The 57,530-nt window shown below is 70.3% G+C and carries 45 protein-coding genes and 2 pseudogenes; 30 read left to right on the top strand and 17 right to left on the bottom strand.

Annotation, left to right across the window (positions count from 1 at the left end):
- Positions 1–17: 17 nt before the first annotated feature.
- A complete protein-coding gene (locus AC16DP_RS02755) occupies positions 18–779 on the bottom strand; it encodes an SDR family NAD(P)-dependent oxidoreductase (protein WP_329731712.1) in 762 nt (253 codons plus the stop codon).
- Between the two features lie 88 nt (positions 780–867).
- Between AC16DP_RS02755 and AC16DP_RS02750 the strand changes: the two genes are divergently transcribed.
- The 10 genes and pseudogenes from AC16DP_RS02750 (at position 868) to AC16DP_RS02705 (ending at position 11,562) form a co-directional block, all read left to right on the top strand.
- Positions 868–2,046, top strand: a complete 1,179-nt coding sequence (locus AC16DP_RS02750) for an acyl-CoA dehydrogenase family protein (protein WP_329731711.1) — start codon at positions 868–870, stop codon at positions 2,044–2,046.
- A gap of 163 nt (positions 2,047–2,209) precedes the next feature.
- Positions 2,210–4,069 carry an ATP-binding protein gene (locus AC16DP_RS02745; protein ID WP_329731710.1) on the top strand — a complete coding sequence of 620 codons (1,860 nt, stop codon included), beginning with the start codon at positions 2,210–2,212 and terminating at the stop codon, positions 4,067–4,069.
- Positions 4,070–4,229: 160 nt separating this feature from the next.
- Positions 4,230–5,675 carry a M20 family metallopeptidase gene (locus AC16DP_RS02740; protein WP_329731709.1) on the top strand — a complete coding sequence of 482 codons (1,446 nt, stop codon included), beginning with the start codon at positions 4,230–4,232 and terminating at the stop codon, positions 5,673–5,675.
- Between the two features lie 401 nt (positions 5,676–6,076).
- Positions 6,077–6,775 carry a protein kinase domain-containing protein gene (locus AC16DP_RS02735; RefSeq protein WP_329731708.1) on the top strand — a complete coding sequence of 233 codons (699 nt, stop codon included), beginning with the start codon at positions 6,077–6,079 and terminating at the stop codon, positions 6,773–6,775.
- A complete protein-coding gene (locus tag AC16DP_RS02730; protein ID WP_329731707.1) occupies positions 6,706–7,395 on the top strand; it encodes a serine/threonine-protein kinase in 690 nt (229 codons plus the stop codon). Before AC16DP_RS02735 ends, AC16DP_RS02730 begins: the two co-directional genes overlap by 70 nt.
- Positions 7,396–7,554: 159 nt before the next feature.
- Positions 7,555–7,929 carry a hypothetical protein gene (locus AC16DP_RS02725; protein ID WP_329731706.1) on the top strand — a complete coding sequence of 125 codons (375 nt, stop codon included), beginning with the start codon at positions 7,555–7,557 and terminating at the stop codon, positions 7,927–7,929.
- Positions 7,930–8,047: 118 nt separating this feature from the next.
- Complete coding sequence (locus tag AC16DP_RS02720) at positions 8,048–9,004, top strand: DUF2381 family protein (RefSeq protein ID WP_329731705.1); 957 nt, start codon at positions 8,048–8,050, stop codon at positions 9,002–9,004.
- Positions 9,005–9,085: 81 nt separating this feature from the next.
- Positions 9,086–10,504, top strand: a pseudogene (sitA5, locus tag AC16DP_RS02715) (SitA5 family polymorphic toxin); the annotation flags it as partial.
- 45 nt (positions 10,505–10,549) lie between these two features.
- Positions 10,550–11,005 (top strand): SitI3 family protein, encoded by a 456-nt coding sequence (locus tag AC16DP_RS02710; RefSeq protein ID WP_483956609.1) that lies wholly within the window; start codon positions 10,550–10,552, stop codon positions 11,003–11,005.
- 329 nt (positions 11,006–11,334) lie between these two features.
- Entirely contained in the window at positions 11,335–11,562 is a 228-nt protein-coding gene (locus AC16DP_RS02705) for a hypothetical protein (protein ID WP_329731703.1), read from the top strand.
- A 238-nt stretch (positions 11,563–11,800) separates the two neighbouring features.
- On the opposite strand, the gene AC16DP_RS02700 is transcribed toward AC16DP_RS02705, so the two are convergent.
- Both AC16DP_RS02700 and AC16DP_RS02695 read right to left on the bottom strand, forming a co-directional pair.
- Positions 11,801–12,403, bottom strand: a complete 603-nt coding sequence (locus AC16DP_RS02700; protein ID WP_329731702.1) for a hypothetical protein — start codon at positions 12,401–12,403, stop codon at positions 11,801–11,803.
- A 246-nt stretch (positions 12,404–12,649) separates the two neighbouring features.
- Positions 12,650–13,528, bottom strand: coding sequence for a DUF2058 family protein (locus AC16DP_RS02695; protein WP_329731701.1), 879 nt, complete (start codon positions 13,526–13,528; stop codon positions 12,650–12,652).
- A gap of 101 nt (positions 13,529–13,629) precedes the next feature.
- Between AC16DP_RS02695 and AC16DP_RS02690 the strand changes: the two genes are divergently transcribed.
- Together AC16DP_RS02690 and AC16DP_RS02685 are read left to right on the top strand one after the other, a co-directional pair.
- Positions 13,630–14,670 carry a hypothetical protein gene (locus tag AC16DP_RS02690; RefSeq protein WP_329731700.1) on the top strand — a complete coding sequence of 347 codons (1,041 nt, stop codon included), beginning with the start codon at positions 13,630–13,632 and terminating at the stop codon, positions 14,668–14,670.
- Positions 14,671–14,832: 162 nt separating this feature from the next.
- The gene (locus tag AC16DP_RS02685; RefSeq protein WP_329731699.1) at positions 14,833–15,162 is read left to right on the top strand and encodes a hypothetical protein; all 330 of its coding nucleotides are present in this window, start codon (positions 14,833–14,835) and stop codon (positions 15,160–15,162) included.
- A 28-nt stretch (positions 15,163–15,190) separates the two neighbouring features.
- Here the strand turns inward: AC16DP_RS02685 and AC16DP_RS02680 are convergent, their stop codons facing one another.
- The 6 genes from AC16DP_RS02680 to AC16DP_RS02655 all read right to left on the bottom strand — a co-directional run bounded on the left by AC16DP_RS02680 (position 15,191) and on the right by AC16DP_RS02655 (position 21,956).
- Positions 15,191–16,711 (bottom strand): peptidase M3, encoded by a 1,521-nt coding sequence (locus AC16DP_RS02680; protein WP_329731715.1) that lies wholly within the window; start codon positions 16,709–16,711, stop codon positions 15,191–15,193.
- Between the two features lie 107 nt (positions 16,712–16,818).
- The gene (locus AC16DP_RS02675; protein ID WP_329731698.1) at positions 16,819–17,343 is read right to left on the bottom strand and encodes a GNAT family N-acetyltransferase; all 525 of its coding nucleotides are present in this window, start codon (positions 17,341–17,343) and stop codon (positions 16,819–16,821) included.
- A 6-nt stretch (positions 17,344–17,349) separates the two neighbouring features.
- Complete coding sequence (locus AC16DP_RS02670) at positions 17,350–17,625, bottom strand: hypothetical protein (protein ID WP_043414148.1); 276 nt, start codon at positions 17,623–17,625, stop codon at positions 17,350–17,352.
- Positions 17,626–17,831: 206 nt separating this feature from the next.
- Positions 17,832–19,754: an ATP-binding protein gene (locus AC16DP_RS02665; RefSeq protein WP_329731697.1), complete on the bottom strand. Its 1,923-nt coding sequence runs from the start codon at positions 19,752–19,754 to the stop codon at positions 17,832–17,834.
- 15 nt (positions 19,755–19,769) lie between these two features.
- Positions 19,770–21,356, bottom strand: coding sequence for a DEAD/DEAH box helicase (locus tag AC16DP_RS02660; protein ID WP_329731696.1), 1,587 nt, complete (start codon positions 21,354–21,356; stop codon positions 19,770–19,772).
- 33 nt (positions 21,357–21,389) lie between these two features.
- A complete protein-coding gene (locus AC16DP_RS02655) occupies positions 21,390–21,956 on the bottom strand; it encodes a DUF2378 family protein (protein ID WP_329731695.1) in 567 nt (188 codons plus the stop codon).
- Positions 21,957–22,107: 151 nt separating this feature from the next.
- Between AC16DP_RS02655 and AC16DP_RS02650 the strand changes: the two genes are divergently transcribed.
- Positions 22,108–24,573: a beta-glucosidase H gene (locus AC16DP_RS02650; protein ID WP_329731694.1), complete on the top strand. Its 2,466-nt coding sequence runs from the start codon at positions 22,108–22,110 to the stop codon at positions 24,571–24,573.
- Here the strand turns inward: AC16DP_RS02650 and AC16DP_RS02645 are convergent.
- The gene (locus AC16DP_RS02645; protein ID WP_329731693.1) at positions 24,558–25,817 is read right to left on the bottom strand and encodes a macrolide family glycosyltransferase; all 1,260 of its coding nucleotides are present in this window, start codon (positions 25,815–25,817) and stop codon (positions 24,558–24,560) included. The genes AC16DP_RS02650 and AC16DP_RS02645 overlap by 16 nt on opposite strands.
- A gap of 227 nt (positions 25,818–26,044) precedes the next feature.
- Here AC16DP_RS02645 and AC16DP_RS02640 point away from each other — a divergent pair, with 227 nt between their 5' ends.
- Positions 26,045–26,827 carry a phosphate ABC transporter substrate-binding protein gene (locus AC16DP_RS02640; RefSeq protein ID WP_329731692.1) on the top strand — a complete coding sequence of 261 codons (783 nt, stop codon included), beginning with the start codon at positions 26,045–26,047 and terminating at the stop codon, positions 26,825–26,827.
- Positions 26,828–26,832: 5 nt separating this feature from the next.
- Positions 26,833–28,470 (top strand): methyl-accepting chemotaxis protein, encoded by a 1,638-nt coding sequence (locus AC16DP_RS02635; protein ID WP_329731691.1) that lies wholly within the window; start codon positions 26,833–26,835, stop codon positions 28,468–28,470.
- Positions 28,471–28,479: 9 nt separating this feature from the next.
- Here the strand turns inward: AC16DP_RS02635 and AC16DP_RS02630 are convergent, their stop codons facing one another.
- From AC16DP_RS02630 to AC16DP_RS02620, 3 genes are all read right to left on the bottom strand, one after another.
- Positions 28,480–30,294 (bottom strand): M4 family metallopeptidase, encoded by a 1,815-nt coding sequence (locus tag AC16DP_RS02630; RefSeq protein WP_329731690.1) that lies wholly within the window; start codon positions 30,292–30,294, stop codon positions 28,480–28,482.
- A gap of 215 nt (positions 30,295–30,509) precedes the next feature.
- The gene (locus tag AC16DP_RS02625) at positions 30,510–31,835 is read right to left on the bottom strand and encodes a sigma 54-interacting transcriptional regulator (protein ID WP_414640771.1); all 1,326 of its coding nucleotides are present in this window, start codon (positions 31,833–31,835) and stop codon (positions 30,510–30,512) included.
- Between the two features lie 69 nt (positions 31,836–31,904).
- Complete coding sequence (locus tag AC16DP_RS02620) at positions 31,905–34,661, bottom strand: serine/threonine-protein kinase (protein ID WP_329731689.1); 2,757 nt, start codon at positions 34,659–34,661, stop codon at positions 31,905–31,907.
- 133 nt (positions 34,662–34,794) lie between these two features.
- On the opposite strand from AC16DP_RS02620, the gene AC16DP_RS02615 reads away from it, so the two are divergent.
- From AC16DP_RS02615 to AC16DP_RS02590, 6 genes are all read left to right on the top strand, one after another.
- Entirely contained in the window at positions 34,795–35,742 is a 948-nt protein-coding gene (locus AC16DP_RS02615) for a C39 family peptidase (RefSeq protein ID WP_329731688.1), read from the top strand.
- Positions 35,743–35,844: 102 nt separating this feature from the next.
- Positions 35,845–36,603, top strand: coding sequence for a TadE/TadG family type IV pilus assembly protein (locus tag AC16DP_RS02610; protein WP_329731687.1), 759 nt, complete (start codon positions 35,845–35,847; stop codon positions 36,601–36,603).
- On the top strand, positions 36,600–38,087 hold the full coding sequence (locus AC16DP_RS02605; RefSeq protein ID WP_329731686.1) for a pilus assembly protein TadG-related protein: 1,488 nt from the start codon (positions 36,600–36,602) through the stop codon (positions 38,085–38,087). Before AC16DP_RS02610 ends, AC16DP_RS02605 begins: the two co-directional genes overlap by 4 nt.
- Positions 38,087–39,148: a TadE/TadG family type IV pilus assembly protein gene (locus AC16DP_RS02600; RefSeq protein WP_329731685.1), complete on the top strand. Its 1,062-nt coding sequence runs from the start codon at positions 38,087–38,089 to the stop codon at positions 39,146–39,148. The genes AC16DP_RS02605 and AC16DP_RS02600 overlap by 1 nt, the downstream gene beginning before the upstream one ends.
- Positions 39,142–39,822: a hypothetical protein gene (locus AC16DP_RS02595; protein ID WP_329731684.1), complete on the top strand. Its 681-nt coding sequence runs from the start codon at positions 39,142–39,144 to the stop codon at positions 39,820–39,822. The genes AC16DP_RS02600 and AC16DP_RS02595 overlap by 7 nt, the downstream gene beginning before the upstream one ends.
- A 12-nt stretch (positions 39,823–39,834) precedes the next feature.
- Positions 39,835–40,749 (top strand): RluA family pseudouridine synthase, encoded by a 915-nt coding sequence (locus AC16DP_RS02590; protein ID WP_329731683.1) that lies wholly within the window; start codon positions 39,835–39,837, stop codon positions 40,747–40,749.
- A 52-nt stretch (positions 40,750–40,801) separates the two neighbouring features.
- On the opposite strand, the gene AC16DP_RS02585 is transcribed toward AC16DP_RS02590, so the two are convergent.
- A complete protein-coding gene (locus tag AC16DP_RS02585) occupies positions 40,802–42,406 on the bottom strand; it encodes a S28 family serine protease (RefSeq protein ID WP_329731682.1) in 1,605 nt (534 codons plus the stop codon).
- A 107-nt stretch (positions 42,407–42,513) separates the two neighbouring features.
- On the opposite strand from AC16DP_RS02585, the gene AC16DP_RS02580 reads away from it, so the two are divergent.
- Positions 42,514–43,227, top strand: a complete 714-nt coding sequence (locus AC16DP_RS02580; RefSeq protein WP_329731681.1) for a hypothetical protein — start codon at positions 42,514–42,516, stop codon at positions 43,225–43,227.
- Between the two features lie 6 nt (positions 43,228–43,233).
- Here the strand turns inward: AC16DP_RS02580 and AC16DP_RS02575 are convergent, their stop codons facing one another.
- The gene (locus AC16DP_RS02575; RefSeq protein WP_329731680.1) at positions 43,234–44,250 is read right to left on the bottom strand and encodes a glycosyltransferase; all 1,017 of its coding nucleotides are present in this window, start codon (positions 44,248–44,250) and stop codon (positions 43,234–43,236) included.
- A 21-nt stretch (positions 44,251–44,271) separates the two neighbouring features.
- Here AC16DP_RS02575 and AC16DP_RS02570 point away from each other — a divergent pair, with 21 nt between their 5' ends.
- On the top strand, positions 44,272–47,745 hold the full coding sequence (locus AC16DP_RS02570) for a hypothetical protein (protein WP_329731679.1): 3,474 nt from the start codon (positions 44,272–44,274) through the stop codon (positions 47,743–47,745).
- A gap of 4 nt (positions 47,746–47,749) precedes the next feature.
- Here the strand turns inward: AC16DP_RS02570 and AC16DP_RS02565 are convergent, their stop codons facing one another.
- The gene (locus tag AC16DP_RS02565) at positions 47,750–48,631 is read right to left on the bottom strand and encodes a PorV/PorQ family protein (protein ID WP_329731678.1); all 882 of its coding nucleotides are present in this window, start codon (positions 48,629–48,631) and stop codon (positions 47,750–47,752) included.
- A 58-nt stretch (positions 48,632–48,689) separates the two neighbouring features.
- On the opposite strand from AC16DP_RS02565, the gene AC16DP_RS02560 reads away from it, so the two are divergent.
- Positions 48,690–49,463, top strand: a complete 774-nt coding sequence (locus AC16DP_RS02560) for a hypothetical protein (protein ID WP_329731677.1) — start codon at positions 48,690–48,692, stop codon at positions 49,461–49,463.
- Between the two features lie 158 nt (positions 49,464–49,621).
- Here AC16DP_RS02560 and leuS read toward each other — a convergent pair whose 3' ends face one another.
- Complete coding sequence (leuS, locus tag AC16DP_RS02555) at positions 49,622–52,108, bottom strand: leucine--tRNA ligase (protein WP_329731676.1); 2,487 nt, start codon at positions 52,106–52,108, stop codon at positions 49,622–49,624.
- Between the two features lie 81 nt (positions 52,109–52,189).
- Here leuS and AC16DP_RS02550 point away from each other — a divergent pair, with 81 nt between their 5' ends.
- The 6 genes and pseudogenes from AC16DP_RS02550 to AC16DP_RS02525 form a co-directional block, all read left to right on the top strand.
- Positions 52,190–52,756 (top strand): class I SAM-dependent methyltransferase, encoded by a 567-nt coding sequence (locus AC16DP_RS02550; protein ID WP_329731675.1) that lies wholly within the window; start codon positions 52,190–52,192, stop codon positions 52,754–52,756.
- A gap of 45 nt (positions 52,757–52,801) precedes the next feature.
- Positions 52,802–53,428, top strand: coding sequence for a hypothetical protein (locus AC16DP_RS02545; protein WP_329731674.1), 627 nt, complete (start codon positions 52,802–52,804; stop codon positions 53,426–53,428).
- 53 nt (positions 53,429–53,481) lie between these two features.
- Positions 53,482–55,524 (top strand): hypothetical protein, encoded by a 2,043-nt coding sequence (locus AC16DP_RS02540; protein ID WP_329731673.1) that lies wholly within the window; start codon positions 53,482–53,484, stop codon positions 55,522–55,524.
- On the top strand, positions 55,521–56,861 hold the full coding sequence (locus AC16DP_RS02535) for a hypothetical protein (protein WP_483956608.1): 1,341 nt from the start codon (positions 55,521–55,523) through the stop codon (positions 56,859–56,861). Before AC16DP_RS02540 ends, AC16DP_RS02535 begins: the two co-directional genes overlap by 4 nt.
- 93 nt (positions 56,862–56,954) lie before the next feature.
- Entirely contained in the window at positions 56,955–57,086 is a 132-nt protein-coding gene (locus tag AC16DP_RS02530; protein WP_483956610.1) for a hypothetical protein, read from the top strand.
- A pseudogene (locus tag AC16DP_RS02525) lies at positions 57,076–57,530 on the top strand (hypothetical protein); the annotation flags it as partial. The gene AC16DP_RS02530 and the pseudogene AC16DP_RS02525, both read left to right, overlap by 11 nt.

The raw sequence follows: 57,530 nt of genomic DNA, 5'->3' as shown, positions 1-57,530 counted from the left end.
TATTGGGGACTACGGGCTCACCCCGCCTCGCCACCGTCGATGTTGTAGGCCGCTCCCGTGATCGTCGCCGCCGCGTCCGAGCTGAGGAACAGGCACAGCGCCGCTACCTCCTCCGGTTGGATCACCCGCCCCATCGCGTTCATGTTCGCCAACGCCGCGTGCGCCTCCTGCTCGGAGCGGCCCGTGCTCTTCGAGATCGCCGCCTTCGCGTTCGTCAGCATGTCCGTCTCCACCCAGCCCGGATTCACGATGTTCACCGTCACGTTCTTACGCGCCCACTCCACCGCCAGCGACTTCGTCAGCCCCAGCAGCGCGTGCTTCGACGCACAGTACGCCGACGTGTATTTCACCCCCCTCGTCGCCGCCATGCTCCCGATGTTGATCACCCGGCCCCCTCCCGCCGCCGCCATCGCCGGAATCAACTCCCGGCAGAACAGGAACGGCGCCTCCACGTTCACCGTCATCACCCGCCGGTAATCCTGCGTCGTCGTCTTGTGCAGCGGCGCCGATACCGAAATCCCCGCGTTGTTCACCAACACCCGCGGCGTTCCCGCCTCCAGGATCTTCTTGCTCGCCGCCAGCACCGCTCCCTCGTCCGCCACGTCCACCGCCAGCGGCTTCACCGCCCCTCCCGACTCGCGCGCCAGCTCCTCCAACGCCTCCGCCGCTCGCGCCAGCGCCCACACCTGGTAGCCCTCCTTCACGTACGCCTGCACCAGCGCCTTGCCGATTCCCCGGCTCGCGCCCGTCACCACTGCCGTCTTCTGGGTCGTCGTCATGGTCCCCCACCTTACCCGGACCTCGTTCCCCGGGTCCCCTCGGTGATACAAGCCCCCAGCCCCCGCCCACTCCTGGAGGACACTCCCCATGCCTCGCGCGGACATCACCGACCTCTTCCGCATCGATGACCTCCTCTCCCCCGACGAGAAGGCCGCCCGCGACACCGTCGCCCGCTTCGTCGACTCCGAGGTCCTCCCCATCATCGGCAAGCACTTCCGCGAGGGCTCCTTCCCCTCCCACCTCGTGCCCCGCCTCGGCGAGATGGGCGTGTTCGGCGCCAACCTCCAGGGCTACGGCTGCGCCGGCCTCAACACCGTCAGCTACGGCCTCATCCTCCAGGAGCTCGAGCGCGGGGACTCGGGGCTGCGCTCCTTCGCCTCCGTGCAGGGCTCGCTCTGCATGTTCCCCATCCACTCCTATGGCAGTGAGGCGCAGAAGCAGCGCTTCCTCCCCGCCATGGCCCGCGGCGAGCTCATCGGCTGCTTCGGGCTCACCGAGGCAGACTTCGGCTCCAACCCCGGTGGCATGCGCACCCGCGCCCGCCGCGATGGCGACTCCTGGATCCTCAACGGCTCCAAGACGTGGATTACGAATGGCTCCATCGCCGACGTCGCCGTCGTCTGGGCCAAGACGGACGAGGGCGGCCCCGAGTCCATCCGCGGCTTCCTCGTCGAGAAGGGCATGCCCGGCTTCTCCGCCCGCGAGATTCCCGGCAAGTTCTCCATGCGCGCCTCCACCACCAGTGAGCTGTCCTTCCAGGACGTGCGTGTGCCCGACGCCAACGTGCTCCCCGGTGTCACCGGCCTGCGCGGTCCCCTGTCCTGTCTCAACTCCGCGCGGATGACCATCGCCTTCGCCGTCACCGGCGCCGCCATCGCCTGCTTCGAGGGTGCTCGCGAGTACTCCCTCACCCGCGGCCAGTTCGACAAGCCCATCGCCGCCTACCAGCTCACCCAGGAGAAGCTGGCGGACATGCTGCAAGAGATCGTGAAGGCGCAGCTCCTCTCCCTCCGGCTGGCGCGTCTCAAGGACGAGGGCAAGGCCACCCCCGCCATGGTGAGCCTCGCCAAGCGCAACAACGTGAAGGCCGCGTTGGAGATCGCCCGCGTGGCCCGGAGCATCTACGGCGCCAATGGCGTCACCGATTCCTACCCGCCCATCCGCCACATGCTCAACCTGGAGAGCGTCTTCACCTACGAGGGCACCCACGAGGTGCACACGCTCGTGCTCGGCAAGGCCATCACCGGCTACGACGCCTTCAGTTGAGCTTCTTCCGCGGCAGCGTTCACGATCGGACGAGCCATCGCATCCGGATCGGTGAGGGAGGCATGCGGCTGGGTGGCATGTCCGAGATCGCGCCCCCACCTTGTCCCAGCAGCCCCAAGAAGGGGCCGGGTCCCAAACGTGGACACCGTCAGGAGGTCGTGCCGTGGAGGAAGGCAGCCCAAGGAATGCCGGGCCGGGTCCGTCCCAGCTCTTCCGTGAACGCGAGCATGCCTGGCGTCACCTCGACTACCTGTATGAGATCAGCAAGCGGCTCGCGGCCTTCGAGGGGGAGGAGCGCACCTTCCCGGAGGTGATGGCGCTCGCCTCCCAGGCGCACCGGTTGTGCACGGCGCTGCTGTGGGTGGGGTTGGATGCGGGGGGCGAGGCCGTGCCGGAGCGTCCGGTGCTGAGGGTCTGGCGCGCGGAGGAGGTGCCGGCCGCGCGGCTCACCGAGGCCGTCGAGCAGGCCGCTTCCACGTATGCCTGGCGGGTGGGCGCGACGGGGGTGGAGCCCCAGCACGAGCTGGGGGAGGCGCTGGAGGGCGTGGGCTCCTGGGCCGTCCCGGCGCCTCCCGGGCGGGCCGAGCCGGCGTTCATCACCCTGCCACTCGTGGCCAAGGGACACACCTTCGGCATGCTCCAGGTGGAGCCGTCCGGGGTGCTCGCCGAGGAGGGGCTCGCCTTCCTCGACGCGGTGGCCAACCAGCTCGCGCTGGCCCTGGACCGGCACTACGCCCTGCGGCGCGAGGTGCGCCTGCGCGAGCGCGCGGAGTTGTTCGAGCGCGTCCAACGCGACCTGTTGCAGCGCGAGCGCCTGGCGCATCAGGCGGCGGAGGAGGCCCACCGGCGCCAGGCCTTCATGGCCGAGGCGAGCGCCCTGCTGGCCGGCTCCCTGGATTACCGCATCTCGCTTCCCCAGCTCGCGCGCCTGCTGGTCCCCACGTGGGCCGACTGCTGCGCCATGGATCTGCTGGGTCCCAGTGGCGCCGAGCGCATCGCGATGATGGCCGTGGAGCCCGCGGGCCACCCGCTCGGCAGTGCGTCCTTCGTGGGCCAGGTGCTCGCTTCTCATCCCTGGGTGGCGATGCCGGCCAGCCCCGAGCACCTGCCGGAGGGGCTGGCGCCGGTGGAGCGGGCGGAGTGGACCGGTTTTCCCTCCAACCTCCGTCTGCTCATCCGGGTGCGGGGCCGTACGCTCGGGGTGCTGAGCCTCATCTCCGCGCGGCCGGAGCGCTATGGCCCCGCGGACGTCACCCTCTTCGAGTCGCTGGCCCAGCGCATCGCGGCGGCGGTGGACGCCGCACTGCTCTTCCAGCAGGCGCAGGAGGCGGTGCGCTGGCGCGAGGAGCTGCTCGCCGTCGTTTCCCACGACATCAAGACGCCCCTGCTCGTGGTGCGCATGAACGCGGAGATGCTGCTGAATGCCGCGCGTCCGCCGGGGGACGAGCGCCGGCGTCAGGGCCGCCGCCATCTGGAGAACATCCTGCTGGCGGCGGGGCAGATGAGGGAGCTCATCGGCGGCATCCTCGACCGGGCGCGCATGCAGGGCATGCCCATGCCGCTGGCGCTCCAGCCCTGGCCGGTGGACGAGCTCTTCCGGCAGGCGGCGCAGGTGCTCCGGCCGCTCGCCCTGGAGAAGTCCCAGGACCTGGTGATGGAGGTGAGCCCGGGGCTGCCCTCCGTGCGCGCGGACCGGGAGCGCGTGCTGCAGGTGCTCGGCAACCTGGTGGGCAACGCCATCAAGTTCACCCCTTCGGGTGGCACCGTCTCCCTGCGGGCCCGGAAGATCGATGGGATGGTGCGCCTCTCGGTGAAGGACAACGGGCCGGGCATCGCGCCCGAGGACGTGCCGCACCTCTTCGAGCGCTTCTGGCGGGCCTCCGGCGTGAGCGAGCGGGGAACGGGGCTCGGGTTGAGCATCGTGAAGAGCATCGTGGAGGCGCACGGGGGCAGCCTCTGGGTGGAGACCCAGGTGGGGGCGGGCAGCACCTTCTTCTTCACCCTGCCGGCCGCCGCGCCGTGAGCTCCAGACGGGCCCGTCCCGGGGTGGGAACAGGATTTCCAGGGTTGGGAAGTGAGCGACCTACCCAGCGTGCCGCCTTGCGTCATGGACAGGCCCGCCCATTGCGGCGCCGGGTGGTGTACATGGAGGAGCCTTCCGTCTGAACCCGGAGCCATTTCCCATGAGCACCAGCCCCCGGCTGAACACCGCGACCGCCGCCCACTCGTCCGAGCGCATCTGGGAGGAGGAGATCCTCCCGAAGCTGCACGACTACATCCGCATCCCCAACAAGTCCCCGGCCTTCGAGCCGGACTGGGCGAAGAAGGGGCACATGGACAAGGCGGTGAAGCTCATCGCCGGCTGGTGCGAGTCCCAGGCGAAGCACATCCCCGGGCTGAAGGTGGAGGTGGTGACGCTCAAGAACGAGAAGGGCGAGGAGCGCACCCCCGTCATCTACATGGACATCCCCGGCTCCGGGGAGGACACCGTGGTGCTCTACGGCCACCTGGACAAGCAGCCGGAGATGACCGGCTGGCGCGCGGGCCTCTCCCCCTGGGAGCCGGTGCGCGAGGGCGACAAGCTCTTCGGCCGCGGTGGCGCGGATGATGGCTACTCGGCGTTCGGCTCGCTCGCCGCCATCCGCCTGCTCAAGGAGCAGGGGATTGCGCACGCGCGCTGCGTGGTGATCATCGAGGCCTGCGAGGAGAGCGGCAGCTATGACCTGCCCGCGTACATCGAGCACCTGGCGCCGCGCATCGGCAAGGCGTCGCTCGTGGTGTGCCTGGACTCCGGCTGCGCCAACTACGAGCAGCTGTGGATGACCACCTCGCTGCGCGGGCTGCTCGCCGGCAACCTGCGCGTGGACATCCTCGAGGAGGGCGTGCACTCGGGCGACGCGAGCGGCATCGTCCCCTCGTCGTTCCGGATTCTGCGCCAGGTGCTTTCGCGCGTGGAGGACGAGCAGACGGGTCGCATCCGCGTGGACGCCCTCCAGGTCCACATCCCCCAGGCGCGCCGCGAGCAGGCCGCCGCCGTGGCCGAGGTGCTGGGCGAGGAGGTGTACTCGAAGTTCCCCTGGGTGCCCGGCTCCCGGCCGATGACGGTGGACCGCGCCGAGCAGATCCTCAACCGCACGTGGCGCCCGGCGCTCTCCGTCACGGGCGTGGACGGCATGCCGGCCCTGGGCAGCGCGGGCAACGTGCTGCGCCCCTACACCGCGGTGAAGCTGTCCGTGCGCATCCCTCCGCGGGTGGACCCGAAGGTGGCCATCCAGGCCCTCAAGCAGACGCTGGAGGCGGATCCGCCCTACGGCGCGAAGGTGACGTTCGAGGGTGAGAAGACCAGCGCCGGCTGGGACGCGCCGCCGCTCGAGAAGTGGCTGGAGCAGGCCACGCACGAGGCCTCGCGCGCCTTCTTCGGCAAGCCCTTCATGGCCATGGGCGAGGGCGGCACCATCCCGTTCATGGAGATGCTCGGCAAGCGCTTCCCCGAGGCCCAGTTCCTCATCACCGGCGTGCTCGGTCCCAACAGCAACGCCCACGGGCCCAACGAGTACCTGCACATCCCCACCGGCAAGAAGCTCACCTGCTGCGTGGCGAGCGTCATCGCCTCGCACTTCAACCGGTAGCAGGCTGTAGGGCGGGGGAGCGGCCTCGATTCGCGAGCGGGTGGCGGAGTCTTCTCCGCGCCCATGCTCCTCCGCTCCACCGTCCTCCTGCTCGTCGTCCTTGTCTCCGCGTGTACCGGGCCCGCTGGGACCGCAAGGCCAGCCCGGTGAGCCGGGTCCCCAGGGCCCCGTGGCCACGCACTGCCTCCGAAGTCGCCGGGGACTCAGCCGGACTGACAGCGTGGTTCACGTGGATTGAGCCACCCAGGACGCATGGGCGTGCGGCACGTTCAGTGCCATGAACTGCGCCGAGCCCCTGGCCGAGTGCCCAGCGCGAGCCCAATGGCGACACGCGCACCGAGGTCATCCGGGGCGCTCGTAGATCGACGCCAGCAACGGAGACCGAAGAACACAGGGACCCATTGACCGCCTTCTTCGCGCGGGGCTACGGGTGCCAGGAACGCATCCACCCGGGAACCATCATCGCCCAGGGCTACGGCACCGTGTACCGGGCACGGGACAAGCTGAGTGGCACCCTGTTGGCCCTCAAGTTCGTCCCGCTCCACCGGGCCAGGCAGTGGGCCGAGCGCGAGGGCACCCTCGCCATGTACTTCCAGCACAAGAACCTCGTGCGGCAGGTGGGCTTCAGCTACTGGCCGCCCGTGCTGCCCGAGTTCTTCTGCTTGAAGATGCTGTACGTCGAGGGCCGCCCGCTCGATGTGTGGGCCTGGGAAGAGAACCCCGACACGCTGGCCGTGATGGGCAAGAGGGTGGGTGTGGCGCGGGGGCTGGCCGTGGTGCATGACGAGAACGTCGTCCACCGGGACGTGAAGGAGGCCAACATCATCGTGCGCGACAGCGACGGGGAGCCGGTGCTGTTGGACTTCGGGGCCGCCAAGCGTGAGGGGCAGACCACCATCACCGAGGGTATGTTCCCCCGGGGACGCCCCACTACCGCAGCCCGGAGGCGTGGCGCTTCGGCCTGGAGCACTGGAACGAGCGGAAAGTCACCTACCGGCCCGGGAAGGCGGACGACCAATACGCGCTGGGCGTGGTGCTCTACCGGCTGCTCACCCGTCGTTTCCCCTTCGAGGTGGCGTGGGATGACGCGGCCTCGGTGAATGCCGTCATCAACAAGGAGCCGCTGCCGCCGCACATCGTCAACCCCAACGTGCCGCAGGTGGTGAGTGACCTGTGCATGAAGCTGTTGGAGAAGAGGCCGGAGAAGCGTTACCCGAGCGTCCTGGAGCTGGGGAAGGAGCTGATGCACCTGCTGGCTCGTGCGGATGCTTCCTGGCGGGTGCCCCTGCATGACGGTCCCCGTCTACCGAGGAGAGGCCGGCGGGGGGCCGCAGCACGGAAGGAGAAGCCCGAGGCTGCCGCGCCACCCGTGGAGCCCATCCCGGCGACACCGACTCCGGCCACGGTGGCGGACGTGCCCGTGCAGGCCATGGCGCTCCAGGCGCTTCGGCGCGCGGTGGTGTGGATGGCCGTGCTGGTGAGCGTGGCCCTGGTGGGGTGGTGGCTCTCGGAGCGGAGGAAGCCAGAGCCCCAGCCCACACCCGTGGCGTCGTCCTCGCCTTCCCCGACGTTGAGGTCGCTTCTCGGTCAGGAAGTGGCGCCCTCGTGGCCGCCGCCGGAAATTGAGCAGGCCGCAGCTCCGCTCCCGGTGGAGAAAACCCCTGCGGTCGTCGCCTCGCTGGTGACGCGCTCCAAGGACGACGCCTTGAAGAAGCCGTAGGCCCCCAGCCCCCAGGGGGACAAGACGCAGAAGGGGATCCTCTCACCCGTGGCGAAGTGGTGTGTCGGCGCCGCCGCTGCCGCCAACATGGCCTGTCCCGGTGCCCAGGTGCGTCCCGCCCCCGAAGCCGAGCCGTGCCCGGCCGGTGCCGTCGAGACCATGACCGAAACTCTCGGCATCGGCATCGGGAGCACGGGCCTCGTCTCCTTCACCCGCGAAGACCCCAAATTCATCACCGTGCGCGAGGGCGTCACGTCCGCGAGGTTGGTTTATGGGGGCGTCCCCGGTGGAGTGCCGGGCGATCGGTGGAAGCTGCCAACGGGGACCATCCTCTCCGGCCGGCTCCTTTTCGGAGACGGTCGCGTCTATGCCCGTTTCACCGAGGCCCGAACCCCCACGGGGGACACGTTCAAGGTCTGCCTGGAGGCAGGGGACGAGGGTAAACGGGGCGTCCCAGCGGAGCCCGATGGAGGGCCGGAAACCGCCAAGGTCTTCGCCTCCATGGCCGTGCAGGCGGTGCGCCGGTTCGAGTAGAGCTGTCCGAGCGGTTCGCGAGCAGGGGCTTGGCATCCCTCGTGCCCTACCGGGAGGGAAGGTGTGGTAGAGGCCCACTTCTCCGGTCTCTACCCCATCTGTTGGATGTCCCCGCTCCGTGCTCACCTCGTCCCCCGCCGTGCTCTTGCTCCTGGCGCTCCTCGCGGATGCCAGCGCCACCGCGCAGCCATCTCTTCCGAGCTGTGAGGCGTCGCCACACCGGATCGAGCTGTTGGCGGCTCCCACCGACAAGGCGCCAGAGGTGTGCATCAGCCCCGACCTTCCCACCACCTTCCGGTTCGACTCGCCGTTGCCTCCGGGTGCGGTGGAGTTGCAGGAGCGCGAGCGTTTCGAGGACGTGTCCACGGGGACGCGCAGCATCACCGTCATCCCCCCGAAAGACCTCCGGCCCGGGGAACGGCTCGAGCTGGTGGTGCGCTTCACGGATGGTGCCGCCCCAACGAGCGCCACCTTCGAGCTGGTGGGCCACCCGGCACGGGCCGCGCGGCAGGTGGAGGTCTTCCGCAACCGGCGCACCGTTGAGGACTACCAGCAAGAGGTCAAGGAGAAGGAGGCCCGAATCCGGCAGCTCCAATCGGAGTTGGTACGGACGCAGGCGGAAGGAAGCGGGCTGGGCATCACGGGGCTGATCGCCAGCGGGCTGTTGAACGTGTACGCGTTGAACGTGCAAGGCGTCCTGGCCAAGAACCTCACGAGCACCATCACCAAACCCTCGGCCAACGCGCTCCTCACGCCAACCGTCATCAGCTACCGCTCCACCACCACGCGCCGGGAAAAAGGCGAAGACGTGATGCGGGTGGCCGTGGCGATGGTCATGGACAACCCCGGCACGGCCCCCTGGACGGCCAGGGATGCGGCACTGCTGGTGGGAAAGGGCCAGGACGTGAAGGAAGCGAAGGCGTGGCAGCTCGCGCCCATTCCGCCGGGAGGGTCGGGCCTCGTGATGGTGGAGACGGAGTTGCTGGCTCACGAGGCGCGGGGCACCTTCACCCTCAAGTTGTGGGACGAGAACGGAGGTCGGCTTGTCACCCTCGGCGGAGTGACCTTCCCGTGACCCCCGCTCCAGGGGTTGCCGTACCCATTGGGTATTCTTCCAGACTGGCTACCCATAGAGGGGTGGCCAGGAGGAATCCCCATGAAGCTGTGCTGCACGGTTGTGATGCTGGCTCTCCTCGTCGGGTGTGGCACGGCGTCCCGGGTCGTGCGCCTGGACACAGGCCAGACCGACACCCTCGTCTTCACACCTCGTTCCGGCGCCAGGCCGGTGGCGCTGGGCAGCGGCGAGTTCGAGGAGGCCGTGTCGGAACTGGCTCGGGATGTTCGGCCCTCCACTCGGCCCCAGGAAGCCGCCCGGCGGCTGTTCGAGGTGGAGGCGCGGAGCGGTTCGTACACGTACGAGCCCCCCAGCCGCCGCCTTACTCCGCTCAAGCCGGGCGAGCACCTGGAGGGGCAGTCCACAACACCGGAGGCGGAGTTGACGCGCGACTACCTACGCTGGTGCGAGCGCACCGGCAGGCCCGGGGACTGTCTGCGCCTGCTGACGGAAAGCCCCACCGTCAACGGGGATGGCCGTTTCGCCTTGGCCCTGGCTCTGGCCAAGGGCGCCGTCCTGGACGAGATGCTGGAGGCGTTCAAGGACATGGCCGACCCCCACGCCATGGTGGCGGCGGTCCTCTGGACCTGGACTACGTACATGATTCTCGTTTCCATTCCCGATGTGACGATCTCGAAGGGCCTCGCGGCGGTGATGACCGCAACACTCATCTCCTACGTGGGCGTCGATACCTTCTGGGGCCTCGTCGTGGGCTTCAAGCGGCTGATGGGCGAGGCGGACCGGGCCACCACGTTCAACGAGCTGCGCGCAGCAGGCGAGCGGTACGGCAAGCTCATGGGCCGGAACGCGGCACGAGCATTCGCCATGCTGGCCATGGCGGCCATTGGCAACACGGCGCCAGGGCTGGCCGCGAAGGTGCCGAAGCTGCCCGGCTCGATGCAGGCGGCCGTACAAGCGGAGACGCAGGTGGGTATCCGTCTCGCGGCGGTGGGGGAGGTGACGACGGTCGCCGTGAGTGCCGAGACCGTCACCATCGCCCTGGCGCCGGGCGCGGTGGCGATGACGGCTCGGGGCAGCATTGGCGGCAGTTCGCGGGCCAAAGGGAGCTTGACAGGACACCCAACCCGTCCTGGAGCCAACGACAAGAGGCCAGAAAACATCAAAGCGATCGAGCGGGAGAACGAGTCGGCGCAAACTCTCGCAGACAACGGCTACCATGTGGAGCAGAATCCTCCGCCCAAGTCCAACGGCACGAAGCCCGACTACAGAATAAACGGAGAGTATTACGACTGCTATGCCCCCAACAGTCCAAGCGCACGCAATATCGCGACCAACCTCAAGAACCAGAAGGTGAACAGAGATCAGGCAGATAGAATCATCCTGAACCTCGACGACACGAGCGTCACGATCGAAGTCATGAAGAAGCAACTCTCGGATTGGCCGATTCCTGGACTCAAGCAAGTCATTGCCATCAAGAGTGGCAATATTTCTATCCTTTTCCATAGTCAGAATGCCACGAACCCGGTCTACCAAAGCGGGGAGCACATGGGATTGGACAACAGTCTTGAGCTATCAACTGACTTGAAACCTGCGCAGGTATTGCGACTCATGGCAGAGAGATTCGGGCTTGAGTGGGGCGATGATGCCCATCTACTCGGGCCGGCAGTATGGGTCAGCGCGATTGAACCAGATCAAGATTTCAAGCTCATGATTGAGGAGGCATTTCATTTCAGGCCAGACCTGTCCGTGGGATTTCGACTCAATCCCAATAGCGGCGAATACGAGGAGGGAAATCGCATCATGCTGCGCGCGACGATGTTCCTGCTGGAGCATGGACGAGATGGGGTCCTGCTCTTCAACGGGGAGCACATCGTTTTGCAGAGACTCAGCGGGCACCTGGTGCTCAACGAAGACTCCAAGAACTGGACGGACGGGCTCCGGCTGGAAAACGAGATTCGCCTGCCCCACGAAAAGCGGCCCTTGCCATCGCCCCTATTGTAGCGGACCAGAAGGGAGAAATCAGATGGATTGGAGGGCAACCAATCTGCATGGTGCCGCGAGCATTTCGCGGGTAGTCAACGTCTTCGAGATTCGCGACATGCGCGGCATTTGTGAGTGTAAAAAATGCCAATGGCATCCCCGATGGGGAGGCAGGACTCGGACGGACAGAAATAGAGGCTCTCCAGGATCTCATCACGAGACTGGGTGAAAGATTGAACTCTCGCAAGGACTGGCGAGATGAAGACTTTGAATGGACCGACCCACAGGACTTCTGAAGAAGCAATCGCCGCATTCGATGCCGAGTTCGGAAACTGATGTCGAGGCATCGCATGGATGACAAGATCACGATCAAGGAAGCATACACGGCGATGTACGCCTACCTTGAAAGGCTCTATGAACTGACAGGCTCGGACGACCTGGGCGGTTTTTTGGGCAGCATGTCGCTGCTCGAAGACGGTACGCCTGCGGATCCCGGTGTCTGGGACGATTGGATGCGCGCCGTACAGCAGGCAAGGCACGGTCAAGTAGATCTGACCTTGGGACGCCCTGATGAGTGAGCACCACCTGCCTGATGGTTCCGGTTCTCAGGAAATCTTGTGGCTCCGTGCAAAGGGAGGGGATGAAGTGCAGCGACTCGTCCGCGATCGCGGATGTCGAAGCCGAACTCCTGAAGGCCCTGACGGATCTCGCTCCAGCCGGTCTTGCTGGCGAGAAGTGGCTGGTGAGGGCCCCGTGAAGATCCTGGATGCCAATCAGTACGAGGCTGTTTCCGTGGCGCCTTGAGCGTCGGCGCGCTCAGAAGAGGCTCACGGGAGCCGGGGGCGCGGCGGCCTGGAACTGGCTGATGCCGGCCAGCTCCGGCGGGGCGCCCGCGAGCATGGACTGCAGCGCCTGGGGGTTCTGCGCCAGCTGCTGGAGCAGCTCCGGGTTCTGCGCCAGCTGCTGGAGCAGCTCGGGATTCTGGAGCAGCTGCCTGGCCAGCTCCGGGTTCTGCTGCAGCAGCTTCTTCAGCAGCTCGAGCAGGCCGCCGCCCTCGGCGCCACCGGCGGCGGGCGCACCGCCACCGGCCCCACAAGCGCCCTCGGCACCACCCGCGCCCTCGCCACCCCCGGCACCTTCGGCGCCCTTGGCGCCCTCGGCGCCACCCTTGCCACCAGCGGCCCCGTCCAGGCCCAGCGCGCCGAGCAGGTGCTTGGAGTCCACGCCCAGCGTGTCACACAGCTTCTTGATGCCCTCCACCGCGCCCTTGAGGTCGCCCGAGGCCAGCTTCTGGGTGATGTCGGAGACGATGCCCTCCAGCTTCGCCGAGGGGGTCTGCTGCGGACCGCCTACTCCGGAGGAACGGGACACGTTGGAGAAGGAACCGACCGCGCTGCCCTTGATGGAGGAGATGCTCATGGCGTTGACCCCGATGGGTGGTGAGGGAGTCGCCCACTTGTGGGCGGCGTACTCACCCCAGAGCATCAGGTGTGCCAATCAGCTCCATGGGCCCCGGGCCTCGCCAAACGCCCGGAATTGCTCGGGAAGGGCCCGAGCGCCCCGGCGCTCCTGGTGACTCCAGCCACCACCGGAGGGCCCGGGCGCCTGATGACGCCAGTCACCGGGTGGTGACAGCCGTCACCACCCGGGGGTCCGGACGCGAGGTCAGGACGGCGTGGGCTCGGAGCTGCCCTCGGGGCTCGGAGTGCCCTCGGCGGCGGCCTCGGCGGGAGCGGACTCGCCCTCGGCGGCCTCGTCATCGCCGCCCTCGTCCACGGGCTCGTCGCCGCGGGCCTCGGCGGCCTGCTGCTCCTTCACCTGGTCATCGCTCATGAAGCCGATGGGCAGGTCCTTGCGGTTGAGGAAGCGCACCGACTTCTTCGAGATGGCGTACATCTGCTCGGCCACCGCGGCGGGCACCAGCGAGTGCTCGATCTGCGCGGGCTCCGGACGCTCCACCACGCCGAGCGTGCCGTCCTCGAGCTGCTTGGCCTGCGTCTCGGTCAGCTCCAGGCGGCGCAGCTTCCCCTTGCGCGTCATGAAGTAGAAGACGGTGGCGCCCACGTCCACGGGCACCTGGCCGCCGAGCACCAGCTCGCGCAGCTTGCGGTCCAGCTCCACCTGCTTCTTGGACTCCATCCGCTGAGCGGCCTTGGAGCCCGGCAGCGGGGGCAGCTTGGGGACGATGCCGCCCGACGGCTCACCGCCCGGCCGCCCGCCCTGGGGACGTCCACCCTGCGGGCGCCCACCCCCGGGGCCACGGGGAGGGCCACCCTGGGGGCGGCCACCCTGTCCCTGCGGACGGCCACCTCCCTGGGGAGGACGTCCACCGTCACGGCCCTCGCGGCGCGGCGGCCGCTCGTCGCGCCCCCGGGCTTCACGGGGCTCACGGGGCTCCCTATCCTGGCGGCCAGGAGGGCCCTCGTGCCGGGCCTCCTGCGACGGAGCCGGACGGCGAGCGGTCGGGGCGGAACTCTCCGCCTTCTTGGCCTGGTCCTCGGAGACCAGGCCAGCCTTCAAGAGCTTGTCACGCAGGTTCTGCATAGGTGGCGTTCTATCCCGTACATTGGCGCGCGCAAGCCGTCCCTTGCCGCTCCAGCACCCACCCCGTAATTTGGGCAACCCCGCATGGAGCCGGAGGAGTCGTGACCCGTTTCCCCAAGTTCGCCCTCGCCGCCACCCTGGCGCTCGCCACCGTGGCCTGCCAGGACCCCGTCGACAAGGCGGCCAAGGCTCGCATCTTCTCGCCCGAGGATCCGCCCAAGGTGGTGGCCTCGGCCGCCGAGAAGCTTCCGCCCGAGGACGTGGCGGACAACCCCCGCGTGGCCCGCCGGATCCTCTCCATGGACGCCGCCGAGGTGACCGAGCGTCTGGGACCTCACACTTTCAAGGCCACCGTCAGCTACGAGTGGTCGGGCGCCCAGGGCACCGTCCCCACCAAACTCACCGAGACGCGCACCTTCCGCGCCGGCCCGGGTGGTGTGAGCGGAGATTTCCACGGCGTGCTGGAGAACAGCCGGGACCAGGGCCTGGAGGTGATGCGCGTGGGGGGCAAGGTGTACGCCCGCAACCGCTACGGCACCTTCCGCCAGCGTCTGCGCGACCGCGGCATCGCCGAGCGCACCCGCACCGAGCTCACCGGCGCCATCCGCGACGTGGACGCGCTCTTCCGGGGCCGGCTGCTGCTGTCTCCGCAGGGCACCGTCACCCACGAGGGCCGCACCGCGTGGCGCTACAACGTGACGCTCGGTCCAGAAGGCAACACGGGCACCGCGCCCACCGTGCTGCCCGCGATGGCCGAGCCCAAGGGCGGCCGGGACGACACCACCCGGCGCCGCCTGGCCTTCTTCGAGAACCGCACGCCCAAGTCTCTGACGGGCGAGGTGCTGGTGGACCAGGAGACGTCCGTCGTCCTCAAGACGCGCCTGGATGGCCGCATCACCGTGCCCGCCAACGACGCCGGGGGCGCCGCCGAGCTGCGCATGGTGCTCGAGTCCGCGCTGAGTGAAATCGGCCAGGACCCCCAGTTGCAGCCGCCGGAGAACTTCCTGCCGGACGCGGACAAGCCGCAGGGCATCGCGGACGCGCTGGACCGCTTCGGGATTCCCCGGAACAAGCCCGAGGGCGCCACGGGGCCGGGGGCGGCGCAGCCGTCGGACGAGCCCGCGGACGAAGAGGGCAACTGAACCTGCCAGGTGTCGCGCGGGTGTCAGGCCGCTACAGGGAGGCAGCGGCCTGTTGGAAGAAAATTTGACCCTCCTCTTGCGATCTCTAGAATCCTCGACGGTTGCGGACCGGACGCATCCGACATGAGCGGATGTTCAGGTACCCACTGCAAGGGAGCGGAGATGGAGCGCAAGGTCGGTAGCAGCACGACGGTGACGTCCAAGGAGGTCAAGGCCGCGTTGGAGAAGACGCAGACCCTGACGTCCGAGGAGGAGAAGGTGCTGCGGCTGCGGCATGGTGCCGGCGCCGGCAGCAAGAGCGCGCCGCTTCCCCGTGCCGCGGGCAACAACGAGCAGCTGGGTGACGAGCTGCTGCTCATCGAGATGCAGCTGATGAAGGCGATGCGCGAGCGCACGGGCCAGACGCGCTCGGCCAGCAAGCCCAAGGCGGCGGCCACCGGCACCAACGCGACGAAGGACAAGATCGTCCGCGCGCTGCGCAAGAAGAAGTAGTCCCCCGGGCCCTCCCAGGGGACGGCGCTCATCGGTCGAGCAGAGCCACGAGGCGGGCACCCGCCTCGGGGAGCGTCAGGGCTTTTGCCGAAATCTCCTGGGCGAGCGCCTCGGCGTCGTCGGTCCCGCCCCGTGCGAAGAGGCCCTGGAGCCAGCGGCCGGCGGTGGGGTTGCGCCACCAGTCCTCGTTGAAGCGCCCGGTGAGGTGCGCGGTGAACCGCGTTTCCAGGGCCCAGGCGCGCAGGTAGCGCGTCACGTAGAGCTGGGGGTCCACGTCGAAGAGGAAGAAGCCCGGATGCGCCTCGACGAAGAGCGCGCGGCGCTGGGCATCCGCGTACTCCTCGGCCCGCTCGGGCGAGGGGCCGCGCTCGTACAGGGACAGCTCGTAGGGCAGCTTGGCGCAGTGCCGGCGCAGCACCGTGAGGGCCTGGAAGGCGGCCATGCGCGAGGCGTCGCGCGCCGTGGCCGAGGGCTGGCGCAGGTAGCGCTTGAGCCACTCCTCGTCGGTGAGGAGCCGCTCGAAGAGGGTGGCGAAGGCCTCCGTCACCGAGGCGTCCTGCAGCCGGCGCAGCTCCAGCGGCAACTGGTCGGACACATGGGCGTGGTGGAGCGCGTGGCCGTACTCGTGGAGGAGGCTGCCCAGGGCATCCAGGCCCGCGCGGCGCTGGAGGACGAGGCGCACTTCACCGGGCACGCGCACCGAGACGGTGAAGGGGCGGGAGGCCTTGCCGGGACGCTCCTCGTCGTCGATGCGGATGCGGCCCTCGGCGGACGGGTGGAAGCCCCACTCGCCGAGCCAGCGGACGACGGCGGGCATGGAGTCCTCGCGCCGGAAGAAGCCGCTGAGCCAGGACACCTGGGTGGCGGCCTGGAGGTCATGCCGGCGCGCGTGGCCCGAGGGGAGGGGACGCAGCGTGGGCTCCACCTTCTTGAGGACGTAGGCGAGCACGTCGCGGTAGGCGTCCTCGGTGAGGCGCAGCGTCTGCTCGGCGGCCTCGACGAGGGGCTCGAGCTCGATGCCGGAGACGTCCTCGCGCAGGGCGGTGTAGCGGGGGGCGCGGAGCTGCTCGGTGACGCGGAAGGAGGCCTCGCGGCGATCGCCGTAGCGGCCCCGGTTGTCCCAGAGGAAGCCGCCGGTGGCGCTCTCGAGGAGGGCGCGCCGGCCGCGCTCGGGCTCCTGGGGGAGCTGGCCGAGCGCCTCGCCGAAGGAGAGGGTCTGGTCGTCCACGGAGAGGCGGGCGCGGGCCTCGAGTTGGGCGAGGGCCTCGGCGGCGGGGGCGGCGAGGGCCTCTTCGAGCTGGGTGGCGATGAAGTCGCGCAGCAGCCGGAGGCGGCGCACGCCGAGCGAGTCACCCTTGGCCTGGGCCTTGGGGATGGCTTCGGTGACGGCGGCGAAGGCCTCGGGGGAGGCGATTTCGGGCGAGTCCTCGTAGAGCGCGCGGAGGGGGAGGTCCGGGGCGAGGCCGGCGGCGTGGCGGTACTGGAGGGAGGCCAGCTCGGCGAGGAAGTCGTCCAGGCTCGCGCGCAGGGCAGGGATGGGGCGGTCCATGGCGTGGCGGAAGGTAGACACTTCGGCCACGGGGGAAAAGAGCCGAGTCGGCGGAGCGTGCCGCGCTGGACCCTGTCCCTACAGGGAAAGGGCGGGTGGGCAGGGCTTCATGAGGCGGACGGTCTGGGAATGGCGCCCAGCTCGAGAAACATTGGTTTCGGCTCGGGCCTGTCGCCGAGATGGCCGGCCCTGGCCCCGAGGTCGATGAACCCGAGCTTCTCGTAGAACGGGACGGCTTCTGGCTTCGCGTCGACGACGACGCCGAGGCAACCGAAGTCGTCCGCGAGGCGGTGGGCGAGCACGAAGACGGCACGCAGCAGCGTACTGCCGATACCTCGCCCTCGTGCCCGTTCATCCACGGCGAGCCGCGCCAGACGGAGCACGGGAAGTGGGTATTGCGGCAACTTCCTGCGCCGCGGCACGGGGAGCTCCGCCACGGTGATTTCAGAGGGCGTGACGGTCACGAAGCCGGCGATCGTCCCATCCTCGACCGCGACATACGTCGTGCCGATGTGATGGCGGAACTGATTCTGTCCGGCGTAGCGCTGGAAGAACCGGTCGAGGTCGACGTTGCCCGAGCGGAAATCCGAGCGGTCGTCTTCCTGGAGCAGCCTGCGGATTTCGAGAGCCACGGGACGCTATCGCGGCTTCTTGCCATCCATCAGCGCGCGGAGTGCCTTCGTCGGTTTGCGTGGACGTCGGGTCAAGGCCGCCACGCGCTCGAAGGTCTTCTGCTCCACCACGATTCGAGGCGGGATGATCAGGTCCGCCGGCAGCTCACGGAGGGCCTGGAGGTGGTGCAGGAGCGCCTCCTCGATGAGGCGGCCCTTCTTCATCCCATGCGCTTCCACGTAGCGCTCGACGAGCTCCTTGGTGGTCTCGGAGACATACGCGGAAATCTGGGTCTCGGCCATGGCGGTACCTCTCTACGAAAACGTAGAACGGAGTGGGGCCTGCCACAAGCCCGGGCGGGAGGTCTCCTTCCGCCAGGGTTTCCAGGTCAGCAGGCGAGCGACGGACCCGGGCTGTGCAAGGCGCTGGCCAGGAGCGCTTCCCGTGGGGAGCGAAGCCCCGACCGTCTCCCGTGGGCGACGGCCGTCCACGGCTCGTCCGGTGGTTGCTAGGCGTTCTCCCCCTTCACGGGCAGCTCGAGCGTGAAGGTGGCGCCCTGGCCGAGGCCCGGGCTGGTGCAGGACAGCTTCCCCTTCATCTCCTCGGCCGCCAGGGCGCTGATGTGCAGGCCGAAGCCGTGCCCCGTCTTCTTCGTGGTGAAACCCTGGGTGAACAGCCTCGCCAGGTTCTCCGCCGAGATGCCCACCCCGTTGTCCGTCACGTCGATGCGCAGCTGCTCTCCCCCGCCCGCGCGCTCGACGTGGATGCGCAGGCACTTGTCCTCCTGCGCGCTGTCCACCAGCGCGTGCCGCGCGTTGCTCAGCAGGTTGATGAGGATCTGCAGCAGCTTGTGCCGGTCCACGAAGATGTGCGGCACGTCCGCGTAGTCCCGCACGATGCGGATGGCCAGCCGCTCGAAGGACACGGCGTGCAGGCGCAGCGCCTCGTCGATGAGCTGCGGCACGTCCACCTGCTCCACCGCTCCCGCCGAGCGCGCGTGCTTCTGCTGCATGCTGACGATGGACTTGATGTGCTCGACACTCTGGGCGAGCGACTGCATCTCCTTGAGCATCGCCTCCCGCTCCTCCATCAGCTCGTCGGACACCGCGATGAGATAGGGCGGGAGCTTCTGGCCCCGCGCGTCGCGGGTGAGGAAGGAGGAGAGATCCGCGAGGTGCTCGCGCAGCAGGCCGGTGGCCTTGACCAGGCCCGTGACGCGGGAGCGGCGCAGCCGGTCGGTGACGAGCGTGGTGGAGATGTTGACGCTGTTGAGCGTGTTGCCCACGTTGTGGAGCACGCCGGTGGCCACCTCGGCCATGCCCGTCTGGCGCGACACATCCACCAGGGTGCGGTGCATCTCTCCCAGCCGCGTCTCGGCCTCCTTGCGCTGGGTGATGTCGCGGCCGAAGAGCGTCACCCCCACGGCCAGGCCATTCTCCGCCAGGATGGGGTGGAGGCTGACGTCCAGCACGATCCGGACGTCTCCCACCTCATACGCCTCCTCGTAGCGCAGGCGCTGGCCCTCAAGCACCAGGGCGAGCCGGTCCATCCAGAGCTGGATGCGCTCCGGCTTCGAGTAGCGGAAGGGCGTCTGTCCCATCTCCAGCTCCCTGCCGGTCAGCCGCCGGAAGAAGCGCTCCATGGCCGAGTTGGCCACGAGCAGGCGGCCCTCGGGGTCCATCGCGACCACGATGTCGTCGGTGCTCTCGATGATGCTGCTCAGCTTGAGCTCGCTGGCCCGCAGCTTCCGCAAGGCCCGCTCGAGCGAGTGGTGGGCCGCGTCCCGCGCGGTGCTGTGCAACGCGCTGATGCCCCAGATGCCGATGAAGGCCATGCCCGCCATGCCGTGACGGACCCAGAACCGCGCCAGGGAGAAGGACGCGTCGGGGGGGACGGCGTGCCGCAGGACGTAGAGGGGGTAGAGCCCATCCATGACCACGGCGAGCAGGAGGACGAAGGGCAGCGCCCGGCGGGGCCCCAGCAGGTACACGGCGAAGGCGGGGAGCAGCAGGTTGGTGGCGTGCACGCCTCCACTGAGGTCCGCCTCGTTGGCGAAGAGGCTCCCCACGAAGCCCACCGTGAGGGTGGCCAGCATGATGATCGCGGGAGCCACGAGCGTCCGGGCCCTGCGCGCGGCCACCAGGATGGACACGTACAGCACGCCCGCGACGCCGGGGAGGGGGGAGTAGTGCGTGAACAGCGTGCTCACCAGGTACAGCATGGCGAGCATGAGCATGAAACACGCGGCGCCTACGAGCACCCGGTGACGGACGAGCTCCCCGGGGGGCGCGTTGCGCAGCGGCTCCGAGAGGAAGAAGTCCAGCCAGCGCAGGATGCGCGGCGTTCTCTCCGTGCCCGAGAAGCCACTGGCCCGAAGCTCTGGGGGGATGATGACTTCCTGGCTTGTCTCGGGAGTGGAAAGGAGCGCCATGTCAGGGACGACATTCTAACGGCCCCGCCGTCCTCCGCCGCCACGGCCTCTCGGGGAGGGAGCCGGCCCACGCCGCGCTCCGCCCTGACGGCCTCCCGCCTTGCCTCCCGCCTTGCCTCCAGGCCGCCCGGCGCCACGCGGGCCGCTCCTGCCCGGGCCGGCAGCCTTCCCCCGTCCTTCCTTCGTCTTCCGGGCCATCTCCCGCCCGAAAGCGCCCTCCACGCGGCGCGCGGGTTTCGCTCGACGGGCGCCCTCCTCCTCCCTCCCCTGGCGAGGCGCCGGGCTCCGTCCCGGGGCCGCCCGGCGGGTGTCTCCCCCCCGGCGCTCCGGACCCTCCCGCCGCGGGCTGGCTCCCCTCGCCACGCGGGCCTTCTCCGGCGCGCGGGCCTTCTCCGGCGCCCGGGGACGGGGACGGTCCTCGAGCTTCTCCAGGTCATCCATGTCCCCCTGCTCGGCCCGGAACGTCTCCAGCTCCTCGCGGAAGGCGGCGTCCGTGCGCGGCACCTCGGCGCGCGGCACCGGCATGCGGATGATGCGCTCGATGGCGCGCACCGTCTCCTCGTCCCGCTCGGTGACGAAGGTGGAGGCCCGCCCGCTGGCCCCGGCCCGCGCCGTGCGGCCGATGCGGTGCACGTAGTCCTCGGGCGCGTGGGGCAGGTCGAAGTTGATGACGTGGCCCACGTCCTCCACGTCCAGCCCTCGCGAGGCGATGTCCGTGGCCACCAGGCAGCGGTACTGCCCCCGCCGGAAGCCCTCGAGCGCCTGGCGCCGCTGCCCCTGCGTGCGGTCCGAGTGGATGAGGGAGGCCTTGTGGCCCGCGCCCTTGAGGACCTCCAGCACCTTCTCGGCGCGCTCCCGGGTGCGGGTGAAGACGAGCGCGCTGAGCTGATCCCTCTCCAACAGGGAGAGCAGCAGCGGGTACTTCTCGTCCGCCTCCACCTCGTACATGCGCTGCACGGCGCGCGCGGCGGGCGTGCCGCTGGGGGTGACTTCCACCCGGACGGGCCGGCGCAGCAGCTCCTGGGCGAAGAGCGTCACGTTGTGGCCGAGCGTGGCCGAGAAGAGCAGCGTCTGCCGCTCGCGGGGCAGGGCGGCCAGGATGCGCTGGAGCTCGGGCAGGAAGCCCATCTCCAGCATCCGGTCCGCCTCGTCCAGCACGAGCATGCGCACCGCGGAGAGGTTGGCCGCGCCCGACTGGAGGAGGTCCGCCAGCCGGCCCGGGGTGGCGAGCAGCAGGGTGGGCCGCTGGCGCAGCGCCTCCACCTGGGCGCTCATGTCCGTGCCGCCGATGACCACCGCCTGGGTGACACCGCGCGGCTCGCCGAAGAAGGCCGCCTCCTGGGCGATCTGCTGCACCAGCTCGCGCGTGGGGGCGAGCACCAGGGCCACGGGGCCCGATTCACCGGCCGAGCGCTCGATGAGGGGCAGCAGGTAGGCGGCCGTCTTGCCGGTGCCGGTGGCGGCGCAGCCGATGACGTCGCGCCCGGCGAGCGCCGGGGGGATGGCCTGGGCCTGGATGGGGGTGGGGGCGGCGAAACGGGCGCGCCGCACCGCACCGAGTGTCTCAGGAGAGAGGCCGAGGGTCTTGAAGGAGTTGCTCACACACCAGGGGCTATCACGCCCGGGCGCGCGGGGCTACCAGCGTACATCGAAGGTCATGTCCTCGGGGCCCAGCTGCTCCCAGGTGCTCTGGGGCGAGCTCACGCCCGTGGCGCGCAGGGCGGCATGGAGGATGCCGTTGTAGTAGTCGCCGGGCAGGGGCACGCCCCGGAAGTCCACCCGGTAGTGGTTGGGGCCGAGCTTCTCCACCGTGCGCATGCCGAAGTTGCTGCTGCGGCCCACGAACTCGGGCACCTTGCGCATCAACCGGTCCGGCCCGAGCAGGTGCAGCGCGGCCAGTTGGATCTGCCCCAACAGCGTCTTGCGGTAGCCCTCGAAGAGACACGCGCCCACGCGGAAGAGCCCCTCGGCGGTGGGCAGGGACGCGAAGCGGGTGCGCGCCAGGTAGTGGAGCACCTCGGCGAAGTTCTCCACGGCGATTTCAGAAGGGACGTAGTCCGTTCCCCCGCTCAGCCGGACGAGCTCCTCCATCTCGGCGGAGCGCTCGTGGATCTCCAGGCTGCGCAGCAGGCCTTCCAGGGGGGCGTAACGCATCCGCCGGGGGGCGGGTTGCTGTGAAGCGGCGACGGCGGTGGTGGGCATGCATCACCTCGGGGGAGCGGCTTTCACACGGCCCCTGAGACTGGCACAGGCGCGGGCTCGAAAACCACCGGGGGCCCGCCGCGTCCGCACGCGCTGTCGCTGACGCAGTGCGGTGTGGCCCCGGGCCCCGGGCGTGTACTCTCCCCGCCCCATGAACGAGCAGCGCATCGACACGCTCCTGAACGCCATGACCCTCGAGGAGCAGGTCTCCCTGCTGGCCGGAGCCACCTTCTGGACGACCGTTCCCGTGGAGCGGCTCGGCATTCCCTCCCTCAAGGTGAGTGACGGCCCCAACGGCGCACGCGGCGGCGGCAGCCTCGTGGGGGGCGTGAAGGCCGCGTCCTTCCCCGTGGCCATCTCGCTCGCGTCCACCTGGAACACCGCGCTCGTCACGCAGGTGGGCCAGGCCATCGCCCAGGAGGCGCAGTCCAAGGGCGCCCACGTGCTGCTCGCCCCCACCGTCAACCTGCACCGCTCCACCCAGAACGGCCGCAACTTCGAGTGCTACTCCGAGGACCCGTTCCTCTCCGCCCGCGTGTGCGTCGCGTACATCCAGGGCGTGCAGAGCCAGGGCGTGGGCGCCACCGTCAAGCACTTCGTGGGCAACGAGTCGGAGTTCGAGCGCATGTCCATCAGCTCCGACATCGACGAGCGCGCGCTCCGGGAGCTGTACCTCCTGCCCTTCGAGGCGGCCGTGAAGGAGGCGCGCACCTGGGCCGTCATGTGCGCCTACAACAAGCTCAATGGCACGTTCGCCAGCGAGAACCGTCGCCTGCTGACGGACATCCTCAAGCGCGAGTGGGGCTTCGACGGCGTGCTCATGTCCGACTGGTTCGCCACGCACACCACCGTGGAGTCCATGAACGCGGGCCTCGACCTGGAGATGCCCGGCCCGGCGAAGTACCGCGGCCAGAAGCTGCTCGAGGCCGTCCGCGCGGGACAGGTGAGCGCGGAGGCCATCCAGGACAGCGCCCGGCGCGTGCTGCGCCTCCTCGGCCGCGTCGGCGCCTTCGAGCATCCCGCGCCCGTGGAGGAGCAGGCCATCGACCGGCCCGAGCACCGCGCCCTCATCCGCCGGGCCGGCGCGGAAGGCACGGTGCTGCTGAAGAACGAAGGGGTGCTGCCGCTCGACCCGAAGCGGCTGAAGAAGATCGCCCTCATCGGCCCGAACGCCAGGACCGCGCAGATCATGGGCGGTGGCAGCGCGCAGCTCAACGCGCATTACCGCGTCACCCCCTCCGAGGGACTCCAGGCCCGGCTCGGCGGGAGCGTCGAGCTCGGGTACGCGGCCGGCTGCGCCAATGACAAGCTGCTGCCCCTGCTCGAGAAGCCGTTCACCGCCGAGTACTTCGACAACCGCGGCCTGTCGGGCAAGGGGGTACCGGGCACCGGCCTGTCCCAGGGGGAGGTGATGTGGTTCGACGAGCCCGCGCCGGGCATCCCCCTCGACACCTTCTCCGCGCGCCTGTCCACGCGCTTCACGCCGGATGAGGACGGCGTGCACCACTTCGGCCTGGTGAGCGCGGGTCTCGGCCGCCTGTTCGTGGACGGGCGGCTCGTCGTGGACAACTGGAGCGCGTGGAAGCTGGGCGACACCTACTTCGGCAACGGCAGCGATGAAGTCATCGGGACGCTCGAGCTCCAGGCCGGCCGTGCGTATGACGTGACCATCGAGTACGCCAGCCCCGCGGAGGGCATCCGGGCCGTGCGCGTGGGCGTCACCCGGCCCCTGGGTGACGAGCACATCGAGCACGCCGTGCGGCTCGCCGCGGACTCGGACGTGGCCCTGGTGTTCGTCGGCCACAACGGCGAGTGGGACACGGAAGCGGTGGATCGTCCCCACATGGACCTGGTGGGCCGCCAGAACGAGCTCGTCTCCCGGGTGGCGAAGGCCAACCCGAACACCGTGGTGGTGCTGCAGACGGGGGCGCCCGTCACCCTGCCGTGGTTGGACTCGGTCGCCGGCCTGCTGCAGGCCTGGTACCCCGGACAGGAGGCGGGCAACGCCATCGCCGACGTGCTCTTCGGCGCCGCCGAGCCCTCCGGCCGGCTCCCGCAGTCCTTCCCCGTGCGGCTCGAGGACAACGCGGCCCATGGCCACTACCCCGGTGCCAATGGCCGGGTGCGCTACGGCGAGGGCATCTTCATGGGCTACCGCCACCACGACACGAAGAACATCGCCCCGCTCTTCCCGTTCGGCTTCGGCCTCGCGTACACGACGTTCGCGTACGGGAACCTCCGCCTGAGCACCGGAGCCCTCGAGCCGGGCGGCACGCTGACGGTGACGCTCGACGTGACGAACACCGGGCAGCGCGCGGGGCAGGAGGTCGTGCAGCTCTACGTGCGCGACGAGAAGGCGAGCCTGCCGCGCCCCGAGAAGGAGCTGAAGGGCTTCCTCAAGGTCGCCCTGGAGCCCGGCGAGACGAAGAGCGTCACCCTGACGCTCGGGATGCGGGCGCTCGCGTACTTCGATGACGCGAGGGCCGCCTGGGTCGCCGAGGCGGGCCGCTTCGAGGTGCTCGTGGGGAGCTCCTCGCGAGACATCCACGCCCGCGCCGGCTTCACCCTCCAGCGCGATTGGATCGGGTCCCTGGAGACGGCTCAGGCCGCCTTCTGACGCGCGCCTCCCCGGCGGGCGGCGGCGAACTTCTGGAGCGCATCCGCCGCGCGCCGGTGGCCTCCCGCTTCCCGGAGTTCCTTCTGGAACTCCGCGAGGCGCGTGCGGTAGCCCGGGTCCGTGTCCAGGCGCTCGATGGTCTCCCGCAGGGCCTTCGGGTCCAGGGCGTCCTGGGCCGAGAGCGTGGTTCCCAGCCCGAGCCCGGTCACACGCGAGGCGTTGAGCGGCTGATCCGCGAACTGCGGGAAGACGGCCAGCGGCACGCCGTGCCAGAGGCCCTCCATGGTGGAGTTCATGCCGCCGTGGGTGAGGAAGACGCGGGCGCGCTCGAGCACCTCGAGCTGGGGCACGTGCTGGCGCACGAGGACGTTGGACGGCGCTGGTCCGAGCGTGGCCGGGTCCAGGCCCTTGCCGCAGGCCATCACCACCTGCCAGCGCGTGTCGCGGAAGGCCTCGAAGCAGGTCTTGTAGAAGTCGGGCCGCATGTTCATGGGCGTGGTGCCCAGCGAGATGAGCAGCACGGGCTTGCCCTCGAGCCGCTCCAGCGGGAAGTCTCCCCGGTCGTTGCGCGGCAGCACCGAGGGGCCCACGAAGAGGAAGCGATCGTCGAAGTTCCCGGCATCCGGCTGGTACGCCCGGGGGACGGGGATGATGTTCAGGTCCTCGACGCTCGTGAACGCCGACTGGGGATTCATGCGCGGCATTCCGTGGCGCCAGTGCATCACCTCGGACGTCAGCAGCAGCCGGCCGATGGCCAGCAGGGCGCTCGGGGGCGGAGGGCCCTTCATGTTCGCGCGCATCGCGTTCTGGATGGTGGGGGAGTGGCTCAGCCCGAAGCTCGTCTGGAAGATGGCCGCGGGCAGCCCCAGCATCTTGCCGGCGGAGCGGCCCCAGACGGCCATCGGGTCATAGACGACGCAGTCGGCCTGCTCGGCCCGGGCCTGCTCCACCAGCCGAGGGGTCGCGTGCAGGCTCCGGCGCATGAGGCCCATGAGCAGCGGCATGGCCTTCTTCATCGCCTGTCCGCTCCCTCCCGCCAGGCCGGGCATCCCCGCGAAGCTGGGGGGAATGCCGAGCGAGTCATCGAGCAACCGGAGCGAGGCACCGGTGTGGCGGATGGCCGCTTCGAACTCGCGCGTCACGTAGACGACGACCTCGTCCCCCCGGGAGACCAGCTCCTGGATGAGCGGGAGCATCGGGTTGACGTGGCCGTGGGCCGGCATGGGAAAGAAGAGGAATTTCATGGGCCCTGTCTACTGACGTGGGCCCGGGCGCGCAGTGATTTTCGAGCCACGGTGAGTAGGGGCGAGGAAGGCGGGGGAACGGGCAGGCCCTGTGCCCTCCGCCCGTACTCGGCGTGTGCACCGCGCCAGGTCCCCGTTGGCTACACTCCTCCGCTGTCTTGTCCGTCTCCACTCTCCAGACTCCTGGCGCCCGCTTCCGGGCGGGCTCCCGCGCGTGGATGCTCGGGGTGGCGTTGTTCCTCGGAGGCTGCCAGCGGCCGGCCGGGGGCGGCGCGCCCCTCGTCTACGCGGGCTCCGGCAGCATCAGCGACACCGTCCTGTCCCCGCTCAGCGAGGGCTTCGTGCGCCGGGGCGGGCCTCCCGTCGAGGCGAAGCACTACGTCGGCTCCGGCGAGGGCTTCAAGCTCCTGATGGAGGGGCGCGCGGACCTGGGCGGCATGGCGCGCTCGCTGAAGAGCACGGAGAAGGCCCGGAACCCCTATTACGTCATCTTCGGCTACGCCGCGCTCGCGGTGTACGTCCACCCGGACAACCCGGTCCCCACCCTCAGCCGGGCCCAGCTCAAGGCCTTCTTCACCGGGCAGGTGAAGAACTGGAAGGAGGTGGGCGGCCCGGATGCGCCCGTGGAGCTGGTGACGGTGCATCTGTCCACCGGCTCGGGCACGACGGACTTCTTCCGGGAGGCCGTGCTGGAGGGCGCCTCGTTCGCGCCCACGCATGGCTTCACGCACCCGCGGGAGGTCCTGTCCTACGTGGCCTCGCATCCGCACGCGCTGTCGTGGGGCACGCTGGCGTCCGACGTTCACGGAGTCCGGGTGGTGCCGGTGGAGGGCGTGGCGCCCGAGCCCGAGGCGATCCGCACGGCGGACTATCCGCTGTCCCGGCCCCTGGTGCTGGCCACCCGCGGCGTGCCCGAGGGGCCGCTCAAGGACTTCCTCGACTATGTGATGTCGCCCGAGGGCCAGGCCATCGTCGGCCAGTCCTTCATTCCCGTCCGGGAGGCGCGCTGAGCGTCATGTCCCCGCTGCGCCGCCTGAAGGTCCGCCACAAGCTCTCGCTGCTGCTCGTCAGCATCCTCCTGGTGTTCCTGGCGAGCCACTCGCTCCAGGTGTCCACGCTGGACCGGTTCCAGGTGGGCGGCCCCGTGCACCGGCAGCTGAAGCTGCAGGCGGAGACGTACGACACGGTCCAGGCCCTGCTGGGAGAGCTGCACGCCGCTCGCGCGGTGCTGCACCTCATGCTCGTGCCCTCCAGCGAGGACGGGGCGCGGCAGCTGGTCCGGCAGTGGGAGGAGATCGCCGCGGGCGTGGAGGTGCGCTTCGAGCGGGCGCTGTCGGTGACGGATGCGCCGGACGCGCGCCTGTACGTGGAGGACGCGCGCGACGCCTGGGAGGGCTACGCGCGGGCGGTGCGTGCGAGCGTCTTCGCGGCTCCCGGGGCCGAGCGGAGCCGGGTGCTCGCGGACTTCCTGGAGGGGGCCCACACGCGCCGGTACGCGCGGCTGGCCGAGCTGCTCGAGGCGGCGGCCAACAGCCTGCGCCTGCGCTCCAGCGAGATGGAGCTGGAGGCGGCGCGCACGCTGGCGCGGGAGCGGTGGTGGCTCGCGGCGGTGGATGTGGGGCTCGGGCTCTTCCTGCTGCTGTTCCTCACGGCGGTGGGGCGCTCCATCACCCGGCCCCTGCGGGCCCTGGTGGCGGCGGCGCGGCAGGTGGAGAAGGGGGACCTGTCCCTGCAGCTCGCCACTCCCGAGGAGGACGAGATCGGCCAGCTCTCGCGCATCCTCGGGCAGATGGTGTCGCAGCTGCGCGAGCTGATGCGGGCGGTGCGCCAGGCGGGCCAGGAGATGGCCGAGGCGGTGGAGCGGCTGGCGCACGCGGCGGACGAGCAGGGGCGCAGCATCGAGCGGCAGGCGGCGGCGGTGATGCAGACGAACGCGGTGGCCGAGGAGATCAGCCAGACGTCGGAGGTGGCGGAGCGGCAGGCGGAGGGGGTGCTGGGCGCGGCCGAGCGGGCCGACGAGGTGGGCCGCTCCGGCATGGAGGTGCTGGCCGAGAGCCTGCGGGGCATCCAGGAGCTGCGCGGCCAGTTCGACGCCATCGCCCAGCACGTGGTGGAGCTGGCCGAGCACAGCGTGAAGGTGTCCACCCTGACGGAGACGGTGAGGGACCTGGCCGAGCAGAGTCACGTGCTCGCGTTGTCGGCGGGCATCGAGGCGGCGAGGGCGGGGCAGGAGGGGCAGGGCTTCCGGGTGGTGGCGGTGGAGATCCGCTCGCTGGCGGACCGCTCGGTGAAGGAGACGGTGGCGGTGCGTGAGCAGTTGAGGCGCTCGAGTGGGGCCATGCGCAACACGGTGGCCATCACCGCACGGGGCCGCGCGCGGATGGAGGAGGAACTGGAGCAGGTGCGCACGGGAGGCGAGCGCCTGGAGGAGCTCACCCGGATGTTGCAGGAGTCGAGCAGCAGCCTGCGGCGCATCGTGAAGGTGGTGAAGCAACAGCACGAGGGCGTGGGGCAGATCTTCTCCGCGGTGAGCGAGCTGTCGCGCACGACGGACAAGGCGGTGGCCTCGGTGGATGCCATGCGCCAGTCCGCCGAGCAGCTGCGCAGCACGACGGCCCGGCTGACCGAGGCCCTCTCCGGCTTCCGGCTCTGAGCGTGCCGCTCAGTTCACGCCCACCGCGGTCCAGCTCTCCTGGACCTTCTTCACCTCGGCCGAGTTGGCGCCGTACAGGTCCGTGGCGGCCTGCACCGTGGCCTGGCGGGCCTGGGCGAAGGTGGTCTTCGGCGTCATGTAGTGCTCCAGGGCGCGAGCGAAGACCTTGAGGCCCTTCTCCATCCCGATGCCGTCCTTCACCTCGAGGCCGGAGGTGCGGTTCTTCCCGCCGTTGGCCAGCAGGTAGAAGGCGTTGTTGGCGATGCCGCTGGAGCCGTGGACCTCGGTCTGCTTCGGGTAGTTCTTGTAGTGGTCCACGGAGTAGCCGTCCTTCGTCGGGTCGTCCATGTAGCGCAGCGCGTCCCCGGTGCCGTTGGCCGGCGTCCACGCGTCCTCGCCCACCTTCCAGTCGAACTCCACCGCCTTGTTCTTCTGCGAGGCGTACCACTCCACGCCCGAGCCGATGATGTCGCTCATCGCCTCGTTGAGGCCGCCGGACTCGCCCTCGTAGAGGAGGCCCGCGGTGCGCTCGGTGAGGCCGTGGGCGATCTCATGCCCCGCGATGTCCAGCGTGGTGAGCGGGCCGGCCGTCTTCCCGTCGCCATCGCCGTAGTTCATCTGCGTGCCGTCCCAGTACGCGTTCACGAAGTGGGTGCTGATGTGCACGTTGGACACCAGCTTCTCGCCCTTGCCGTCCAGCGAGTCGCGGCCCAGCACGTCCTTCATGAAGTCGTACGTCATCTGCGCGCCGTAGTGCGCGTCCACCGCCGCGCGGTTGCGCGTGGGGTCCGCCGCCTCGCCCCACACGTCGTTCTTGTCGGTGATCTTCACCGGCCGGGTGGCCTGCTCCTTGTTCTGCGCGTCCAGCGTCACCACGCCCTTGCCGCGGCTCGCGTCCTCCAGGCTGAACGTGCCATCCGCGTTCTTCGTCGTGGAGAGCTCCACCTTGCCGCTGTAGAGGCTGGTGTCATCCGCCTTGCCCGTCGCGGGCGGGGTGGGCTTGCCGGGCGCCGGAGCCGGAGCTGTGGGCGTGGCGCCACCCGTGGAGCCGCCCGCGCGGGCCTGGGGCAGCTCGATGCCGCCCATCTGGTTGAAGCTCGTGAGCATCCCGCCGCTGTTGGCGTCCACCAGGTAGTTCATCCGCCGGGGGCGCTCGTCGCCCTCGAGGCCCTGGGTGTGCGTGAGCTCCACGTGGAAGGCCGAGTGGTAGTTGCCGTCCTTGCCCTGGTAGATGACGCGCTCGGCGGTGGGCGCGCGGTCCGTCCGGCCGGCGAAGTCCTTCTGCGCGATGGCCAGGGCGTCGTTGGCCGTCAGCTTCACCGGCTGCGAGCCCAGCCCCGCGGGGATGGTGGAGACGTTGCCCGTGAGGCCCGCCACCTTGCCCTGTTGATCCAGGTGGCTGATGAGCTGCTCGCCGAACACCTTCACGCCCTCGTGCGTGCGGTCCAGGCGCACGTGCGTCATGCCCAGCGCGTCGCGCTCGACGGAGCGGGGCGTGACGGCCTGGGAGATGCCGGCGCCGGGCGCCACGCCGCGGGCCAGCGAGCCCGTCTGCTGCTGCAGGAACTCGAGCGACTTCTGGATGGCGGTTTGCGCCTGCGGGCTGTTCAGCGCCAGGGGGCCCGTGGTGGGCGAGGCGGCCTGCTGCGCGGTGAGCGCCACCTGGGTGCCCTTGCGGGTGGGCGCGAAGCTCGACGCCGCCTCGAAGCCCGTGGCGGTACGGGAGGCCTGGCTCTTCGGCGAGCCCACCGGGAGCTCGCGGGGCGTGACGGGCGTGGAGGTGGAGGCGACGGACGGCTTCTGGGGGCGGTGGGAGATCTGCATGGCTCGAGTTCTTTCCGTGAGTAGTTCTCGTGCGCAGTGAGGAGTAGGTTGTGTGCCAACGCATCGCGTCATGGCGCCCGAACCCGAAGCCCTTGAATTCACACGAGCTGCCCGCCGAACTCCGCCCGGGGCTGGTGACAGCCGTCACCACGCCGCACCGGTCTCCCCCCTGATGACACCTGTCACGGCCTGGTGACAGCCGTCACCACCCCACCTCAGGCGCCGCCGTCGCGGTCCTCGAGCCCGTGCTTGCGCAGCAGCTTGCGCAGGTAGACGCGGTCGATGCCGGCCTCGCGCGAGGCCCGGGAGATGTTGCCCTCGCAGCGCTCGATGAGGCTCTCGAGGTAGTCGCGCTCGAAGCCCTCGATGAGGCGCTCCTTGGCCTCCTTGAAGGGCAGCTCCAACTCGGCCGTGCTGGTGCGCGGCCCGCCGTCCGGGCCTCCCTCGAGCGCGGGCATCTCCGGGAGTGCCTCCTCGCCCAGGTTCACCACCTGCTCCACCACGTTGCGCAGCTCGCGCACGTTGCCGGGCCACGGGTACTGGGCGAGCAGGGCGCGCGTCTGCGCCGACAGCGTGCTGGGCGGCTTGCCCATCCGTCCGAGCACGGTGTCGATGAGCAGGGGGATGTCCTCGGGCCGCTCGCGCAGGGGGGGCAGGGTGACGCGCAGCACGGCGAGCCGGTGGAACAAGTCCCGGCGGAACTTGCCCGCCTTCACCGCGCCCTCCAGGTCCACGTGCGTCGCCGCCACCACGCGCATGTCCACCGTGCGGTAGTCGTTGGCGCCCACCCGCTTCACCTGCCGGCGCTCCAGCACGCGCAGCAGTCTGGGCTGCAGATCCAAGGGCAGCTCGCCCACCTCGTCCAGGAAGACGGTGCCGCCGCTGGCCCGCTCGAAGGCTCCGGCGCGGTCGGACTGCGCGCCGGTGAAGGCGCCCTTCACGTGGCCGAAGAGCTCCGACTCGATGAGCGAGGGAGCGATGCCCGCCAGGTCCACGATGATGAAGGGCCCCTTGCGGCGTGGGCTCTCCTGGTGGAGCGCCTCGGCGCACAGCTCCTTGCCCGTGCCCGTCTCGCCCTGGATGAGGACGTCCGAGCCGCCGGGCGCCATGCGCTCCAGCAGGGTGAAGACCTCGCGCATCTTCCGGCTGCTGCCCACCAGGGCGCCGAAGCTCTCGCGCGACGAGAGCAGCAGCGAGCGCTCCCGCGTGTCCTCCGGCACCACCTTGAGCTCGGTGGTGCCCAGGGTGATGACGCTGCCCGCGCGCAGCTCCAGCTGGGAGAAGCGCAGCCCCTCGCAGAAGGAGCCGTTGCGCGAGTCCAGGTCCACCGCGAGCACGTGCTCCTCGTGCACCTGCAGCTTCAGGTGCTGCCGCGAGATGGTCTTGTCACTCAGGACGATGTCGCACGTGGGGGCCTTGCCCACCGTGTACTCGCCGTGCTCGAGCGGATGACTGCGTCCCGCTTCCGGGCCGGAGAGCACCAGCAGCTTCAACCGCAGCTGTGCTGGACCGGCACGGTGGAGGGGCACTGTCGCGCCCAGGGTCTCTTCATCTTCGTGCGCCGCCACGCAGTGGACGCTACCACGCTCCACGTCCTCGGGACACCGCTTCTACAAGCGCGTCGGGCGGCGGGTGGGCTTCGCCTGGCGGCGCCTGGACTTCTCCTTCTTGGGCGCCTCCTCCTTCGGCAGCGACTCCAGCCAGGTGTCCACCTCGGACACCTTCGGCGCCAGTCCGGCCTGCGTGAAGCGCTCGCGGGCCCTGGCCGCCTCGGCACGAGCCTCTGGCTGCTGGCCGGACACCCAGAGCGCCCGGGCCAGCGCGAAGCCCGACACCGCCAGCAGGTCGGGCGGGACCTCGGTGAAGGTGACGGCCTGCTTCAGCGGTTCGATCGCCTCCCGCTCCCGCTTCAGGCCCAGCAGCGCCTGGCCCACGCCGTCATACGAGGGCTGGAGCAGCATGTCCTCGGGGGGCAGCGCCTTGCGCTTGGCCGCGAGCGCCGCCTCGTAGATGGGCAGCGCCTCGTCGTAGCGCTCGAGCTCCAGCAGGCACATGCCCAGCTCGTCCAGCGCCTCCGCCGTGGGCATGCTGTCCTTGCCGAACGTGGCCTCGCGGATGCGGGCCGCCTCGCGCGCATGCTCCAGTGCCTTCTCGTGCTGGCCCATGTCCCGCAGCGTCCAGGACAGCATCACGTGGCGCCGCGCCATGTCCGGGTGCATCGCGCCCACCGAGGCCTCCGTCTGCTTCAGCGCCTCCTCCAGCAGCGGCAACGCCTTCGCGTACTCGCCCATGTCCCGCATCACGCGCCCGAGCAGGAACGTGGTGCGCGCCCGCTTCGGATGGCCCGAGGGCAGCACCTTCGCGTGGATCTGCCTCGCCTGCTCCAGCAGCGCCTTCGCTTCCGGGAGCTTCGACTGGGAGATGGCCAGGTTGGCCCGGTTCACCCGCACGTCGCTCTCCAGCAACGGATCTCCCCCCAGGCGTTGCAGCGTGGCCTCCGCCAGCCCGCCCCAGCCCTCCGCCTGTCCGAAGTGCCGCTGCCCGTCCTCCACGAAGAGCAGCTTGTTGAGGATGGACACCTTCAGCCGGTCCGCCCGTCCCGCCTCGGCGTCGTAGACGGCCCGCGACAGCAGCTTGGACGCCTCGGCCGATTCCCCCAGCTGCTCCTGAATCCAACCCACGTGGAAGCGCAGCTCGGCCACCAGCGGCAGGTGCCCGGTGGCCAGCACCGGCGCCTCCCACTGGCGCGCCTTCTCCAGCGCCAACGGGTAGCGGCCCGCGTCCACCATCGCCTTCACCTCGGCGAGCCGCTCCTCCAGCCGGGCGATCTCCGCGCGCTTCGCCGGATCCGACGGCAACCGCTGCTGCTCGGAGAGCGACTCCACGTCCGCGCACTCCTGCAACGCGGGCAGCGCGTGCGCCGCGTCCAGCGCCTTCTCCACCAGGGGCCCATCCGCCTCGGACAGCAGCGTCACCAGCGCCCCCAGGTCCTTGCGCCGCCGCTCCAGGCACACCACGCGCCGCGACAGCAGCTCCTCGGGCTGCGTCCCGTGCACGCGCGTGGCCTCGCACGCCTCGGTGCGCTGCCGGGTCCACGCGGCCGCGTACTCCTCCAGCACCCCCGACACGCGCGCCGCCGTCTCCTTCGCGAAGGGCCGCTTCGTGGCGAGGAAGGCCGCCTCCAGCCTGCCCTTCGCCGCCGGCTCCCACACTCCGGCCATCAGCTCGCCCGCGCCCGTGCACAGCCGGGTCTGCCGGTACGCCGTGCCCGCCACCACCGCCAGCCCCACCGCCGCCGTGCACGCCGCCGCCACCCACCGCTGCCGCTTCACCCGCCGCTGCTCCTGCGACAGCGCCTCCAGCAGCGCCTTCATCGACGGGAAGCGCGCCGAGGGCTCCAGCGCCAGCCCGCGCATCAGCGCCTGCTTCACCCACGCCGGCACCTTCTTGTCGCGCGGCGGCTCCTGGATGAGATCCGTGGGGATCGGCTCCGGCTCCATGGGCTCGGTGCGCGCCGACGCATCCGGCTGCGAGCGCGACGTGGCGAACGCCCGCATGCGCGAGGTCTCGAAGGCGCGCTTGCGGTAGAGGCCCCAGTACAGCGCCGCGCAGAAGCTGAATTGATCCGAGCGCGCGTCCACCTCGCGCCCCTGGTACTGCTCCGGGGACATGTAGTTGGGCGTGCCCAGCACCACGCCCGTCTGGGTGAGGTTGGCCTCCAGCATCCGGCGCTCGGGCGCCATCAGCTCCCGGGCCTCCTCGGACAGGGCGTCGTCCTCCTGGGGAGGCGCCCCCACCTGGAGCGCCAGGCCGAAGTCCGTGACGTACACGCGGCCCGCCCGGCTCACCAGCACGTTGGCCGGCTTGAAGTCGCGGTGCACCAGCCCCGCCTCGTGGGCCGCCTGCAACCCCCGGCCCGCCGCCAGGAAGCGCTCCAGCACCTCGCGCCAGGAGTGCTCCTCCTCCAACCAGCCGCTCAGCGTGCCCCCGTCCGCCAACTCCATGGCGAGGAACACCTGCTCCCCCCACACCCCCACGTCGAAGATGGGGATGACGTTGGGATGGGACACCCGGGCCATGGCCTGGGCCTCGCGCAGCAGCCGGGCCCGTGCCGTCTCCGACGCCGACTGCCCGTCCGACGGCTGCAACAGCTTGAGGGCCACCTTCCGGTCCAGATCCGGATCGAACGCCGCGTACACCACCCCCATGCCGCCCTGGCCGAGCCGCTCCAACAGGAGGTAGCGCCCCACCTGGGAGACGGGAGGCACGTCCTCCGGCGCCCGGCCCCGCTGGGACCGGGACCTGCCCGTGTTCGGCGCGGACTCGCGCGTGCCCTTCCCCTTGCTCCGGCTCTTCGGGTCTCTCATGGGATGCAGGACATTCTAACTGGACGGTTTCTGTGGAAAAAGACTACATTGTGCGCTGTCCGAAGAAACTTCGGACGGCGCGCGCCGATAAATACGCAAGATTCGCGATTTTCCAAATCAGGTGGGATGCGAGATGAGCGTGAAACTGTCCTCGATGCTGGGTAACGCCCTGAGCCGGGCGCTGGAGCTTCCCTCGCAGAGCCGTGTCCAGGCTCCCACGTCGCCCACGACTCCGACCGCGCCGGCCAACACCCCCGCCCCGTTCGTGCCGGGGAGCCGCGATCTCTTCGAGCAGGTGTGCAAGGTGCAGAAGGAGTGGGAGGCGAAGTTCGCCGAGGTGGTGCAGGCGATCGCCCCCGAGCTGGAGCAGCTGGCGCCGGTGGAGACGAAGTCCCTGAAGGAGCTGGCCAACTCGGTCAACGAGTCGCGCAACGTGGTGGCCGGGGACCAGTTCGAGAAGGGCAAGTGGTCCAGCGCCACGCCGGTGCTCCAGCAGACCGAGGACGACAACTGCGGCGCGGCGGCGGCGGCCATGCTGACCAAGGCCAAGGGCGGCAAGGAGGCGGTGTCCGGCGAGCAGCTGATGGACGAGCTGGGCTCGCGCTACGGCACCAAGGATGGCACCACGCCCAAGGAGATGGCCAACATGCTGGCCAACGAGGGCATCAAGGTGAAGGGCGGCAACACCCGCGTCGACAAGAACGCGCTGGAGGGCACCCTGAAGAGCGGTGGCAAGGCCGTGGCCATGGTGGACTCCAATGAGATCTCCACCAAGGGGAGCGCGCAGGCGCCCGGCAAGGCGCACTGGGTCGTCATCGACGGCATGGACGACCAGGGCCGCTTCATGGTGAAGGACCCGGGCAGCGCCTCCAGCTACTTCGTGAAGGGCGAGGAGCTGAACAAGGCCATCGACACCGGGCGCAACGCCCACCAGTCCGGCGGCGTGCTCCTCCTGGAGAACGCGCAGACCCCGGAGCCCGCGCCCGTGCTGGCCCAGGAGTCCGTGAAGAACGCGGAGGCGCTCGGCAATACGCCGGGCGGTGGCTCCATGTCCTGGCGCTTCGGCCGCGAGTCCTCCTGAGCCGGACTGAAATCCATTTCACATTCCTGAAAAACCGGTTTCACGGTTTCGTCTGGATGTCGTATGGATTTCGGAACGAGGGAGGGCGCAGGGTACGCCGCCATGAGTCGCAGGGACCGCACCAGGGTCGGAGAGTCTGGCCAGGCGACGGTCGAGGCGGCGCTCACCCTGCCGTTGACGATCTTCCTGCTGCTGGGGACGTTGCAGCTCTTCCTGCTGCTGCAGGCGCGGACGCTGACGGAGTACGCGGCGTTCCGCGCCGTGCGCACGGGCAGCGTCAAGCACGGGGACTGCGAGGCGATGACGCACGCGGCCATCGGGGTGCTGCTGCCCACGTTCGCCCGGACGGACTCGCCGGCGGCGCTCGGGGGGGCCTTCCGCAACCACCGGGACAACCGCTACCACCCCGGACGTGACTCGGGGCACTCGGGCGCCATCGTGTGGATTGCCCGTGAGCGGCCGTTGCGCGGCTCCATCCCCGGCAACGAGGAGGAGTCCTTCGACGACGTCAACCGCTACGGCGGCGTGGAGGACGTGGTGCGGCTGGAGGCGCGGCTCGTCTTCTGGTTCCCCATGCGCATCCCCTTCGCCAATTGGGTGCTGGGGCGGATGTTCCTGGCCCAGCTCGGGCTGCGGGAGTACTCGTCCACGGATCCGCTCATCCCGGTCCGCACCGCGCGGTGGGGTGGCCGGGCGCCTCCCTCGCTCGACGTGGCCATCCGCGAGGAGATGCTCGAGCGCGCCACGCGCCAGGACTACGTCTTTCCGCTCCAGGCCAGCTACGCCATGCGGATGATGACGCCCGCGCGCCCGCGCTACTTCGCGACGCAGAACTGCCCCCTGACTCCGGAGGGCCTATGAGCTTCCCCCGCGCTCGAGGCCAGGCGTTGGTGCTCTTCAGCCTGACGATGCTGCTGGTCACCGTCATGGTGTGTCTCACGCTCTCGTTCTCCATGAAGGTGCGCGAGAAGATGGAGACGCAGAGCGTGGCGGACCTGGCCGCCTACAGCAGCGCGGTGGCCACCGCGCGCACCTTCAACAGCATCGCCCTCATGCGCCGCGCCCAGACGGGCCACCTGGTGGCCATGTCCGGAGTGCTGAGCCTCACCAGCTGGACCAGCATGATGCGCGCCAACCTCAACGCCGCCCGCATGGCCGCGCAGGGGTGTCCCGCCGCCGCCGAGGCCCTGGTGGCCCTGGACGAGCAGAACGCGGCCATTGAGCAGAAGTGGCACGAGCTGGATGCCCGGGCCGGCGTGCAGGCCTACAACATCCAGCTGATCGGCGGACACCTGGGGCGCATGCAGGGGGAGATGTTCGGCCGGCTGCAGCAGGCGGTCGCCGGAGGGGATGCCTCGTTCGTCGCGCAGCTGGCGTCGCTGGCGAGCAAGGGCAGCCCGTACAGCCAGGAGCTGCGCGCGGGACCGACGCAGGTGTCCGTGAACGAGCTGATCCACGCCACCTCCGGGGGCAGCGGCCACGCCCTGGACATGGCCATGGCCACCCGCGGCTACATCTTCACCACCCGCCGCCAGGGCGTGCCGGCCTTCACGGGGGACCGGGGCATCCTGGGGGCGCTGGGCGCGGCGGGAGGCCGGGCGCGCATCGTCAATGGTGGCGGCAGCGCCTATTGGGGCTCGGCGCTCGGGCACGGCGGGCGCGCGGACAAGGCCTGGTTCACCTGGGCCGAGGACCATGCCCTGGTGGAGGTCACCTTCCCCGGCTGCGCTCCCTTCCGCGTGAGGGCCACGGCCGGCGTGAAGGCCACCGACCTCGAGGATGGCACCGACAACCACTGGTGGACGCCCACCTCGCCCGTGCTCGGATCGGAGGATCCGGGGATGGAGAAGCAGTACCGGCACACGCTCCTGTCGTGCTGGCCCCGCATCTACTGCCCGAGCACCTTCATCGGAGGCATGACGTACAACACGGCCGACGACTCGAACGGCAACCTCTGGGCCCAGCCGAAGCTCTTCGCGCTCGCCCAGCGGGACTACAAGGTGCGGGGTTTGCGGAGCGATCCATGGAACCTCCTCTTCCGCTTCCACTTCACCCCCGAGGGCGTCCGCACGTTCGACAGCCACGGCATCGTCCTGGGGGATGGCACGGACATCAGCGTGCAGAACGCGCTCGCCACCGGGCTGGCCTACTACCACCGGCGCGGACGCTGGAACGAGCCGCCCAACCTCTGGAATCCCTTCTGGCGCGCCACGCTCGTGGCCGCGGACATCGACAGCGGGGGAGACCTGCGGCGCGGTGGCACCGACATCCCGGACACCGTGGGAGGCCCCGCGGCCGAGGCCTACCGTCAGCTCATCTCGGCGGGCTACAAGGGAGTGCACTGATGCGGGCCTTCCGGCATGACGCGCGAGGGCAGTCCACGCTGGAGCTGGCGCTGGGCCTGCTCGTCTTCGTCACCGTGGTGATGTTCGGCATCCACTTCGCCGAGGTGGGCTACCTGTCGCTCAAGGTGCACGAGGCGGCCGTCTCCCCGCTCTGGGACAGCACCGCGTTCCGGGTGCACCGGATGCTGGAGCAGCGCGATCACGTGAGCGACTTCGGGGCCTTCTCCTCCATCGCCCCGCGGGTGATGGCCAATGCCCAGGAGCGCTACCGCGACTTCGACGGACGCAGCTCCTTCGCGAGCCCCCGTACGCACATCACCCAGGTCTTCACCCGGGTAGAGGACATGCGGGTGCGGTGCGCCCGGGACGAGGACGTGGAGTTCGATCTTCCCCGGAGCCGGCGCCCCGCGCTGCGGGAGCCGCGGCCCGGCAACTGGGGCACCTACCCGCCCGGACAGGACGTGGGAGAGCCCACGGACAGCGTGCTCGATGGCATCTACGAGAACGTGGGCGGCATCAGCTGCTCCGCCGAGGCCCACCTGGAGGGGCTGCCCTCGTTGCCCAGGTCCTTCCTGGAAGGGGAGGGCGGCTTCTTCCGGGAGAAGCACTCCACGTTGCTGAAGATGAAGGCGTGTGCCACGGGCCGCGCCGTGGGAGGCCGCTGCCAGGGGCGTTACGGCATCCTCCTGGGAGACTTCGGCTTCTCGGATCCCGAGGTGAGCGGGCACTGCCCCCTCCAGCCCGAGCAGCCGAACGTCCCCTGCGCGGAGAACCGGGCCTTCTATTACGCGGCCATGAAGGTGTTCGACGCCAACGGGCGCTCCGCCGGCCGCGATGCCACGAAGTTCGCCGAGTTCTTCGTCGGCGAGAGCCCCATCGACGAGAGCGGCTTCTTCATGAGCTACCGCGGCGAGGAGGACGACTACGTCGAGCTGGATACCCCGCGCGGCGAGTCCCAGGACGAGGTGGATCGGCCGAGGAACACCGGTGGCGTGGACCACGAGCCATCGCCCAAGCGCCGCCCGTCCAACACGTGCTTCCTGGGGTTGCCGGAATGCTGAGCTGCCTGCTGGTGCTGAAGCTGATGCTGGCGGCGGCGCCCGCGCAGGCGTCCCGCGAGCCCTTCCAGTGGACGGTGCCCGGGCTGGTGTCCGTGGTGGACGTGCCGGACACGATGAACGTGGGCGGCATCCCCGTCCGCATCCAGGTCTACACCTCCAAGGAGAAGCTGGAGCGGCTCCTCCAGTACTTCGCCACCGCCTTCGACGACGCGGGCTTCTACGTCCAGCGCCAGCAGCCCCGGCTCGCCGCCGAGCCCCACCTCACCGCGCTGGATACGCGGACCTTCACCTCGTACACCGTCATCCTCACGCCCGAGCCCGGAGGGCTGACCACGGTGGTGCTCGGCCAGGCGCGGCTGGGGGAGGCGAAGCCCGCCGCTCCTCCGCGGTTCCCGCCCGTGTACGCCGGGGCCATGAATGTCCTCTCCGCGGATCTCGAGGGCGCACGGACGCTCACCTACCGGGCCCCCGGCAAGGAGGCCGACGTGCGAGGCTGGTACCGGGAGCAGCTCACGCGCTCCGGATTCAAGGAGGAGTCCCCCCAGGTCTTCCAGCGCCAGGCGCAGGAGCTCCGGTTGTCGCTCTCGCAGGAGGGGGGCTGGGTCCAGGTCGTCCTCTTCCTCAAGACGGCTGGAGCGCTGCCTCCGCTGGAGCCCGAGCCGGAAACGCGGTAGGGACTCGCGCCCATGAAGCGCCGCACCTTCCGAGTCGAAGCCGCCCACACGGGCCGTCCCCTGGGTGAGGCGCTGGCGGAGGAGCTGGGCGTGCCTCGCGAGGAGGCGGAGCGCCTGGTGGGCGTGGGAGCGGTGTACGTGGCCGGGCGCCGGAGCCGGGACGCGGGGACGCGGCTGACGGCGGGGCAGGTGGTGACGGTGGTGCTGGAGGAGGGCGGACAGAGCCCGCTCGCGGCGCCGCCGGCCTCCGCGCCCACGTTGCGGATACTCCACGAGGACGCGGACATCATCGCGGTGGACAAGCCGGCGGGCATGACGGCGCAGCCCACGGAGGGGCGGGTGGGGGACAGCCTGGTGGACCGGGTGGGCGAGTACCTGAAGCGGCCCGCGGGCCTGGTGCACCGGTTGGACAGGGAGACGTCCGGGGTGACGGTGTTCGGGAAGACGCCCCAGGCGACCACGGCGCTGGCGGAGGAGTTCCGCGAGGGCCGGGCACGCAAGCGCTACCTGGCGGCGGTGGGGCCGGTGCCGCTGCCGGCCCAGGGCACGATTGATCTGCCGCTGTCGAAGGATCCGTCGCGGCCGGGACGCTGGCGGGCCACCCGCGCGGCGAATGGGATTCCCGCGCTCACCGAGTACCGGGTGCTGCACGCGGGGCCGGACTTCTGCCTGGTGGAGCTGCTGCCGCGGACGGGGCGGACCCATCAGCTGCGCGCGCACCTGACGGCGCTGGGGGCACCCATCCTCGGGGACAAGCGTTACGGCGGCGCCTCGCGGGCGGGAGGAATCGAGGCCCCGCGCTGCCTGCTGCATGCCCAGGCGCTGGAGCTGGGACACCCGCGCACGGGCGCCCCCGTGCGGTTCGAGGCGCCCATTCCCGAGGATCTCGCTCGCTTCTTCGCGGCGGCGGGTATCACCGGGCGATGAAGGCCCGGGGGGGCCAGGCCCTCCTGGGGGTGAGCTTCCTCCGTCCGGCCCGCTACGGTGTGGTGCGCTGACGCAGGCGCGGCGGGAGGTGGGGGGCGAACTCATCGAACTGGGGCTCCACCCGGGCCGGGAGCGTGCTCTTCAGCCCGACGGTGGGGAGCCCCGCCCAGCGGCGCACCGTCCCGACGGCCTCGGAGAACTGGAGCTCGGGAAGCCTGCTGATGTTGCTGCCATGGTTTCCGCCCGGCACCGTGTACAGGTAGGAGTCCCTGGCGCCGCCCAGCGAGACGGCCGCCGCGCTCCAGGGATCGAGCTCGCCGTAGATGAACATCAACCGCTCGCCCTGCGTGGACACCCAGTCCTGGATGTCCTGCATGGCGGAATCGCGGAAGACGAGCGGCAGGCCGGGCGGTGCATAGACCGGCGCGATGTCCGTGTCCGGGAAGTGGATGAGGTCGCCGAGGAAGTCGTCGTACGCCCCGGGCCAGCCCAGCTCCACCGACGCCTGGTAGTAATAGGCCGCGTAGTAGCCGAGGCCGCTGGAACCGTTATCGGCGAACGTGGCCAGACCCACCATGGAGTTCATCACGTCCAGCAGCTCCGCGCCCGTCGCCTCGCTCCCCGGGAAGAGGTCGCAGTTGGCCGGGGAGTTGTACTGCCAGAAGCCGAAGTAGGTCTCGAGGACGGCATGCTCCAGCGCCCGCTCGAAGCCGAGCTGTGTGAACGTCAGCCCGTTGTTCTGCGCGTAGGTGCGCAACAGCCCGAGCATCTCCTCGCGGCGCCCCAGCACCGTGCGCTGGAAGGTGTGGATGCGCTCGCGGCAGGAGGCCTGGGCGTCGCCACCCACGGCATGCATGAAGGCGGGGAAGCGCGCGTCATCCTTGCGCGCGAAGGGCGCCACGTAGGCCACCGTCGCGTCCACGTCGTTCGGGTAGAAGCGCCGGAAGAACACCATCGTCTCACCGCCCTTGCTGGCCCCCGTGGACAGCCAGCGGCCACCATAGAGGGGCTTGAAGGCCTGGACGATGCGGTGGAAGTCCGCGGCGGACTGCTCGAGGGTCAGCAGGCTCCAGTCCGCGGGCTCGGGGCGGCTCGGCGGGAAGAAGCGGTGCTCGACGGAGAGCTGGTTGGCGCTCAGCAGCGAGGTCAGCTCGCGCCGGACCGTGCCCGTGGAGACGTAGTAGCCACCGGTGTAGAGCACCATGGGCGCCGTGTCCGACGTGTGCAGCAACGTCAGGCGCTGCTGGAAGCGCTGGCACTCCGGGTGGGAATGATCGGCCGGCTGGTCGTACTGCATGATGAAGAAGCGGTAGCCGGCGGGGACGCGCGCTCCGTTGGGGTTCTCCTGAACGGTGAGCCCGGGGATGGCGCGCAGCCGCTCCAGGATGTCCACCGACGTGTCCTGCAGGAAGGCCTTGTCCGCCACCGCCTCCACGAACGGCAGGAGGCCAGTGCCACATTGATTCGTGCCGCCGTCGGATTGCCCCGTGCCAGCGTCCGGCAGCTCCGTGCCGGAGTCTGGTTGCTCCGTGCCGGCGTCACCGACGCCCGCATCCGGGGTGGGCTTGGGGTTGTCGCCGCAGGCTCCCAGGGTGAGCAGGAGCAGGAGGGAGGGCACAAGGAAAAGGGACCGGGTGACACGGTCGGTGTAGCGCATGGACTCCTCTGGGGATGGGAGCAGGCCCCGTGCGTGGGGTTGCCTGCGCGATGGTACCGCATGGCTCGGACATCACCGGTGACACGGGAGTCGTCTAGGATCGTCTCATGTCTCGAAACACGGTAATCGCGGCGGCCTTCAACAACGCGCGATGGTGCGATGCGGTGTGCCGTACTCATGGGCACCCAGGCGAGCTCACCGATGCGCTGTGGCTCAACCGCGCCCAGGTGCCACCGTTCTATCCCAACGTCGTCACGCTCACGCCGGAGGGACAGACCCGGCAACTGGAGGCGATCTCCGCGCTCGAGCTGCCGGGGCGCTGGGGCGTCAAGGACAGCTTCGCGGCGCTCGACCTCGCACCGCTGGGCTTCGAGGAGCTGTTCTCCGCGCAGTGGCTCCACTATTCCCCGGAGAGAATGGCTCCCACCCGCACTGGCGGTGCGCGCTGGGTTGAGATCCGCGACATGGCCGCACTGACCGCGTGGGAGGCGGCCTGGAGGGGTCAGCCGAGTCCCTCGCACGCCGTGTTCCGTCCCGGCCTGCTCGAGGACTTGGACGTGAAGATCCTCGCCGCGTACCACGAGGACACCCTCGTCGCCGGAGCCATCGCCTATCGCGCCGACGGGGTCGTGAGCCTGTCGAACACGTTCTTCGCGGAGTCACGGGCCGAAGTGCTGCGCGCGGAGCTGCTCGGGCAACTCCTGGCCGCGTTCCCGGGCCTGCCCCTCGTGGGGTACGAGCACGGTGACGAGCTGGCCGCGTGGTGTGCGCTGGGCTTCGAGCCCATCGGTCCCCTGCGGGTCTGGCTGAAGAAGACATAGGCCGCTTCACGCGGCGCAGGTGAAGTGCACGCCCTCCACCCAGCCGAGCGCGGTGAGGGCCGCTCGAATCTCATCGCGGATGCCGCGCACGCCCACCGCCGCGATGAGGTGCGTGTCCTCGGGCGGCGCTCCCAGCGACTCCGGTGCGTCCACCGGAATCCCGTGGATGCGCGTGCCCACCTTGCGCGGGTGCACGTCGATGAAGCGCTCCACCCGCGCTCCCTCCGCCAGCAGGAAGCGCGTGAGCGTGAGCCCTCCCGGTCCCGTTCCCCACACCGTCAGCGGCCTGCTCCCCACCTCCCGGCTTCGTGCCAGGTAGCGCGCCTTCACCCAGATGAATCGTTTGTGCGCATACCTCGGGTCCGTGCGCGTCAGCCGCTCCGTGCCGTCCCTCCAGCGCAGCAGCACCTCGGGCAGGTTGTGCATCCCGTGGCCCCGGTGCATCAGCTTCAGCCACAGGTCATAGTCCTCCGGGAAGTCGCCGTGCTCCCATCCTCCCGCCGCCACCACCGCCTCCCGCCGCAGGCACACCGAGGGGTGGCAGATGGGGCTCTCCACGAAGCGCTCGCGGTACAGCCGCTCGGGCGTGGTGAGCCCGTTGAGCCACGCCGCGTAGTCCCTCATCGACGGGCTCACCGGCTGATCCTCCCGGAACATCTCCACGCCCGTGCCCACGCCTCCCAGGCCCGGGTCCGCTTCCAGGGCCGCGACGCTCGCCTCCAGGCGCCGGGGCAGCGCCTCGTCGTCCGCGTCCATCCGCGCCACGTAGGGCGAGGTGGCATGGGAGAGGGCGAGGTTGAGCGCGGCCACCAGCCCCCGGCCGCCCCCCTCCAGCACCTCCACCCGGGCGTCCCGCTCCGCCAGCCCGTCCAGCACCGCGCGCGTCCCGTCCGTCGAGCCGTCGTCCACCGCGAGCACCCGGATTTCACGCAGAGTCCCTTCGAGCAGGCTCTCCACGGCGCGGGCCACGGTGCGCTCGGCGTTGCGGGCGGGCAGGAGGACGGTGACGACCGGAGGCGGCATCCTGTGTAGACTGCCCCACCCATGGGTGGCGTGAGAAACGGCAATGCCCCGTCCGGGCCGGGCACCGGCGTGTCCGAGCTCGTGGAACGGCACCGCCAGAGCGCCGCGCGTCTGCTGAAGGAGGGCCATGCCGCCCGGGCCTTTGGCGAGCTGGTGCGCGCCAGCCGGACCCTGCCCATGACGTCGCGCCTGGCCTCGGTGCTCGTCACCTTCTCGCTGCACGCGGGGACCGAGCCCGCCGTCATCGCGCTGCTCTCGTCCGCGCTCGGCAACACCCGCGGGGAGACGCGCCGCGCCGTGCGGCTCCAGCTCGCCCGCGTGCTGCGCCGGGTGGACCAGCTCCCCCGCGCCGTCGAGGCGCTCCAGGCGCTCGTCGACGAGTCCCCCGAGGACCGCCGCGCCCGCCGGTTGCTCGACGTCCTCTTCCGCCGCCTCTCGCGCCCCGGGGACGCGGAGACCGAGGCGCTCGCGGTTCCCATCGTGCAGGGCGAGGCCCTCGTGGAAGAAGTGGAGGAGCCGGTGCCTGGAGATCGGAGCGAGACCGTCGAGTTCTCCTCGCCCTGGCTGGAGGACGAGCACACGGTGGAGGCCTCGGGCCCGCTGGATTCGCGCTTCGTCCCGCGTGCCCCTGCCGCCCCGGCGCCCACGCCTCCGGCGCCCGTCGATGATCGGCACCGCACCATCCTCGAGCTGGCGTTGCCCGAGGTCTGGGCGCAGATCGAGGAGGAGGCCACCGTCGAGGCCTCGGGTCTGCCCTTCGGGGTCGCCGGGTCTCCTGCGTCCGCGCCCCGGGATGACTCCGTGGGGGACGCCTCCAGCCACCGGCGCACGACCCTCGAGATCTCCGAGCGTTTTCCGGAGGACGAGGAGACCTCTACCGACGCGCCCGTCACCCGGCTCGAGTCCCCGCTCGTTCCTCCACCCGCTGGAGCGGCCAGGACGCCCTCGCCCATTCCCTGGAGCGGCGACGAGGACACCGAGCCCTCCCGGGCCTTCGTGCCCCGGCAGGAGAACCCCGAGGAGACGCGTCAGGAGGCCCAGCTCATCGCGCGCCGGGCGTGGCGCGAGCTGGCGCAGTTCTACCTGGACCGTGCCGATGCCACGAAGGACCTGGCCGTCCGCGCGGAGACCCTCACCCGGCTCGCCGAGCTGCTGGAGAACGAGCTGCAGGACCTGGCGGGCGCCGCCCGGGTGTACGGGCAGATCGTCGCGCTCACCGGAGACCATGCCGCGCTCGCCGAGCAGGTGCGGCTCGTGTCCCAGCGCACCGATGGCGATGACTGGGTGGTGTGGCGCGTGCTCGACGAGGCGGTGCAGCGCGCGAGCAACCCCCGGGCCCGTGCCTCCGCCTTCCTGGCTCGCGGCGAGCGGCTGCTGTCCACCGGAGAGACCGCCCGCGCCCGCGCGGACTTCGAGGCCGCGGTGGCCATCTCTCCCCACTCGCTGCCGGGGTTGATGGGGCTCGCCCGGTGTGTCCCGGAGGCGGACCGTGCCGGGGCCGCCGAGCGTCTGCGCGCCGCGCTCGCCGCCTTGCACCGCCGCACGCCCCACCGCGCCGAGGGACTGCGGTGCCTCGCGGAGCTGGCCGGAGGGCCGCTGGCCGATGCGCGGCTCGCCCACTGGGCCTGGTCGGAGGTGCTCGCGGAGGAGCCCGAGGACATCGACGCGCAGGACCACCTCCTGGAGGTGACGCGGCGGCTCGGCGACAAGGCCGGGTTGAGCCGCCTGCTGCGCGCCCGCCTCGCCCGCGAGCCGAGGGGACTGGCCGCGCGCAAGGTACGGCTGGAGCTGGTGGCCACGCTGGAGGCCGGAGGCGAGCGCGACGCCGCGCTCACCGAGCTGCGCCAGGCGGTGCGCTTCGAGCCCGGTCACAAGGAGGCGTGGCTGCTGCTGGTGGACCGGCTCATCGCGCTCGGGCAGAACGGCGAGGCCGCGTGGGGGATGGAGCACGCCGCCACCGCCACCGAGGATGATGAGCAGCGGCTCGGCGCCTGGGAGCGGCTGGCACGCTTCTGCCGGGAGGTGCTCGGAGACGCGGCGCGCGCGCAGGTGTACGCCAACCGGGCGGAGAACCTGCGCAAGGCCATCTCCGAGCGCGCGGCGCCCGTGCCGCACCCCGAGCCCCCACGCAGCGCCGTCCCCAAGCGGGAGTCGAGTGGCGGCACGCGCACCCATGTCCTCATCCCGCCGCCGGGGGCGGTGGAGCTCACGCCCACTCCGGCCGCGGCGTTCCTCGCGCCTCCCGAGTCCGCGCCCACGGTGCTCGAGATGCCCGCGGTGACGGTGCCCGTGGCGCCGGGCCGTCCGCCTCCGCCGGCCCGGGAGGCCGCGCCCCCGAGCCCGCCTCCGCCCGAGCCCGAGGAGCCGCCCGACGCGCCGATGCCCGTGGAGAGCACGCGCTTCATCGCCTGGGAGGCCCCGCCGGGGAAGATGGGCCCCGTGCGCCGCCGGGCCCGAGGCCCTGGCTCCGTCTCCTCGCCCGAGCCGCTCACGCCCTCCACGTCCACCCGGCAGGCGCTGGCTCCGGCCATGGCACCTGCGTCACCCCAGCCCCCGGCTCCGGCTCCGGCTCCCGCCCCCGTGGAGGGGACGCGGCCGGCGGCCATCGAGCGCGTGCGCGAGCGGCCCCTGGACGCGGCGGCCTACCGGGAGCTGTCGGCCTTCTTCGTGAACCGGGGTGACTCCGCGCGCGGCTCGCTGATGGCGGAGGTGGCCGCGGCGCTCATGGGGGAGAAGGACGGCGTCCCCCGGTTCCCCCGCCGCACGCTCACGCCCGAGGAGCGCGCGGGCCTGCGCCACCCCGGCCTGCGCAACCCGGCGGGCGAGCTGCTCGCCTCCGTGGGCCAGGCGCTCGTCCGGCTCTTCCCCTCCTTCGGACGGGCCTCGGGCTCCTCCGAGCCGCTCCGGCCGGACTCGGGCCCTGGCGCCCGGGCCGCCCTGGAGGTGCTGCAGTCCGTGGCCCGCCTCCTCGACGTGCGGCTCCCGGAGGTCTTCCTGTCCGAGGACGACGGGCCGCCGTTCTCGCTCGTGCACCCGGGCGCCCCGCGCGTGCTGGTGGGGCGGCTCGCGGTGCGCCAGGGGTTGCCGGAGCCGGAGCTGCGCTTCTTCGCCGGACGGGCGCTGTCCTGCCTGGGGCCGGATCTGCTCGCGCTGCGCTGCCTGAAGAAGGATCAACTGTTGCGCGCGGTGGCCATTCTCGCCTCGGTGCTGCGGGGCGGGACGGAGTTCGGCCCCGAGTCCCGGGTGGTGCGCGAGGCATTGCACCCCAACGCGCGGGCCCGGGCGCTGACGCTGCTGGAGTCGGCCCAGCGGGAGTTCGACGCGGCGGCGCTCGCGGAGGCGGCGAGGCACTCGGCCAACCGCGCGGGGCTCGTCGCGTGTGGCGGCCCGGGGACGGCGGTGGCGGCGCTGCGGGCGCTCAAGTCCAGCGAGCAGGAGCTGGTGGAGCTGGTGCGCTTCTCCGCCTCCGAGCGCTACCTCCCGCTGCGCAGCTGACGGCTCACTGCACCTGCATCTTGAGGGTGAGGGCGACGAGCCGTCCGTTCTCTCCGCCGAAGTCATGGCGGTACGCGATGTCGATGCCACCACCGGGCGTCAGCACGCCGATGCCCACGCCGAGCTGGGAGGAGCGGGTGAAGCCATCCCAGGTGTAGCCGGCGCGCAGGGGGAAGCTCTGCCCGAGCAGGTACTCGAGGCCGCCGCTGTAGGTGAGCGTGGTGCGGCTGTGGGTTTCGAAGTCGGCGCGCACGTCGGCGGCGAGGGTGAGCAGGCCGGCGAACACTCCGGCGTGGGCCGAGTAGTAGCGGGTGAGCTCGGCGTTGCCGGTGCCGATGAGGTTATGGGCGGAGATGCCGATGGAGATGACGGGGGCGGGGCGGAAGAGGATGCCGGCGTCCCCGGTGATGGCATTGGCGAGCCGGGCGCCGCGCAGCAGGAGGTAGCGCGAGGAGACGCCGACCATGAGGCTGTCACTGAAGGGGATGGCGAGGCCCACGGTGTTGAGGTGGCCGGTGGCGCGCTCGACGCCCTTGCCGAGGGAGACGAGCTGGTAGCTGACCCCGGCGGCGAGTGCGCTGGTGGACGAATCGGCGAGGGCGACCATGCCGAAGGCGTCCTTGCCCACCCAGTCCCAGGCGCCGGTGAGCTCGACGCGGTAGGTGCGGAAGGCGGCGAGGGCGGCGGGGTTGCCGGTGCCGGACTCGGCGCCGACGCCCAGGGCGCGCCAGGCTCCGCCCATGCCGTAGGCGCGAGCGCTCAGGATTTCACGCAGGTCCTCGGCGCGGGGCTGTCGCGAGGTATCGGATCCGGAGTCCTCCTGGGAGTGGGCCAGGGGGGCGAGCAGGAGGACGAACAGGAGCGTCAGACGGTGCGACATCCGCATGGAAGCGCATCCTAACTGCCTTGATGGAGGGGAGGGCCATCACTAGATTCGCCGCCCCATGAAAGAGCCATTGAACCGCAAGAGCGTGAAGCGCGCCGCGGCCGTGTTGGGAGTGCTGGCGGCGATGAGCGCGGGAGCGTACGTGCTGCCTGGCGGCTCCATCCTGCGCCGGATGGTGGCGGCGCGCGAGGAGTTGCCGTCGACGACGCTGAAGGCGGACGGCTCGCTGCACTTCTACGGGCCGGTGGTGAACGAGGCGGGAGGAGCGCTGGGGTTGCCGACGGACCGGCCGGAGCTGGAGGCGGACGGGACGGTGTACATGCGGCTGCCGGGCCGATGCCGTTTCGAGGCGAAGGCGCGGGAGGGCAACACGGTGGCGGCGGTGTCCACGGAGGGCCGCAAGCGGGTGGAGGGCACGGAGATTCCGGCGCTGTCCGAGGCGGTGCGGCAGCTGTGCGCGGTGCTGGGAGTGCGAGCGGAGTCGGCGGTGGAGGGGCGGGAGGTGGTGGAGACGCACCTGCGCTCGCTGGGAATCGAGCCGCGCACGACATCGCTGGCGCGGTTTGGCGGCGACGTGGTGTACGTGCTGGGGCAGCAGGGCGAGGGGAAGCCGCAATTCTGGGTGTACAAGGAGGGCTTCCGGCCGGCGCGGCTGAAGTACAAGGACGCGAAGGGAACGGCGTGGGACGTGCGTTTCCTGGACTACAACTCGCCGGTGACGGGCGAGATGTTGCCGCGGAGCATCGAGGTGTGGCGCGGAACGGACCGGGTGATGCGCTTCACGGTGCTGGCGGGAGACACGAGGGCGAAGCTCGCGGACACGCTGTTCTGAGCAAGAACCCCCAAGAACCCCACCAAGAACCTCACCCCACCAAGAACACCACCCCACCAAGAACACCAGGTCCCCCAAGAACCCCTCTCCCTTCGGGAGAGGGACGGGGTGAGGGTACCCGGGCCCCAGGTTGAGCCCGAGTCCCCGAGAAGCGGTGCTCAGCCGACGACCAGGTTGATGATGCGGCCTGGGACGTAGACGAACTTCTTCTCCGTCTTGCCCTGGGTATGCGCGAGGACGTTGGGATCGTTGGCGATGGCGGCGCGGACATCGGCCTCGGTGGCATCGCGGCGCAGCTTGACCTTGCTGCGCAGCTTGCCGTTCACCTGCACACCCATCTCGACGACATCGTCCACGGTGAGTGCGGGGTCGTAGGAGGGCCAGGGCTCATAAGCCAGACTCTTGGTACCCCCGAGCCGCTCCCACAGCTCCTCGGCGAGATGGGGAGCGAAGGGAGACAGCAGGAGCGCGAACGTGCGGGCGGCCTCGAGCGGCACGCGAGGAATCTCCGCGAACCGGTTGGAGAGGATCATCAGCGCGCTGACGGCGGTGTTGAGCCGCAGCGCCTCGATGTCCTCGCCGACCTTCTTCACGGTCTTGTGCAGCAGCCGGAGCGACTCCTCATCCAGCGTGGCCTCGGCGGCCCCTGGCTCGTCGCGGACGAAGGCGAGGGTATTCCAGGCGCGGTCGAGGAAGCGGCGGACGCCGGTGACGCCCTGGGTCTGCCAGGGCTTCACGGCCTCGAGGGGGCCCATGAACATCTCGTAGACGCGGAGCGAGTCGGCGCCGTGGCGTTGGACGACCTCGTCGGGGTTGACGACGTTGCCGCGGGACTTGGACATCTTCTCGTTGTTCTCGCCGAGAATCATTCCCTGGTGGACGAGCTTGCCGAAGGGCTCGGGGTGCGAGACGACGCCGCAGTCGAAGAGGACCTTGTGCCAGAAGCGGGCGTAGAGCAGGTGGAGCACGGCGTGCTCGGAGCCGCCGACGTACAGGTCCACGGGCATCCAGGCGTCATAGGCTTCCTTCGAGAAGGCGGCCTGGGTGTTGTGCGGATCGATGAAGCGCAGGTAGTACCAGCACGAGCCGGCCCACTGGGGCATGGTGTTCGTCTCGCGGGCGAACCACTTGCCGTCCTTTTGGAAGAAGCGCCAGTCGAGCGCGCGGGACAGGGGCCCAGCGGGGTCATCCGAGGGCTTGAAGTCCTCGAGCTCGGGCAGGCGCACGGGCAGCTCGCTCTCGGCCACGGCGATGGGCTGGTCGTAGCGGACCGTATGTGGATGCTTGCGCGGATCCGTGGAGCCGGCGGGCAGGTCCACGGGGAAGTAGACGGGGATGGGCTCGCCCCAGTAGCGCTGGCGGGAGAAGACCCAGTCGCGCAGGCGGTACTGCACGCGGCGAGTGCCCAGGCCCTTCTGCTCCAGGTGGGAGATCATCGCCGCCTTGGCCTCGGGCGTGCGCTGGCCGTCGAGGAACCCCGAGCGGACGGCGACGCCTTCGGCGGTGAAGGCCTCGGTCCAGGAGGCGGTGTCGTGGAGCTGGCCGTCGGGCGAGACGACCTCGGCCACGGGCAGCCCGAAGGCGCGGGCGAACTCGAAGTCGCGCTCGTCGTGCGCGGGCACGCTCATGATGGCGCCGGTGCCGTAGGAGCCCAGCACGAAGTCCGCCACCCAGATGGGAAGCCGCGCGCCGGTGAGGGGGTGGAGCGCGTAGGCGCCGGTGAACTCGCCCGTCTTCGTCTTGGTGAGCGCCGTGCGATCCATGTCGCTCTTGCTGATGACCGAGTCGCGGTAGGCGAGCACCTTCTGCCGCTGCTCCGGGGTGACGAGCGACTCGAGCAGCGGGTGCTCGGGGGCGATGACCATGTACGTGGCGCCGAAGAGGGTGTCCGGGCGCGTGGTGAAGATGCGGAGCTTCTCGGAGCGGCCCTCGAGGGCGAAGTCCACCTCGGCGCCCTCGCTGCGGCCGATCCAATGGACCTGCTTCTCCTTGGTCTCGGGCCAGTCGAGCCCCTGGAGCTCCTGGGCGAGGCGGTCCGCGTAGGCGGTGATGCGCAGCGTCCACTGGCGCAGGGGGAGGCGGACCACGGGGTGGCCACCGCGCTCGCTCTTTCCGTCGATGACCTCCTCGTTGGCGAGCACGGTGCCGAGGGCGGGGCACCAGTTCACGGGCAGCTCGGCCTGGTAGGCGAGCCCGCGCTCGAAGAGCTTGAGGAAGATCCACTGCGTCCAGCGGACGTAGGCCTCGTCGGTGGTGGCGAGCTCGCGCGACCAGTCATACGAGAAGCCGAGCGACTTGAGCTGCCGCTTGAACGTGGCGATGTTCTTGGCGGTGGTCTGGGCGGGGTGGGTGCCGGTCTCGATGGCGTGCTGCTCGGCGGGGAGGCCGAAGGAGTCCCAGCCCATGGGGTGGAGGACGTCCACGCCGCGCATGCGCTGGTAGCGGGCCACGATGTCGGTGGCGGTGTAGCCCTCCGGGTGGCCCACGTGCAGGCCCGAGCCGGACGGGTAGGGGAACATGTCGAGGATGTAGGCCTTGGGACGGCCCGGATGACGGCGGGCCTCGAAGGTCTTCTCCTGCTCCCAGCGAGCCTGCCACTTGGGCTCGATGGACGAGGGATCGTACTTGGGACGCTCTGTGGACATGGCGGCCGTATGTAGCACGACGCTCGGGGAGACGCCGTCCTCCGTGGTAGGGGTTGTCCAAGCGCTCGCGCGGGAGGGGTCATGTCCGAGGAAGACAGGCAGCGGTGGAACACGCGCTACCGCGAGCAGCAGGGGACCCGGGAGCCCTCCGCGTTTCTCCGCTCCCTGGCGGAGCAGTTGCCGAGTACGGGCCGGGCGCTCGAGGTGGCGGGAGGGGCCGGGCATGACGCCGTGTGGCTGGCGAGGCGCGGACTGGAGGTCACCCTGACGGACGTCTCGGATGTGGCGCTCGAGCGGGCCGCGGAGAACGCGCGCGCGGCGGGCGTGTCCCTGGGGGTCCAGCGGCTGGACGTGGAGACGGAGCCGCTGCCACCCGGGCCCTTCGCGCTCGTGCTCTGCGTGAACTTCCTGTGGCGGCCGTTGTTCGCGGAGGTCTCGAAGGTGCTCGCGCCGGACGGGCTGTTCGTCTTCGCCCAACCGACGCGGAGCAACCTGCAGCGGCACGCGCACCCCTCGGCCCGTTTCCTGTTGGAGGACGGCGAGCTGCCCGGACTGCTCCAGGGGTTGGAGATCGTCTCGTACACCGAGGGCTGGACCGGGGAAGGGCGGCATGAAGCCCGCCTGGTGGCGAGGCGGGCGGGGGGGTGAGTCGAGGCCCGGGCGCCATGGTATGAGGCGGCGATAGGAGACCTCATGGATTTGCTCTGGAGTCCGGTTGGAATCGGCGTGCTGTGGCTCGTGCTGCACTGCGCCGACTACCTGCTCACCATCGCCACGGCGAGGCTGAAGGCGCGGGGAGAGATCGGGAAGCGGGTGGAGATGGGGGGCAGCTACGAGCTCAATCCCCTCTTCGTGCAGGCGGTGGAGAAGGGGCAATGGGTGTCCAGGCGGTTCGTCCTGACGCTGGTGTTCGGGGCGCTCGTGTTGCCCCTGGCGGTGGCGTACTTCGACTGGGTGGCGGAGATGGGGGCGGAGGGTATTGGTGGCCTGTCGGAGGCCGTGTGTGGCGCGCTGGTCGTGACGCGCTTCGCGGTCATCTCGGTGCACCTGCAGAACCTCATGCTCTTCCGGCGGATGCTGCACGTGCCCGAGGCGGCGATCGTCAGCGTGCGCTACGACCGGGGCACGGTGATGATGATGACCCGCGCCCGGAAGGTGGAGCTGGCGGCCTTCTGCGCGATCACCGCCCTCGTGAGCGGCCGGCCCTTCTTCGTGGGGGGCTTCGTGGCGACGCTCGGCCTCGTCGGCATGCTGTTCCTCTGGGGCCGTCGTCAGGTGTCCACCCCGCGGGCCTCCAGCTCCTCCGCGCCGAGCGCCTAGTGGAGTGTCCTGGCTGGCCAACCACAACCTGGAACTGGCCAGCGCACAGGTGGGTGGCGCTGCTGGGTGCCGTACTGCTCTCCACCGGCTGCGTCACGCTGGCGCCGCGACAGGGCAGCTGCACCACGGAGGCTGGCGACACGCCCGCGGACGAGGTGGCCAGTGCGGGGCCTCTTCTTCCCCAGGGCCCGCCCTCGTGCGGGGGGCAGGCCGTGCCCCCGGGCTGGCCGGACTTCTCCTCCAGTGACAGCGAAGCACTGCTCGCCCCCTTCCTCACGTGCACCTCACCCGCCGAATACGTCGCGCTGCAGGAGCGCGTGGACATGCCCCGGCTGGTGGAGTCGCTGACGGACTGGGATGCCGTGCGGCTCGGCTCGCTGGGGCCCGTGCGAGAGGACGCCGCCGGCCTGCTCAACCGCAAGCGCCTCGCGTTCATCCTCCACGCCACCGGCACGTATGGAGTCGCCCATGCCGAGGTGTTCGTCCGCTACCTCCTCGACTCGGCCCATGACGATGAGCTGCGGGAGCTTCTCTTCTGGCTGGCCCGGGACAAGCAGCTGGAGACCACGCTGGGGCGGATGCCCAGGGCCCGTGCGGAGCTGGAGGCGCGAGGCCTGAAGCTCTCGGCCCGTCCGGACAGGGACTTCCAACCTGGGGACCTGATGCGAGGGGCAGGCCGTGCCGCATCGGACCTGCTCACCCACGAGCAGGAGAAGAATGCCTGGTACACCCACTACGCCCGGCAACGAGGACAGCTCCCACTGTCCTACCAGGAGGACCTCGACGAGGTGGAGCGGGAGGCGGCGCAGCAGCACTACTCTGCGGGCAACGTGCTGCTGGGCAGCGTGGACCAGGTCACCTTCGGCGTGCCGCTGGGCTTCTACTACCTCGCGGCGGGGACGGGTCACGGGCTGTCCTCGCTCTCGCGGGGCGAGTACGAGCAGGCCGTGCGCGAGCTGACGCCCCTCGCACTGCTGGCAACCCTGTACGCGGGTGGCAAGGGCGTGCGCACCGTCTACGAGTCCCGGGGAGCGGCAGCTGGACTCCAGGGGGGACTCGCGACGGTACGGGCACGAGTGGGTCTGCTCGCGGAGAAGACGCGGCAACTGCAAGCGCAGCTGGGCACGGGCATGGAGGGACTGCGGGAGCTGGCCCGGTACATCCAAGCCAGACGCGAGGCGGGCCGCTTCGTGGCCGTGGGAGGAATGGACGCCGCGCTGGCGCTCTACGAAGCGCGGGGGAACGTAGCCAGGGCCCGGCCGCTCATGTCCAGGGCCAGGCCCGGAGCCACGGGAGCCCCACCCGTGCGCCAGGGCACCCTGGCCTCGCTGGTGGACGAGGGGGTGGGCCACACGCGGGAGGTGGTGGAGGCGAAGCTGGCGGCGGTGGAGTGGGAAGCCACGGGCCCGCGCCTGCCCACGGACACGCGGGTGCTGAAGCAGCACCGCCCGGCCCTCGATGCCCCGCCACCCGAGGTCCAAGGCAATCCACGCTGGCGCGAGTACGTGGACTACTACGAGCGGCGCCTGAGCGAGGTGGAGCAGGGCAAGGCCAGCAAGGGCCCGCTGAGATGGGAGGGTTATGAGCAGTTGCGCGGGTGGTTTGCCCGGGGGCTGGCCTTCGAGCGTGACATGGTGAAGCTGCTGCGAGAGGACGCGGCGAAGCCTCGGGCCGAGCGCCGCTTCCTCGGGGACTTCAACAAGCCCCGCATTGAAACACAGGTGGGCGTGAGAAAGCCGGGCACTGGTCTGCGCTTCGCGGATGTGCTCGTCATCGAGGAAGGCGCGCTCGGCGGAGGGCCACGGCGCGTGGAGACGTTCAGCTTCAAGAGCCGAAATCTCGCGCTCCCAGAAGAAGTATTGCAGGCGCAGATGAAGGCGGACGCGAGAGAAGCTCTGCGGAACTACGGCGAGACGCTGGATGTCCGCCGAGACTCTCTCCAGCCCCTCTTGCCAGGGGGCAGTGAGGTTCAAGTCCCCAGAGTACGACTCATCTACGAGGGGGGCGAACTCATGCCCAAGGATGCCAACATGTTGCAGCGCGCCGTGGACGCAACCGAGGGCGCGGTTCCAGGAGTCGAGGTGGTGTTTCAATGAAGCCGCTGAGCACGCACGAGCTGAAACCGGAGGATCGCCTCCGACTCGAGTTCGACAGTGCCTTCGACCAGAAGGCTGCGCTGGAAGGACAGCTGGAGCCCTTTCTCCAGGCACTCGAGGAGCACGCCGACGGGTGGATGCCAGACGTTGTCAACGGCAAGCGGCAACGAAAATACTCTCGCCCTTCGTTTTGGAAGGCCCTGGAGGAGCGGCGCGACGAGAACACGACAGGCCTCGGGCTCTATCGCACGAAGTGGCCCGCGTTGGACATGTCGCTCAGTCTCTGGTTCCCGCCGCTGCCTCCCAATCTGGGAATCTTCATCAACGTGAAGCCCCTCTCCTTCTTCGCGGAGGCGGAGCGCTGCCACCGCTTCGTGGAAATGGTACGAGCCTGGGCTTCCCATCATCCCGTCACGCATGCCGTGGCTCACAGCGCCGATGACATGATACTGGCGGGCTTCCCCAGCTTTGGCCGCGACAACAAGACTCGACGCAGAGACGGGTTCGACAAAATCTATGAGGTGTGTTGGCTCAACGTCTTCGGCCCCGAGCTGGTGGAGACTGTTGGCCGCGAGCGCATGCTGTCCACGCCGGCTCACCGGGTGGAGGAACTCCCTAACGGCTCCGTCCTCCTGGTGACGTGGCCCACCGTGGCGGACTTCGCCAGCAAGGAGGCTCGGCTCGCGCAGGCCCGTGCCCACGCCCACCTGCGGCCGGACCTCGACTTCGACACCGTGCTGCGCAGCTTGCATGAGCGCAGTGCCAGACTGGCCCCCGTGGAGCCCCGCTTCCACCCGGACCTGGCCCCCCTGCTTTCGAGGGTGGTGGATCAGGCCACCAGTTACGAGCGCCAGCGGAGGATTGCCGAGCTCAACGCGTGGCGCCCTCCTGAGCCCGAGGAGTGGCGCCCCGCCGACTCCGCTCTACCTCCGGACGTGGACAACCCGGAGCGCTCGCTCGAGCATTACAGCGACCTGGCCGAGCACCTCGTGGCGCTGCTGCACTCGGAGGTGCCCTCCGTCTTCAAGGCGACGCCCGAGTCGCTCACGGATGCCGACTTCTACTTCTGGCGCGAGGAATTCCCGAAGAGCCGCCTACGGGAAGCCATCGACGAGCACGCGGTGCCCGCCATTGGCGCGTACCTGGGGGAGGTGCTGGTGCGCAACCTGGGCGGCCGGTGGATTCCGCGCCAGAGGCTCGAGGAGGCCCAGGTGCTCGTGGGCAACCGCGTGTGGTTGCCCTTCGTCCGGGCCCGCAACTACATGCGCTCGCGGCAGTCGCTGCTGGACTACTCCCTCACCTGGCTCTACCGCGTGGCAGAGCGGCACCGGGGCTGAGCAATGAAGCGATACAGTGCGCGCATGCCCGCGCCACATGCGCCCACTCGCACTGCCGCCCTTTTCGGGAACGGCACGTTGCCGGAGAGGAGGGTGTGTTGGCGCTTCGGGGACAAGGTGTACGCGCTGGCCGAGGGCGGCACGCTGCTGTTTCCGGAGGCGGACGGGGCATTGCGCCCGGGTGCCTTCGCCTCGCTGGGCCTGGGGGTGGGCAATGCGCGATGAGGCGTGGGCGCGCAGGTGGGCGGCGCTGCTGGGCGCCGTGCTGCTCTCCACCGGCTGTGTCACGCTGGCGCCGCGACACGCTGTCAGCACCGCCGAGGGCCCCCGCGCTCTTTCCATATCGCGAGCAGCGGGGGTCAGTACGCCCGAGTTCGAGACGCCCACCCCTCTTGCTTCCACGGAGGCGGGCGAGCACGCCCTCTCCGCCGAGATGGGCGCGCAGGAGCGGCTGCACCGCCGCAGAAGCGCCCGTGGACTGGGCCCGGACGCGGCCCTGGTGAGCGTGGGTGAGGCGCCCGCGTACGAGGAGCCCAGCGCGAGGCCTTCCCCGCAGGAGCCGCCCTCGTGCGGAGGGCAGGCCGTGCCCCCGGGCTGGCCCGACTTCTCCTCCAGCCGTGACGAACTGCTGGCGCCCTTCCTCACCTGTACGTCGCCCGGGGAAGTCCT

Source organism: Archangium sp. (assembly GCF_057119385.1).
Note: the sequence above shows the minus strand (reverse complement) of the source record. Positions and strands in the feature narration are given on the sequence as shown.

Coding starts and splice junctions, on each gene's coding strand:
- AC16DP_RS02755 (WP_329731712.1), bottom strand. CDS start 779: ATGACGACGACCCAGAAGACGGCAGTGGTGACGGGCGCGAGCCGGGGA.
- AC16DP_RS02750 (WP_329731711.1), top strand. CDS start 868: ATGCCTCGCGCGGACATCACCGACCTCTTCCGCATCGATGACCTCCTC.
- AC16DP_RS02740 (WP_329731709.1), top strand. CDS start 4,230: ATGAGCACCAGCCCCCGGCTGAACACCGCGACCGCCGCCCACTCGTCC.
- AC16DP_RS02725 (WP_329731706.1), top strand. CDS start 7,555: ATGACCGAAACTCTCGGCATCGGCATCGGGAGCACGGGCCTCGTCTCC.
- AC16DP_RS02710 (WP_483956609.1), top strand. CDS start 10,550: ATGGGATTGGACAACAGTCTTGAGCTATCAACTGACTTGAAACCTGCG.
- AC16DP_RS02705 (WP_329731703.1), top strand. CDS start 11,335: ATGGATGACAAGATCACGATCAAGGAAGCATACACGGCGATGTACGCC.
- AC16DP_RS02700 (WP_329731702.1), bottom strand. CDS start 12,403: ATGAGCATCTCCTCCATCAAGGGCAGCGCGGTCGGTTCCTTCTCCAAC.
- AC16DP_RS02695 (WP_329731701.1), bottom strand. CDS start 13,528: ATGCAGAACCTGCGTGACAAGCTCTTGAAGGCTGGCCTGGTCTCCGAG.
- AC16DP_RS02685 (WP_329731699.1), top strand. CDS start 14,833: ATGGAGCGCAAGGTCGGTAGCAGCACGACGGTGACGTCCAAGGAGGTC.
- AC16DP_RS02680 (WP_329731715.1), bottom strand. CDS start 16,711: ATGGACCGCCCCATCCCTGCCCTGCGCGCGAGCCTGGACGACTTCCTC.
- AC16DP_RS02670 (WP_043414148.1), bottom strand. CDS start 17,625: ATGGCCGAGACCCAGATTTCCGCGTATGTCTCCGAGACCACCAAGGAG.
- AC16DP_RS02665 (WP_329731697.1), bottom strand. CDS start 19,754: ATGGCGCTCCTTTCCACTCCCGAGACAAGCCAGGAAGTCATCATCCCC.
- AC16DP_RS02655 (WP_329731695.1), bottom strand. CDS start 21,956: ATGCCCACCACCGCCGTCGCCGCTTCACAGCAACCCGCCCCCCGGCGG.
- AC16DP_RS02650 (WP_329731694.1), top strand. CDS start 22,108: ATGAACGAGCAGCGCATCGACACGCTCCTGAACGCCATGACCCTCGAG.
- AC16DP_RS02645 (WP_329731693.1), bottom strand. CDS start 25,817: ATGAAATTCCTCTTCTTTCCCATGCCGGCCCACGGCCACGTCAACCCG.
- AC16DP_RS02635 (WP_329731691.1), top strand. CDS start 26,833: ATGTCCCCGCTGCGCCGCCTGAAGGTCCGCCACAAGCTCTCGCTGCTG.
- AC16DP_RS02630 (WP_329731690.1), bottom strand. CDS start 30,294: ATGCAGATCTCCCACCGCCCCCAGAAGCCGTCCGTCGCCTCCACCTCC.
- AC16DP_RS02620 (WP_329731689.1), bottom strand. CDS start 34,661: ATGAGAGACCCGAAGAGCCGGAGCAAGGGGAAGGGCACGCGCGAGTCC.
- AC16DP_RS02615 (WP_329731688.1), top strand. CDS start 34,795: ATGAGCGTGAAACTGTCCTCGATGCTGGGTAACGCCCTGAGCCGGGCG.
- AC16DP_RS02610 (WP_329731687.1), top strand. CDS start 35,845: ATGAGTCGCAGGGACCGCACCAGGGTCGGAGAGTCTGGCCAGGCGACG.
- AC16DP_RS02605 (WP_329731686.1), top strand. CDS start 36,600: ATGAGCTTCCCCCGCGCTCGAGGCCAGGCGTTGGTGCTCTTCAGCCTG.
- AC16DP_RS02600 (WP_329731685.1), top strand. CDS start 38,087: ATGCGGGCCTTCCGGCATGACGCGCGAGGGCAGTCCACGCTGGAGCTG.
- AC16DP_RS02595 (WP_329731684.1), top strand. CDS start 39,142: ATGCTGAGCTGCCTGCTGGTGCTGAAGCTGATGCTGGCGGCGGCGCCC.
- AC16DP_RS02590 (WP_329731683.1), top strand. CDS start 39,835: ATGAAGCGCCGCACCTTCCGAGTCGAAGCCGCCCACACGGGCCGTCCC.
- AC16DP_RS02585 (WP_329731682.1), bottom strand. CDS start 42,406: ATGCGCTACACCGACCGTGTCACCCGGTCCCTTTTCCTTGTGCCCTCC.
- AC16DP_RS02580 (WP_329731681.1), top strand. CDS start 42,514: ATGTCTCGAAACACGGTAATCGCGGCGGCCTTCAACAACGCGCGATGG.
- AC16DP_RS02575 (WP_329731680.1), bottom strand. CDS start 44,250: ATGCCGCCTCCGGTCGTCACCGTCCTCCTGCCCGCCCGCAACGCCGAG.
- AC16DP_RS02570 (WP_329731679.1), top strand. CDS start 44,272: ATGGGTGGCGTGAGAAACGGCAATGCCCCGTCCGGGCCGGGCACCGGC.
- AC16DP_RS02565 (WP_329731678.1), bottom strand. CDS start 48,631: ATGCGGATGTCGCACCGTCTGACGCTCCTGTTCGTCCTCCTGCTCGCC.
- AC16DP_RS02560 (WP_329731677.1), top strand. CDS start 48,690: ATGAAAGAGCCATTGAACCGCAAGAGCGTGAAGCGCGCCGCGGCCGTG.
- leuS (WP_329731676.1), bottom strand. CDS start 52,108: ATGTCCACAGAGCGTCCCAAGTACGATCCCTCGTCCATCGAGCCCAAG.
- AC16DP_RS02550 (WP_329731675.1), top strand. CDS start 52,190: ATGTCCGAGGAAGACAGGCAGCGGTGGAACACGCGCTACCGCGAGCAG.
- AC16DP_RS02545 (WP_329731674.1), top strand. CDS start 52,802: ATGGATTTGCTCTGGAGTCCGGTTGGAATCGGCGTGCTGTGGCTCGTG.
- AC16DP_RS02535 (WP_483956608.1), top strand. CDS start 55,521: ATGAAGCCGCTGAGCACGCACGAGCTGAAACCGGAGGATCGCCTCCGA.